General features: G+C 67.5%; 56 protein-coding genes (1 of these 56 cut by a window edge). 27 read left to right on the top strand and 29 right to left on the bottom strand.

The genetic code is table 11. The features are described 5' to 3' along the window. Both ABD301_RS05895 and ABD301_RS05890 read right to left on the bottom strand, forming a co-directional pair. Positions 1 to 1335 carry the 5' portion of a glutaminase family protein gene (locus tag ABD301_RS05895; protein ID WP_344307871.1) on the bottom strand. The gene continues 768 nt to the left of window position 1, outside the view, so the window shows 1335 of its 2103 coding nt (coding positions 1-1335); its start codon is at positions 1333 to 1335; its stop codon lies beyond the left edge, outside the window. A gap of 141 nt (positions 1336 to 1476) precedes the next feature. Beyond that, positions 1477 to 2142, bottom strand: a complete 666-nt coding sequence (locus ABD301_RS05890; RefSeq protein ID WP_344307869.1) for a MerR family transcriptional regulator — start codon at positions 2140 to 2142, stop codon at positions 1477 to 1479. A 66-nt stretch (positions 2143 to 2208) separates the two neighbouring features. On the opposite strand from ABD301_RS05890, the gene ABD301_RS05885 reads away from it, so the two are divergent. Next, positions 2209 to 2970, top strand: a complete 762-nt coding sequence (locus ABD301_RS05885; RefSeq protein WP_344307867.1) for an MBOAT family protein — start codon at positions 2209 to 2211, stop codon at positions 2968 to 2970. After that, complete coding sequence (locus ABD301_RS05880; RefSeq protein WP_344307865.1) at positions 2967 to 3392, top strand: hypothetical protein; 426 nt, start codon at positions 2967 to 2969, stop codon at positions 3390 to 3392. The genes ABD301_RS05885 and ABD301_RS05880 overlap by 4 nt, the downstream gene beginning before the upstream one ends. A gap of 10 nt (positions 3393 to 3402) precedes the next feature. Here the strand turns inward: ABD301_RS05880 and ABD301_RS05875 are convergent, their stop codons facing one another. Further along, positions 3403 to 4008 (bottom strand): DUF6518 family protein, encoded by a 606-nt coding sequence (locus tag ABD301_RS05875; RefSeq protein ID WP_163569765.1) that lies wholly within the window; start codon positions 4006 to 4008, stop codon positions 3403 to 3405. A gap of 141 nt (positions 4009 to 4149) precedes the next feature. Here ABD301_RS05875 and ABD301_RS05870 point away from each other — a divergent pair, with 141 nt between their 5' ends. Continuing rightward, positions 4150 to 6441: a HelD family protein gene (locus ABD301_RS05870; protein WP_344307863.1), complete on the top strand. Its 2292-nt coding sequence runs from the start codon at positions 4150 to 4152 to the stop codon at positions 6439 to 6441. Positions 6442 to 6551: 110 nt separating this feature from the next. Here ABD301_RS05870 and ABD301_RS05865 read toward each other — a convergent pair whose 3' ends face one another. After that, positions 6552 to 7223, bottom strand: coding sequence for a DUF1345 domain-containing protein (locus ABD301_RS05865; RefSeq protein ID WP_344307861.1), 672 nt, complete (start codon positions 7221 to 7223; stop codon positions 6552 to 6554). A 163-nt stretch (positions 7224 to 7386) separates the two neighbouring features. On the opposite strand from ABD301_RS05865, the gene ABD301_RS05860 reads away from it, so the two are divergent. Continuing rightward, entirely contained in the window at positions 7387 to 8106 is a 720-nt protein-coding gene (locus tag ABD301_RS05860) for a metal-dependent hydrolase (RefSeq protein ID WP_163569767.1), read from the top strand. 214 nt (positions 8107 to 8320) lie between these two features. On the opposite strand, the gene ABD301_RS05855 is transcribed toward ABD301_RS05860, so the two are convergent. Beyond that, the gene (locus ABD301_RS05855) at positions 8321 to 9151 is read right to left on the bottom strand and encodes a helix-turn-helix domain-containing protein (RefSeq protein WP_279581272.1); all 831 of its coding nucleotides are present in this window, start codon (positions 9149 to 9151) and stop codon (positions 8321 to 8323) included. Between the two features lie 111 nt (positions 9152 to 9262). Between ABD301_RS05855 and ABD301_RS05850 the strand changes: the two genes are divergently transcribed. Further along, positions 9263 to 9748 carry a nuclear transport factor 2 family protein gene (locus ABD301_RS05850; RefSeq protein WP_163569768.1) on the top strand — a complete coding sequence of 162 codons (486 nt, stop codon included), beginning with the start codon at positions 9263 to 9265 and terminating at the stop codon, positions 9746 to 9748. Here ABD301_RS05850 and ABD301_RS05845 read toward each other — a convergent pair. From ABD301_RS05845 to ABD301_RS05805, 9 genes are all read right to left on the bottom strand, one after another. After that, the gene (locus ABD301_RS05845) at positions 9745 to 14226 is read right to left on the bottom strand and encodes a LamG-like jellyroll fold domain-containing protein (protein ID WP_344307857.1); all 4482 of its coding nucleotides are present in this window, start codon (positions 14224 to 14226) and stop codon (positions 9745 to 9747) included. The two genes, ABD301_RS05850 and ABD301_RS05845, sit on opposite strands and share 4 nt — an antisense overlap. Positions 14227 to 14326: 100 nt before the next feature. Continuing rightward, positions 14327 to 15361, bottom strand: coding sequence for a hypothetical protein (locus ABD301_RS05840; RefSeq protein WP_344307855.1), 1035 nt, complete (start codon positions 15359 to 15361; stop codon positions 14327 to 14329). Between the two features lie 24 nt (positions 15362 to 15385). Next, on the bottom strand, positions 15386 to 15754 hold the full coding sequence (locus ABD301_RS05835; protein WP_344307853.1) for a PadR family transcriptional regulator: 369 nt from the start codon (positions 15752 to 15754) through the stop codon (positions 15386 to 15388). 58 nt (positions 15755 to 15812) lie between these two features. Further along, positions 15813 to 16721: a metallophosphoesterase family protein gene (locus tag ABD301_RS05830; protein ID WP_425551894.1), complete on the bottom strand. Its 909-nt coding sequence runs from the start codon at positions 16719 to 16721 to the stop codon at positions 15813 to 15815. A 53-nt stretch (positions 16722 to 16774) separates the two neighbouring features. Next, positions 16775 to 17212, bottom strand: coding sequence for a plastocyanin/azurin family copper-binding protein (locus ABD301_RS05825; protein ID WP_163569774.1), 438 nt, complete (start codon positions 17210 to 17212; stop codon positions 16775 to 16777). 88 nt (positions 17213 to 17300) lie between these two features. Then, positions 17301 to 17987 (bottom strand): Rieske (2Fe-2S) protein, encoded by a 687-nt coding sequence (locus ABD301_RS05820; RefSeq protein ID WP_344307851.1) that lies wholly within the window; start codon positions 17985 to 17987, stop codon positions 17301 to 17303. After that, entirely contained in the window at positions 17984 to 18493 is a 510-nt protein-coding gene (locus ABD301_RS05815) for an RNA polymerase sigma factor (protein WP_279581290.1), read from the bottom strand. Before ABD301_RS05815 ends, ABD301_RS05820 begins: the two co-directional genes overlap by 4 nt. A gap of 168 nt (positions 18494 to 18661) precedes the next feature. After that, positions 18662 to 19216, bottom strand: coding sequence for a YbhB/YbcL family Raf kinase inhibitor-like protein (locus ABD301_RS05810; RefSeq protein ID WP_344307849.1), 555 nt, complete (start codon positions 19214 to 19216; stop codon positions 18662 to 18664). A 41-nt stretch (positions 19217 to 19257) separates the two neighbouring features. Then, the gene (locus ABD301_RS05805) at positions 19258 to 20091 is read right to left on the bottom strand and encodes a CE1 family esterase (protein WP_344307847.1); all 834 of its coding nucleotides are present in this window, start codon (positions 20089 to 20091) and stop codon (positions 19258 to 19260) included. Positions 20092 to 20159: 68 nt separating this feature from the next. On the opposite strand from ABD301_RS05805, the gene ABD301_RS05800 reads away from it, so the two are divergent. Continuing rightward, positions 20160 to 20585 (top strand): MarR family winged helix-turn-helix transcriptional regulator, encoded by a 426-nt coding sequence (locus tag ABD301_RS05800; RefSeq protein WP_163569777.1) that lies wholly within the window; start codon positions 20160 to 20162, stop codon positions 20583 to 20585. Here ABD301_RS05800 and ABD301_RS05795 read toward each other — a convergent pair. Beyond that, a complete protein-coding gene (locus ABD301_RS05795; protein WP_163569778.1) occupies positions 20582 to 21175 on the bottom strand; it encodes a hypothetical protein in 594 nt (197 codons plus the stop codon). The genes ABD301_RS05800 and ABD301_RS05795 overlap by 4 nt on opposite strands. A 79-nt stretch (positions 21176 to 21254) precedes the next feature. On the opposite strand from ABD301_RS05795, the gene ABD301_RS05790 reads away from it, so the two are divergent. Together ABD301_RS05790 and ABD301_RS05785 are read left to right on the top strand one after the other, a co-directional pair. Continuing rightward, entirely contained in the window at positions 21255 to 21752 is a 498-nt protein-coding gene (locus tag ABD301_RS05790; protein ID WP_163569779.1) for a toxin-antitoxin system HicB family antitoxin, read from the top strand. Between the two features lie 41 nt (positions 21753 to 21793). Then, positions 21794 to 22660, top strand: coding sequence for a DUF4097 family beta strand repeat-containing protein (locus ABD301_RS05785; RefSeq protein WP_163569780.1), 867 nt, complete (start codon positions 21794 to 21796; stop codon positions 22658 to 22660). Between the two features lie 25 nt (positions 22661 to 22685). Here the strand turns inward: ABD301_RS05785 and ABD301_RS05780 are convergent, their stop codons facing one another. Further along, on the bottom strand, positions 22686 to 25439 hold the full coding sequence (locus tag ABD301_RS05780) for an ATP-binding protein (RefSeq protein WP_344307842.1): 2754 nt from the start codon (positions 25437 to 25439) through the stop codon (positions 22686 to 22688). A 144-nt stretch (positions 25440 to 25583) separates the two neighbouring features. On the opposite strand from ABD301_RS05780, the gene ABD301_RS05775 reads away from it, so the two are divergent. Next, the gene (locus ABD301_RS05775) at positions 25584 to 26774 is read left to right on the top strand and encodes a glycosyltransferase (protein ID WP_344307840.1); all 1191 of its coding nucleotides are present in this window, start codon (positions 25584 to 25586) and stop codon (positions 26772 to 26774) included. Between the two features lie 74 nt (positions 26775 to 26848). Then, positions 26849 to 28294 carry a serine/threonine-protein kinase gene (locus ABD301_RS05770; RefSeq protein WP_344307838.1) on the top strand — a complete coding sequence of 482 codons (1446 nt, stop codon included), beginning with the start codon at positions 26849 to 26851 and terminating at the stop codon, positions 28292 to 28294. A gap of 161 nt (positions 28295 to 28455) precedes the next feature. Here ABD301_RS05770 and ABD301_RS05765 read toward each other — a convergent pair whose 3' ends face one another. From ABD301_RS05765 to ABD301_RS05750, 4 genes are read right to left on the bottom strand one after another with little or no spacing between them, the layout of a single operon-like run. Beyond that, entirely contained in the window at positions 28456 to 29349 is an 894-nt protein-coding gene (locus tag ABD301_RS05765; RefSeq protein ID WP_344307836.1) for a TIGR01777 family oxidoreductase, read from the bottom strand. A 4-nt stretch (positions 29350 to 29353) separates the two neighbouring features. Next, a complete protein-coding gene (locus ABD301_RS05760; protein WP_344307834.1) occupies positions 29354 to 29806 on the bottom strand; it encodes a hypothetical protein in 453 nt (150 codons plus the stop codon). A gap of 1 nt (position 29807) precedes the next feature. Then, entirely contained in the window at positions 29808 to 30470 is a 663-nt protein-coding gene (locus tag ABD301_RS05755) for a hypothetical protein (protein WP_344307832.1), read from the bottom strand. Further along, entirely contained in the window at positions 30467 to 32161 is a 1695-nt protein-coding gene (locus ABD301_RS05750; RefSeq protein ID WP_344307830.1) for a hypothetical protein, read from the bottom strand. Before ABD301_RS05750 ends, ABD301_RS05755 begins: the two co-directional genes overlap by 4 nt. 148 nt (positions 32162 to 32309) lie before the next feature. On the opposite strand from ABD301_RS05750, the gene ABD301_RS05745 reads away from it, so the two are divergent. Next, positions 32310 to 32663, top strand: coding sequence for a hypothetical protein (locus tag ABD301_RS05745; protein ID WP_163573716.1), 354 nt, complete (start codon positions 32310 to 32312; stop codon positions 32661 to 32663). On the opposite strand, the gene ABD301_RS05740 is transcribed toward ABD301_RS05745, so the two are convergent. From ABD301_RS05740 to ABD301_RS05720, 5 genes are all read right to left on the bottom strand, one after another. After that, positions 32641 to 33336 (bottom strand): DUF998 domain-containing protein, encoded by a 696-nt coding sequence (locus ABD301_RS05740; protein ID WP_344307828.1) that lies wholly within the window; start codon positions 33334 to 33336, stop codon positions 32641 to 32643. The genes ABD301_RS05745 and ABD301_RS05740 overlap by 23 nt on opposite strands. Before the next feature lie 70 nt (positions 33337 to 33406). After that, positions 33407 to 33550, bottom strand: a complete 144-nt coding sequence (locus tag ABD301_RS05735; RefSeq protein ID WP_163573718.1) for a hypothetical protein — start codon at positions 33548 to 33550, stop codon at positions 33407 to 33409. Positions 33551 to 33607: 57 nt separating this feature from the next. Then, entirely contained in the window at positions 33608 to 33967 is a 360-nt protein-coding gene (locus ABD301_RS05730; RefSeq protein ID WP_344307826.1) for a hypothetical protein, read from the bottom strand. A 60-nt stretch (positions 33968 to 34027) separates the two neighbouring features. Further along, on the bottom strand, positions 34028 to 36250 hold the full coding sequence (gene katG, locus ABD301_RS05725) for a catalase/peroxidase HPI (RefSeq protein ID WP_344307824.1): 2223 nt from the start codon (positions 36248 to 36250) through the stop codon (positions 34028 to 34030). After that, a complete protein-coding gene (locus ABD301_RS05720; RefSeq protein ID WP_163573720.1) occupies positions 36234 to 36710 on the bottom strand; it encodes a Fur family transcriptional regulator in 477 nt (158 codons plus the stop codon). Before ABD301_RS05720 ends, katG begins: the two co-directional genes overlap by 17 nt. A 170-nt stretch (positions 36711 to 36880) precedes the next feature. Here ABD301_RS05720 and ABD301_RS05715 point away from each other — a divergent pair, with 170 nt between their 5' ends. The 9 genes from ABD301_RS05715 (at position 36881) to ABD301_RS05675 (ending at position 46029) form a co-directional block, all read left to right on the top strand. Beyond that, the gene (locus tag ABD301_RS05715) at positions 36881 to 37711 is read left to right on the top strand and encodes a class I SAM-dependent methyltransferase (RefSeq protein WP_163573721.1); all 831 of its coding nucleotides are present in this window, start codon (positions 36881 to 36883) and stop codon (positions 37709 to 37711) included. 273 nt (positions 37712 to 37984) lie between these two features. Further along, entirely contained in the window at positions 37985 to 39421 is a 1437-nt protein-coding gene (locus tag ABD301_RS05710; protein ID WP_344307819.1) for an ATP-binding protein, read from the top strand. Beyond that, positions 39418 to 39864: a roadblock/LC7 domain-containing protein gene (locus ABD301_RS05705; protein WP_344307817.1), complete on the top strand. Its 447-nt coding sequence runs from the start codon at positions 39418 to 39420 to the stop codon at positions 39862 to 39864. Before ABD301_RS05710 ends, ABD301_RS05705 begins: the two co-directional genes overlap by 4 nt. Beyond that, positions 39861 to 40217, top strand: a complete 357-nt coding sequence (locus tag ABD301_RS05700) for a DUF742 domain-containing protein (protein WP_163573722.1) — start codon at positions 39861 to 39863, stop codon at positions 40215 to 40217. The genes ABD301_RS05705 and ABD301_RS05700 overlap by 4 nt, the downstream gene beginning before the upstream one ends. Next, positions 40198 to 40812, top strand: coding sequence for a GTP-binding protein (locus tag ABD301_RS05695; protein WP_163573723.1), 615 nt, complete (start codon positions 40198 to 40200; stop codon positions 40810 to 40812). The genes ABD301_RS05700 and ABD301_RS05695 overlap by 20 nt, the downstream gene beginning before the upstream one ends. Continuing rightward, positions 40809 to 42071: a cytochrome P450 gene (locus ABD301_RS05690; protein ID WP_344307814.1), complete on the top strand. Its 1263-nt coding sequence runs from the start codon at positions 40809 to 40811 to the stop codon at positions 42069 to 42071. The genes ABD301_RS05695 and ABD301_RS05690 overlap by 4 nt, the downstream gene beginning before the upstream one ends. After that, positions 42068 to 43336, top strand: coding sequence for a cytochrome P450 family protein (locus tag ABD301_RS05685; RefSeq protein ID WP_344307812.1), 1269 nt, complete (start codon positions 42068 to 42070; stop codon positions 43334 to 43336). The genes ABD301_RS05690 and ABD301_RS05685 overlap by 4 nt, the downstream gene beginning before the upstream one ends. A 151-nt stretch (positions 43337 to 43487) precedes the next feature. Then, complete coding sequence (locus ABD301_RS05680; protein WP_344307810.1) at positions 43488 to 44666, top strand: cytochrome P450; 1179 nt, start codon at positions 43488 to 43490, stop codon at positions 44664 to 44666. Positions 44667 to 44739: 73 nt separating this feature from the next. Further along, a complete protein-coding gene (locus ABD301_RS05675; RefSeq protein WP_344307808.1) occupies positions 44740 to 46029 on the top strand; it encodes a C2 family cysteine protease in 1290 nt (429 codons plus the stop codon). Positions 46030 to 46048: 19 nt separating this feature from the next. Here the strand turns inward: ABD301_RS05675 and ABD301_RS05670 are convergent, their stop codons facing one another. Next, a complete protein-coding gene (locus tag ABD301_RS05670) occupies positions 46049 to 46918 on the bottom strand; it encodes a helix-turn-helix transcriptional regulator (protein WP_344307806.1) in 870 nt (289 codons plus the stop codon). A 103-nt stretch (positions 46919 to 47021) separates the two neighbouring features. Between ABD301_RS05670 and ABD301_RS05665 the strand changes: the two genes are divergently transcribed. Continuing rightward, the gene (locus ABD301_RS05665; protein ID WP_344307804.1) at positions 47022 to 48527 is read left to right on the top strand and encodes an MFS transporter; all 1506 of its coding nucleotides are present in this window, start codon (positions 47022 to 47024) and stop codon (positions 48525 to 48527) included. Here ABD301_RS05665 and ABD301_RS05660 read toward each other — a convergent pair. Beyond that, positions 48524 to 49687, bottom strand: a complete 1164-nt coding sequence (locus ABD301_RS05660; RefSeq protein WP_344307802.1) for a macrolide family glycosyltransferase — start codon at positions 49685 to 49687, stop codon at positions 48524 to 48526. The genes ABD301_RS05665 and ABD301_RS05660 overlap by 4 nt on opposite strands. A 231-nt stretch (positions 49688 to 49918) precedes the next feature. Here ABD301_RS05660 and ABD301_RS05655 point away from each other — a divergent pair, with 231 nt between their 5' ends. From ABD301_RS05655 to ABD301_RS05645, 3 genes are read left to right on the top strand one after another with little or no spacing between them, the layout of a single operon-like run. Then, entirely contained in the window at positions 49919 to 50398 is a 480-nt protein-coding gene (locus ABD301_RS05655; RefSeq protein ID WP_344307800.1) for a GNAT family N-acetyltransferase, read from the top strand. After that, positions 50385 to 51446 (top strand): AI-2E family transporter, encoded by a 1062-nt coding sequence (locus ABD301_RS05650; protein WP_279583320.1) that lies wholly within the window; start codon positions 50385 to 50387, stop codon positions 51444 to 51446. Before ABD301_RS05655 ends, ABD301_RS05650 begins: the two co-directional genes overlap by 14 nt. 23 nt (positions 51447 to 51469) lie before the next feature. Then, positions 51470 to 52039 carry a mycothiol transferase gene (locus ABD301_RS05645; protein ID WP_163573728.1) on the top strand — a complete coding sequence of 190 codons (570 nt, stop codon included), beginning with the start codon at positions 51470 to 51472 and terminating at the stop codon, positions 52037 to 52039. Between the two features lie 206 nt (positions 52040 to 52245). Here the strand turns inward: ABD301_RS05645 and ABD301_RS05640 are convergent, their stop codons facing one another. Beyond that, entirely contained in the window at positions 52246 to 52848 is a 603-nt protein-coding gene (locus tag ABD301_RS05640) for a TetR/AcrR family transcriptional regulator (RefSeq protein WP_344307794.1), read from the bottom strand. A gap of 81 nt (positions 52849 to 52929) precedes the next feature. On the opposite strand from ABD301_RS05640, the gene ABD301_RS05635 reads away from it, so the two are divergent. Then, positions 52930 to 53376: a DUF6069 family protein gene (locus tag ABD301_RS05635; protein WP_344307792.1), complete on the top strand. Its 447-nt coding sequence runs from the start codon at positions 52930 to 52932 to the stop codon at positions 53374 to 53376. Positions 53377 to 53441: 65 nt separating this feature from the next. After that, positions 53442 to 53828: a VOC family protein gene (locus ABD301_RS05630; protein ID WP_344307790.1), complete on the top strand. Its 387-nt coding sequence runs from the start codon at positions 53442 to 53444 to the stop codon at positions 53826 to 53828. Between the two features lie 187 nt (positions 53829 to 54015). On the opposite strand, the gene ABD301_RS05625 is transcribed toward ABD301_RS05630, so the two are convergent. Continuing rightward, on the bottom strand, positions 54016 to 55305 hold the full coding sequence (locus tag ABD301_RS05625) for an aminotransferase class V-fold PLP-dependent enzyme (protein WP_344307788.1): 1290 nt from the start codon (positions 55303 to 55305) through the stop codon (positions 54016 to 54018). 241 nt (positions 55306 to 55546) lie between these two features. On the opposite strand from ABD301_RS05625, the gene ABD301_RS05620 reads away from it, so the two are divergent. Then, on the top strand, positions 55547 to 56322 hold a 776-nt coding region (locus ABD301_RS05620), incomplete at its 3' end, for an IclR family transcriptional regulator (protein ID WP_344307786.1).

Here is a 56322-nt window from a genome sequence, read left to right as displayed (position 1 = left end):
GTCGGGATAGTGCGAGCCGAGATCGTGCTCGGCGTAGTCCTTCGGCCAGCCGCCGTTCTCCGCGTAGTCCAGCAGCGGCGCGAGCAGCAGGCCGAGGCGTTGCGGGTCCAGATAAAGGAAAATCGGCATGCCGGGGTACGTGACGTCCACAGTGGACACGTTGCCGTCGCTGGAGATCTCCTTCAGGAAGGCCCACGGCTTCCCATCGCGTACGACCAACTCGGTGCCGCCGTACGCCTGCCGAACCGCCAACGCGCACAGCGCCGCGTACTTGTCCCCGCCCACCGCCCGCGCGTCCGCGGTCACCTTGTTGTCCAATGTGGACGCTCGGCCGCTGGCGGCGACGAAGTCGGTGTGGAACGCGGCCACCATGTCCTGCCAGGAAGGCCAGTACGAGGTCCACAGCGGCTGCAGCGGCGCGCCGAGATAGCGCATCGCCGGCTGGCGTACGTGCCCGATGGACACCACGAACGGGTCGGTGGCGGCGCTTACCCGGCCGAAGTCGAGGTTGAGCCCGAGCACCGGCCAGTGGTCGCCAATCGCGCGCGGCTGGTTCGGGTCGGTAGTGCCGGCCAGCTTCCCGGCCTGCACCGCGGCCGCCCGCACCACTTGGTCCTCACCAATTTGCCAGGTCAGGCCGCTGCGCTCGGGCGTACTCCAGACGACGGTCCCCCAGGACGCCATGTCACCGTTCTCGGCCAGCACTGACGGAGCCGAGGGCGTGACGGTCAACGACCGTACGCCGGAGGTGCTCGCCGACGCCCAGCCGACCTTGGTCCCGCTGTCGCCGTGCGCCCACTCCGCCGAGACATCGATGTAAACGCTCACCGCGTGCGCCTTGCCGTCCGCGCTGGACGCCCGCATCGACAGGTACGACAGCGGGGCGGACTGTCGCCGCAGGTCGCCCGGCTCGATCGGCGACAGGAACGTGACGACCAGCTCGACTCCGCCACCGGTCAGAGTGAAGGTGGACCGGGTCGCGGTGGTGACGAGTGAGATCTGTGACATGCCTTGCGACACCGGCGCGGCGTCCACCGCGGGCGCGCCCATAAAGACGTAGGGCACGCCGTCGATCCGGACGATGCCGGTCATCGCGGTGGTCCGGCCGGTCCAGAAGGACGGCCAGGTGCCGGGCAGCGAGTCCGAAGCGAGCCAGGTGCTCAGGTACGGCGACCGAACGGCCAGCGGGGTAGCCGGCGGGCGAATCGGCTCGAACGTCGACAGCCGATTCTGTCCGCGACCAGGTTGCGCGAACGCCGTTCCGCCGAGCACCGGCACAGCCGCGGCGGACAGCCCCGCGATCGAACCGGCCCGCAGGATATTGCGCCTCGACATCCCACCAGAGGTCTTCCGATGCCGCCCCAACTCGCCCATGAGCGCCTCCCGTCCAGGTGCCACAACACGGCCGATTGCAGCCTATTGGCGCCCAAGGCGGGATTTGCCATCACAACTGTGACCAGGACCGGTCACCTTCGGTCACTCGCCAGCCCACCGGGCGGCCGCCTGGTCCAGGGCGCGTTCTAGGGCCTCGCGTACGGCGTCACCGGCCAGCGCCCGGAAGCGGGTCACCGCGGCGGTCAGCTCGGCTGGCCGATCTCCGGCCACATACCGCGCGAACAGGGCGACATACCGATCGGCGATCCGGGACACGTCGGCCGTGAGCGCTTCGAATTCGTCCAGCGCCACCGCTGGCGGGACGCCGTGTTCGGCGAGCGTGAGTCCGACCTCGAGGAAGGTCGGGCTCGGGGCTCGTACGCTTGAACCGTCCGGCGCTACCTCCATAAGACCGAGGTCCACGGCCCGGGTAATCACCGCCGGGTCAATTTCTCCGTCCGGGAACAGCGCCAGGAACCGAGCTGGATCGAGCTCGGCCGCCGGCCGCCCCTGGGCGATGCCGAGGAGCTCGTCCAGATGGGCACCGCGCCGGTGGCCGTCGAAGAGCTCCTTGATCGCGGCCAGCGAGTATCCCCGCCGCTGCAACGATCCAATGGCCTGCAACCGCTCGACATGAGCGCTTGAGTAGTAGCCGACCCGGCCCCGCACCTCGGGCGGATCGAGCAGGCCTTTCGACTGGTAGAGCCGCAGGGTCGACGTTTTCGTACCGGTCTGGTGCGCCAGTTCGTCGATGGTCAGGTCAGGCACCCGGCTCACTCTATGCCGCCCGCCACTATTACACCAGTCAGAACCTCTCTAGTGTTTACTAGCTAGGTGACTACTAGTGCCGTACGCCTGATCGTCATCATCTTGACGCTGTACGTGGCCTGCAAGATTGCGGTCCTGTGGCGCGGTCCGCGCCCCACCGGCGGCTCGCTGTGCGTGTATCTGCTGTGGCCGGGCATGGACACCCGCCCGTTCCTGCGCCGATCGCCGCACCGCGGCTGGCCGTGGCTGGGGCGCGGACTGATCGGGCTGGGCCTCGGCGTCGCCGGCACGGTCGCCCTTCGCTGGGCGGCCCCGCACCTGGGCCGGTACGCCGTCGGCTGGCTGGGTGTCGCGGTCTTCCTCACCGCCGTCCATCTGGGGTTCGCCGACCTGCTGAGCGGCGGCCTGCGACGAGCCGGTTATCCGGTCCGGCGACTGTTCCGCGACCCGCTACGGAGCCGGTCACTGGCTGAGTTCTGGTCCCGCCGCTGGAATCTGGCGTACGTCGAACTCACCAGGATGCTGTTTCTCCCACCGCTGCGCCGCTGGCTGGGCCGCGTCGCCGTACCAGCCGCGTTCCTGCTTTCCGGTGTCCTGCACGAACTCGCGATCAGCGTGCCGGTCAACGCCTGGTACGGCGGACCGCTCGCGTACTTCGGTTTGCACGCGGTCCTCACCACGGCCGAGTCCCGGCTGCGGATCCACCGCTGGCCGGTCGCGCTGGCCCGGCTGTGGACCTGGCTGGCGATCCTCGCGCCGCTGCCGCTGCTGTTCCACACGCCCTTTCGCGAAGCCCTCGTCACCCCACTTTTCTGGAGCGGATCATGAACCTGATCTTCGACATCGCCCTCTGGCTCGCCACCGCCGGCCAGATCGGCCTGCTGATCGTCAGCGTCAGCGTGCCTCGGGTACTGAACTGGCGTACCGAGTTGCCCAAACTTTCCCCGATCAACGGCAAACTCATGTGGATTTACGGCGGGTACGTGGTTTTCACGTACCTCGCGTTCAGCGTGCTCACCGTCGTGTTGCACAGCGACCTGCTGCGCGGCGACCGCTCGGCCACCGCGCTCGCGGTGTTCATCGGCCTTTACTGGCTGATCAGGTTGCTGGTCGACCCGTGGATGGGATCGGGGCACTGGCCGACCGGCCGACTGTTCGGGCTCGCCCATGTCGCGCTCAACCTGGTGTTCGCGTTTTTCGCCGCCACTTACCTCATCCTGGCCGGCTGGCACCTTTTTGGTCTCTCGTAGGGCATCGGCGTCAAACAACCAGGGCGGTCGCCCCGTACACGGCGGTGATCACCAGCCCCACGACGACAAACCCGACACAGCCGGCGAGCCACTGAGCCGCCGTACGACCCATCCTTATCGCGCCGACCACTCCACACGCGGCTCCCAACACCATCGAGCCGATCCCGTACCAGAACAGTTCGGGCTGGCCGACGAAAAACGCGAGGTGTGCGCCTTCGCCAAGCAGGATGCCGGCTGGTACGGCGAGGCCGGCCAATCGCCACCACGGCGACTCACCGCGAAGCAATCCGGCGGCGAGGCCACCGATCGCGCCGAACACCACCGCCGCCACCAGCCAGAACCCGATAGCCGCAAAGGAGACATCGAACCCGCGCAACACGGTCGTCAGGTAATAGCCGGCCACCTCGCCGGCCAGGACAAACACGCCCAAGGCGACCGCCTCCCAGCCCGTACGGCGAAACAGGTAGGCAACCAGGATCCCGGCGAGCGCCCAGGGCGCGCCGGAGTTCGCCAGCGGGCTGACCGCGGCCGGCAGCACGGTCTGCAGGAGGGACGTCGCGATCCCCAGCAACAGCCCGATGACAACCGCGATCGCCGATCGCAACAGGATCTTCATGCCGCGAACGTAACGGTTCTGTCCTTTTCGTTACATTCGCGGCGGTGGCTTGTCGTGGTATGCTCGACCGTCTGACTGCCATCAAACAGGCAAGCAGGAGCTAGCCCCGATGATTCATACGGTAACTCGCAGGAGGCATGGGTGTCAAGTTTGTCAACTACCGACGACCTTGAAAATGAGCAGCAGTACGTGAGCATGCTCTACGGACGCCTCGACAACCTGCGCGAGCAGGCAGCCGAACGGCTCGCCAGTGAGCTGCGCGCGACCGGCGGCACGCCGCAGGACCGGACGCAACGGGACTCGCTCACCTCGCTGCACACCGAGCGGGTCGCACGGTACGACGCGGTGGAGCAGGGGCTGTGTTTCGGCCGGCTGGACCTGCAGGACGGCGGTCACCAGCACATCGGCCGCATCGGTCTCTTCGACGACGACGGCGACTTCGAGCCGTTGCTGCTGGACTGGCGGGCGCCGGCGGCCCGGCCGTTCTACGTGGCCACCGCCGCTACCCCGGACGGGGTCGCCCGCCGCCGGCACATCCGCACCAGCCAGCGGACGGTCACCGGGCTGGACGACGAGCTGCTGGTCGCGGATCCGTCCGCTGATACCGAAACCCAGACACTGACCGGCGAGGCGGTGCTGCTCGCTGCGCTGACGGCGAACCGTACCGGCCGGATGCAGGACATCGTCGAGACCATCCAGGCCGAGCAGGACGAGGCGATCCGTTCCGACCTCGCCGGGGTGCTGGTGGTGCAGGGCGGGCCGGGCACCGGCAAGACGGCCGTCGCCTTGCACCGCGCCGCTTACCTGCTCTACACGTACCACCGGCAGCTGAGCGGGCGAGGCGTGCTGATCGTCGGCCCGAACGACACCTTCCTGCGCTATATCTCGCAGGTGTTGCCGTCGCTGGCCGAGACCGGCGTGCTGCTGGCCACTCTCGGCGACCTCTACCCCGGGGTCACCGCGCGGCGCCCGGAGTCGGCCGCCGCCGCTGAGCTGAAGGGGCGTACGCAGCTGGTCGAGATCCTGGCCGCAGCCGTGAGCGACCGCCAGCAGGTGCCTGAAGAACCGATCCTGATCGACGTCGGCCGGCACACCCTCTCGCTGGACAAACAGGCGTGCTCGGTGGCGCGGGAGCAGGCTCGCGCTTCCCGCCTGCCGCACAACCTGGCCCGGCCGATCTTCGCCGCCGGGGTGCTGGCCACCCTGGTCGCACAGGTCGCCGAGCGGATTGGGACCGACCCGTACTGGGACGATCCGCTGGGCGGCAACGACGCGCCGGGTACGCCGAACGTGCTGGACACCGACGACCTGGCGGACATCCGGGCGGATCTGTCGACCGAGCCGGCCGTGCAGGCGGTCATCGACGACCTCTGGCCGCCGCTGGAGCCGGAGCGGTTTCTGGCTGATTTCTACGCCTCCGCGGACGCTCTGGAATCGGCCGCGCCGCAGTTCAGCGCCGCCGAGCGGGCCTTGCTGCTGCGTACAGCGGACGGTGGGTGGAGCCCGTCGGACGTGCCGCTGCTCGACGAGGCCGCCGAGCTGCTGGGCGTGGACGACACCGCCGAGCGGGCCCGCGCCGAGCGGGAGCGGCAGGCCCGGCTGGAGTACGCGCAGGGCGTACTCGATCTGGCGGCTGGATCGCAGTCCTTCGAGCTGGAGGGCTTCTCGGAGGCCGGGATCGCGGTCATCTCCGATCTTATGGACGCCGAGGCGGTGGCTGCTCGGTATGCCGAGGACGTACGGCAAACCGCCGCCGCGCACGCGGCCGCCGACCGCAACTGGGTGTTCGGCCACGTGATCGTGGACGAGGCGCAGGAGTTGTCGCCGATGGCGTGGCGGCTGTTGATGCGACGCTGCCCGAGCCGCTCCATGACCGTCGCCGGCGATCTCGCGCAGACCGGCTCGCTGGCCGGCCGCGGTTCGTGGGCGGAGATCTTTTCGCCGTACGTGGCCGATCGCTGGCGGCTGACCGAGCTGACCGTCAGCTACCGTACGCCGGCCGAGATCATGGCGCGGGCCGCGCTCGTCCTAGCCGACATCGACCCGGCCTTTCAGGCGCCCAAAGCGGTACGCAGCACCGGCGTCGAGCCGTGGGACGAGACCGGTTCCCCGGGCCGGCTCGCCGAAATCGTGGCGCAGGAAGCAAAAGAGGTCGGCGATGGCCGTCTGGGTGTCATCGCTCCAGCGGGCCTGGTCGCCCAGCTGACTCCGGCCCTGGCCGCGGCGATCCCGGAGCTGGCCATCGGGGCGGCCCCGGACCTCGAACGCCGAGTCGTCCTTTTGACCGTACCGCAAGCAAAAGGTCTCGAATTCGACACGGTGGTGACCGTCGACCCGGACGGCATCGTCGCCGAGTCGCCGCGCGGGCTGAGCGACCTTTACGTCGCCCTGACCCGGGCCACCCAGCGACTCGGCGTTTTCACGCTGTCCTGACGTGCGTCCCGTCGCCGGTTGAATTCTTTTGACCGGCGACGGTCGCGCCCAGTTCCGCCATGGCAGCCCCACCCATTCGGGCTTTCTGGCGACTCCGCCTTGACCGAGGGCTATTTTCCGGCGAGAGCGTTGACGGCTATGCCGACAAGGGCCGCGTTGTAGAAGAAAGAGAGAACGCCATGGGTCAGCGCCGCATAGCGCAGCGGCCGGGCCTGGATCTGCACGTCGGACACTGCGAACGATGTTCCGAGGGTGAAGGAGAAGTAGGCGAAGTCGAGGTGGTTCGGTCGGTTCGTGGCCGGAAATTCCAGGCCCCCGGCAGCTTCGGATCGATAGAACAAGTAGGCATACCAGCCGGCGTAGCCCAAATGCAGAAGGATCCAGGCCGCGATTACCGCTAGTGCGCCGCAAAGCTTGAGGAAGAACAACAATGTCGAGTCGAGGTCACCGTCCTGGGCGGCCGCGTCCGCGGCGACCACCAGGAGGCCTCCGGTGACGCCGGCGACGCTGGTGACCAAGGTGCCAGCGAGGCCGATCGTACGGCCGAGTTTGCCGCCGACCCAGTCCGGTACGCCGGTGTCGACCTCCTTGGACGTCCGCCTGCTGCGGTGGATACGCAGCCATTGCACCGCGATATAGCCGAACGCGATCACGTTCCAGCCAACCAGGACGGCCAAAGTCACCGACGCGTCCGGAACGGCGACCCACGCCACCGCGAGGACGACGCTGCCGACGGTGATCAGCAGGACCTCGGCAATCCGATCGACACGCTGACCAGCCATGGCGGAGAAAGTATCATAAATCGGACAGAGAGCCACGACACATCGCCTTCGTGCGGTGTGGCTTGCCGGAATATTCGTACGGACATTGATAAAAACAGGGGCCGCACCAACCCGAGCCAGAAGGACGCCCGATGCCCCGTACGACCCCGGCGGCGATGCCGCGATGATGGGTCACACCCACGCGCTCAGTGGCGCCGCCGTCTGGCTCGCCGCGGCGCCGTTGCTGGCTCAGGTCACGCCGATCGGGGTGCCGGAGCTGCTGGCCGGCGCGGTGGTCACCGCCGGAGCCGCGCTGCTGCCCGACTGCGATCACCCCTCAGCGACTGTCGCTCGTACGTTCGGCTGGCCCACCCGGCAGCTCGCCCGCGGCATCGCTTGGGTGTCCGGCGGGCACCGAAAGGGCACCCACGCGATCTGGGCCGTCCCCATCACCGGCGCACTCGCCCAGGCGACGGTCGTCGGCGGACACTGGATCCCTTACCTGCCAACGATCGCGGTCGTCCTCGCGATCGGGCTGGGGCTGCGCGGTCTCGGCTGGACTCACGGCGGCACCCTGGCGAACATCGGCACTTTTCTTTTCTGTGCGGGCGCCGCCGTGCTGGCCACGATCGCCGGAGTCCACTGGGCGTGGGTGGGCGCGAGCTATGCGCTCGGCGTCGCGGCGCACATCGCCGGAGACGTGATGACCAAGGAGGGCGTGCCGCTCTTCTACCCACTCAGCAAACACCGGTTCAGCGGCAGCCCGATGCCGACCGGAGGCCTGCGCGAAAAATGGCTGGTGGCCCTGCCGATCGCGATGGTGGCCGCCACGCTGGTGCTCTATCGCCTCGGCGCGATGCCCTATTTGTTCGCCATGCTGGCCACCGCCGGCGTACCGCGCTAACGGCCGGTGTGACTTTCGAGTTTCGCGCACGTCTCGCCTGGTGACCATGAAACCTCGTTGGGGAGGAGCACGAGATGCGTAACCGTGGCTGGCTGTTGGCCTGGGACTGGACCATGTTTGGCTTTGACTGGGGGTAAAAGATGCGAAACCAGAACTGGACCTGAGAGCCGGGCGTTCCCGGCGCGGACTCGCCGGGAACGCCTCCCCCAGCCTGTCAGCCACTCTCAGCGGCTGACAGACCATGGGCGGCGAGCAGCCGCCGCAGCGTGCTCGGGGTGTGGTCGAGGTGGTCTCGTACGGTCCGAGTGAGGTGCGCCTGGTCGGCGAAACCCAGATCGGCCGCCAAGGCGGCGAGGCTCGGTTCACCCGCCTCCAGCCGATCCAACGCGCGCGTTATGCGCACTCGGTTTCGGTAGTGAGTCAGGGAAACTCCCAGCTCTCGGGAAAAGGCGCGACTGAGCCGGTACGGGGAACAGTCCAGCAGTGCGGCGAGCGAGCTGAGCCGGCTCGCCGCCGGGTGGTCGGCCATGATCGCCGCTCGCGCGTTCTCCGCGAGCGCCCGGTCAGTCGGCGTCGGCCGGACGTGAACGGGCAGCGCGCGGGTCGACGCGCCAGAGACGACACCGCCCAGCAGGCCGAGCAGTCGTTCGGTGAGGGCATAACCGGGATCCGGCCGGGCGGCCAGAATGGCCCGGTGGGTGAGCTCGATCCGCGCGTCTGCGTAAACCCGGTAGCGGCTGATCGGCGTGTCGCCGGCCATCGAACGCCACAGTCGCGGGCTCACTGTGATCACCGTGGAGAGCTCGCCGGAAACCGGATGCGCGTACTGCCGCGGCTCGCCCGGAACCCCGAGGTAGCAGGTCGTCCTGTCCACCTCGAAAATCGCACCACAGCTGCGTACCCGGAATATTCCCTTACGTACCAACACGATCTGGTACGCGTGCTGATATCCCTCGAACCAGCCGGTGTGGTCATCCAGACAGCTGAACTTCTCGACGCTGAAGTCGGGGTCGCTGGCGATGACGGCGTCCTTGGCCTGATGCACGCTGGGAACGCTACGCCGGCGAAGTGACAGCGGCGCAACAATCTTCAAGACCTCCGACGCACGGGCGGGCAGCCTCAGTGCTGCGAGTCCGTCGCGAAAACAGGAGGAATCATGGCCAAGGTCAGGAAGCACGCGATCGCCGCCGGCGTGGCGGTCGCCACCCTGCTCGCTACCCCGGCGATCGCCGCACACGCCGATGTTTCGCCCCAGCACCAGAAAAGTCCCGCCGAGATTGTCGCCGCGCTGGACGTGAAATACCAGGCCGCGGTGAAGAGGAACGACGCGGCCACGATGTCTCGGATCCTTACCGACGACTTCGTCATCGTCACCGGCCGGGGTTCGGTCTTCACCAAGGCGGACACAGTGAACGACGCGAAAACCCAGGCATGCGCGTACAAGCAACAGGACGAGATGCCCGGGACCCAGAAAGTCCGCGTCTTCGGGCACTCGACAGCGACGGTGACGGCCCTTTTGTGGCTCAAGGGCAGTTGCCTGGACGGGTCGACCTTCGACCAGAAACTTTGGTTCAGTGACACGTACGTTCTCAGGTACGGGTCGTGGGGCTATTCGTTCGGCCAGTCGTCCATTCACATTTAGCTGCTCCGCTTCTTCACATTGGTATGGGAGGTCGCTCGCGCGGTCCAGTCGTCATGGTTGAGCTGGTTGCTGTTCTCGTCCCAGAACCAGTGTTGGACATGACCGTTGGCGTCGGTCGCCCAGATGTGCTGCTGACGGTTGACAAACATGGCGGTCGGGTCGGTGGTGGCCGAACCGGCCGGCGCCCAGGCATTGTGCTGGATCGTGTTGTCGCTGGGCGTCCACCAGAAATGTTGCAGGCTGCCATCGCTGCCACGAACCGTGACGTGCTGGGCGCCGGTGTCATCGACCATGATCGCCGGCCGGCCGGTCAACCCGGCATTGCCCGCCCACGTGTCGTGCGACGGCGTGGCTTGCCCCTTGTCCACGAACCAGTGTTGCAGGCTGCCGGCCGCGTCGACCGCGAAGACATGTTCCTGGGAGCCGATGACCTTGGCTTGCGGGTCTGCCGCGATCGAACCGGCCGGCGCCCACGCCGCATGCTGGACCGTGCCGCTTGCCAGCGTTTCCCAGAAATGTTGGAGACTTCCGTCGGTGCCACGAGCGAACACGTGGACGGTTCCGCTGTCGTCCACCAAAACGGTCGGGCGGCCGGCCAGTTTCGGGTCGCCGGCCCAAGTGTCATGGGTGACTGCGGTCTGACTTTCGTCTTTCCACCAGTGCTGCAAAGTTCCGGTCGGATCGATCCCGAAAACGTGCAACTGGCTGCCGACGACCACGCTGGCCGGGTCGGCCGCGACCGAGCCGGCCGGTGCCCAACTGTCCTGCCGGATCGTGTTGTCGGACGGCGTCCAGTACGTGTGTTGGACGCTGCCGTTCGCGCCGCGAGCCCACAACTGCTGTTGCCCGTTGTCAGCCAGCCCAACGGTTGGCTCACCGGCGGTGCCGGTCGTCCACACGTCGTGCAGGATCTGGTTCGTTGACGGCTCCCAGAACCAGTGCCCGACCGCGCCGGAGGCGTCCGTGCCGAAGAAATGCTGCTGCTGGTTGCCCAGCACCAGGCCCTGCGAACCTTCGGCCCCGCCACCGGGTTGCAGGATCGCGCGCAGGTAGTGCGCCTGTACGGTCGCCGGCGTCAAAGCGTGGTCATACAAGGCAACTTGCGCCATGCAGCCGTTCAGCCGGGCGCCGGCGTCATCCCCCCGGGCGCCGATTTTAAGACTGTTAGTGCCCAAAGTCGCCGGCGGGCTGGCGACCGAGCCGATCGGCTGGCCGTTGAGGTAGAGCGTCATCGTGGTGCCGTCGTACGTGACGGCCACGTGATACCACTGTCCATTTTGGACGGACCTGGTGCTGGTGATGGTCGGCGGCAACGTGTCATTGCGGTCCAGCATGAATGCCTGCAGTTTGTTACCCGGGACCAGCCGTACGCCAAAGCCGTTGTAGTGCGGGCTGTCGTATTTCTCGACTATTCCCTGCTGTTGGGTCGCATTGACCTTGATCCACGCCTCCCACGAGGTGGCCGCCGACGGCGAGACCGCCAGCGCGTTGGGCACCGACACATATCCGCCGTTGAAGCAGACGGCGGTGTCCCCCACGATCGGGCCGGACTGGGTGGTGGTCGAGCCCGCCTGGTACGTCCCATTGGTGTGGTAGGGCGAGGAATCCACGGCCGTCGAGCCGGTGTCATCCAGCCGCCAGTACGCGGTCGGATGGTCGAGTTCCACCAGGCTCGCATAGTCCGATGTGGACGGTGTGGCGACCTGAATGGTCACATTGCTGGACGCGGGAGTGCCGTTGGCCGGTGTTGTGGTCACCGTCAGCTGGTACGAGCCGGCCGGCGTGTTTGCCGGCGGCTGCACCGAAGTGCTGAACTTCTGCCAGCCGATCGCGCCGGAGCTGGCGACCGAGAACGAACCCGCCGCCGGTACGGTCCAGCCCTTGGGCGCGGAAATCGAGACAGCGCCGGTCACGGTGCCACTGCCCAGGGCTTCCACGGTGCCGGTCACCGGGAGCGGTTGCCCGGGTCGTACGGCACCGGGAGCCACCGACAGCACGGTCGGGCTGGCCTGGTTGACGCCGGCCGCCGAGCCGGTCGCATAGTGCGCCACCACGGTGGCGGTGGCCGAAAGCGCGCCGAGGTCGACGGTTTGGGCGGTGGCGTCAAAACTGTGCGTCGCGCCGTTGACCGTGACCGAGGAGAGCTGATAGCCGGCTGGCGTACGCAGGTGCAGCAGCACGTCCGTCGGTCGGAACCGACCCGCGGCCGCCGCCGGAGGTGTCACCGTCGCGGTCACGTTTGCGTGTGACAACTGCGAAACGATGCTGTACGTGAGCGGGCCGAAGTCGGTCGGCAGGTTGCCGACCGAGACGTTCTGTCCGTCCGACAGCCACTGCTGCGGAGTCGCCGGCGCGAGGTTCAACGTCTGCGGGGTGCCGTCGGCGGCCAGGCCCTCGGACACCAGCATACTGCGCATCGCCTGCAGCGGGACGGCATTGCCGGCCGCGAGCGGCGGGAAGAACATGCTGCGGTAATACTCGCCGGGACAGGGCGCCAGAGTTGCCCCTTCGCCGCTGACAAAGGTGTTCGGTGTCAGCTCCTGGCCAACCTGGCCGTAGAACTGCATGTCGAGATCGCCCGCGTCACCCTGGTCGGACAGGTATTTCGCCCAGCCGTAGCCATACTGCTGATCGACGCCGGTCGTCTTGTAGCCGGGCGAGCCGGCCGGGAAGTTCAGCGGGCCATCGGTCTCGCAGGTGCCGGCCTCTCCGCCGTACAGGTTGAATCTGGTCATGCCCAGGAAAAGACCGCCGTGCTTGCGGATGTACGTGGCAATGCCGGTCGACTCGGGGCTGTCCGGCCCGAAAATACCGGTCTTGAGGACGTACGGAATGGTGATGTTCCAGTAACTGCCCAAAGTCGTGGATGTGATCGGTTCGAACGGCTGCTTCCAAGCCGGGTCCAGCAGTTGGATCGGCACGTAGATCGAGCCGTCGGACAGCTTGGTTTCGGACTGCGTCACCGCCGACAGGATCGCCGTACGCAACGTGGTCGCCTGGCTGGTGAACTGATTGCCCAACGACGCGTTTCCCAGCTGCCGCAACGCCAGCCCGAAGTCGCGCATGCCACGCCACGACTGTGCCTGGTGGTTCAAACCGTAGACCGGCGTCTGGATGTCGGTGCCGTAGTTTTCCTTCTCCACCAGGCCGTTGTTCGCGGCCATCTGTTGCTGGTAACCACCCGAACCGCTCAGCCAACTGGTGAAGGTGCCCAGATTCTGGTTGATGTAAGAGGCATCGTTGGTCAGGAAATAGTACGAGGCGGCTTCCTCCAGTTTGAATCCCTTTTCCCAGTCCGGGAAAACGCCGCCCTGGCCGCGGACGAGCAGCGCGGAGATATCCTGCCGGTAGTCGGTGTTGTAACCGAACTCGCCCAGGGTGTTGATCGAGCTGTCCAGCTCTGGCACGAAGGCGAAGGTGCTGTCCGCTGTCTCGTAACCGTCGCCGATGCTCTGCTGGAACGCCATCACCAGGTCCTGCAGCAGCAGGTTCCGCATCGCGTTTTGCGCGTACGCCTCAGGAACATTGATGGTCGAACCGCCAGAAAGCACGGTTTGCCAGTACGACGAGACCTGCTGACGGGAAGCGTTGTAACCGGTCGCGTCAGAGTTCACCGAACTCAGGTCAGCCGGTGTGTTCGCGACGATCAGGTAAATGTCCTGGGTGCCGCTGGCCGGGTTGATGGCGTAGTTCAGGTTGGGCGAGGTCCAGGACGGTGAGCCGCTGAACTTCACGTACGACTTTCCGTTGGCGGACAACGTGTTGCCGCTGACCCCCATGCTGCCAATCTGCGCGTTGTTGAGGCCGAGCCGGAGTGTGGTGGCCGAAGTTCCAGGATGTACGGTGAATTTCACGTAACTGACCAGCGGCCCGGTGTCCGACCCGACCCGGACCGCGTACGACTCCCGGTCGAAGCGGGCGCCGGTGCCGTCCGTGTAGCTGTTGACCAGGATCGGCAAGTAGCCGCTGGCCAACTGCGGATCGGCAAGGCGTGCCTGCTGGCTGCCGTAAGCCTCACCGCCGTCGGCACCGACACCGAAGGTCACCGTCTGAGTCGGAGCTGCGCCTTTGCCTTGGTCGGAAAGGATTTCACTGCCATCCGCGACCTGCATGGCGAAGGCGCGAGTGGCCTGCCAAGTCGCCGCGGTCGGCTTCGGGTAAGTCATCGGCAGGTAGTAGTAGCCGGAGTCCGAATGGCTCGCGCCGGCGGTCACCACTGGCGGCAACAGCGGTTTCACCGCCGCGAGGCTCGGCCCGTTCGGCGCCTTGACCAGCTCGTTTCCCCATTGGTCAGTGCCGTTGCCGAGGGCGTCGTCGATCCGCGCGACCGAGTCCGCCGGCACCGTGCCCGGCGGCGTGACATGCGGTTTGGCGACCGCTGGCGGTGCGGCGGCGGCCGACACGACCGGCACCGCCAACGCGGCGGCCAGCCCGACTACGGCGGCGATCAACAGACCGCGGGTGGGACGCTTCATCATGACTCCGGATGATCGGGCCAACTCCAAAACAGGTCCGTACCAGTATCGGAGTTTGGTTCGGCCCGTCAAGAGCCTTCGCGGCCACCGGCCCAAATACGCCTCAGGACGTGGAGAGCCGTTCGGGATCGGTGACGCTCTCCGCCAAGCCAGCTCTCCAGGCTCGCACGAGGATCACCGCGATCAGCAGGGCCGCGAGGTCGATCCCGGGCTGGAAAAGAAAATACTGCAGGAACATCCACAACGGCCGGCCGCCGGTGTCCGTCGCGCCCAACGCCGCCGGCAGCAGACCGATGCAGGCGAACGCGAACAGAACGCCCATCAGTGCGCGACTTCCGGCGCCAGTACGGCGAAGCCGACGCACCGCCCACGCACCGACGATCCATCCCATCCCCAAGCCGATCAGCACACCCACCAAGGAACAGACGACGATCGCTGTCTGACTGGGGCCGTCAGCCATCGCCACCTCCACCTGCGTCGCGTAGGTCGGGCCGTAGTTGATGTCTGCCACCACCCCATCCCGGGTCGCCGCTATCCCATCCCGGGTCGACAGCGGCGACCCGCCACCATCAATCTGCCACCCGGCACGGCGGAGCCGGACGACGGCCGCCGCACTGAGTGCGCGCGTCTGCGTCAACGACAGGTTGTCAACCGACGGGAAGAAATAGTGGGCTGTCTGCGGACCGTCAAGGTCATTGGTGGTGCCGAAAACCCGCTCCGCCAGCGACACCCGCTCGTCAGCTCCCAGCCGGAATCCGTACGGATAGGGCTGATACCACACGTCACTTCCCGACAGCCCGGGAAAAGCCAACTGGGCGACTTCGGCGGGCACCTGGTCGGGAATCCGCGGCGCGCTCTGCCAACCGGCCCACGAGCCAAGACACATCCCGGCGAAACCGCCGATCAGTGCCGCGAAGACGGCCAGGAACACCGCGATTTTTCCGCCGCCGACACCGAAACGCACCTTTGTCGCACCTCGTACGATGTCGAACACCTCAGCGAACCGCAGGCGCTCACGACCTGGGTCCGCGCCATCGATGAGGGTCGTCAGGATCTCCTCGCCGCGCCGGCGCCGGTGGTGGCGGGGATACGCCAGCAAAAGAAGGCGATAGCGGCTTTCCAGCTTGCTGCTGATCATCGGGTCTCCGTTGTCCCTCAGAGGTCAGATGCTGCCAGTGGCGGGTCTCGCGATCGGGCGGCCGGGGCGCGTCTCGGTAGCCCTGGAGGCCAGCCGCTTCTCGGCCAGCGCCGCGGTCCGCTTCATCCGGTCCGCCGCCGCGGCGAGCGTGGCCGAGCCGTCCGAGGTGAGCCGGTAGTAGCGGCGCAGCCGCCCTTCCACCACCTCTTCCCGCTCGACCTCCACCAACCCGTCTTCCTGCAGCCGGTCGAGGGCGCCATAGACCGTGCCGGCCCGCAGTCGTACGCGATCCAGGGAAAGCGTCGCGACCTCCTGGATGAGCCCGTAACCGTGCAGCGACTCGGCAGCGAGCGCGGTCAGCATCAGGAATGTCGGCTCCTGCATACTCGCCATCTGTATATACCGCCTTCCGTTATATGCAGATGACCGTATCACCGACCCGCTGGCATGGTCAGCCGAGTACGACGTCTTTCACCGCGAGCGGCGAGTCACCCTTGCGGTAGGTGACCTCGCGGATGCCCAGGGCCTGCTTAAGCTTGCCCGCCGGCAGCACCATCGGAGTCGGTGCCGGCGCCTTGCCCGGAGCCGGCAGTGGATAGGCGGTGGTGGTCGCACTGTGAAAGGTCACATTCCCTTCGGTCTTGGTGAAAAGCTGATGCACATGGCCGTTCAGGCACGTCACGGACGAGAACCGCCGCAGGTAGCTGAGCGCCTGGGTGGCGTCATCGGTGGCCCACCCCCAGCCCGGGAACATCGCGAAAAGCGGGATGTGGCTGAACACCACGATCGGGGTGTCGGACGACAGCCCGGCCACATCCCGGCGAATGAATTCGAGCTGTGCCGTACCAAGATGGCCGAGCTTTTCCAAGCTCAACGTGTTCACCAACGACAGGAAATGCACGCCTTTCATGTCAAAGCTGTACCACCCGTCGCCGACCGTGCCGGCGCCGAAGAACTGCCGGTATTTCTGGCCGTGGTCGTCGATGGAGTCATGTTCGCCCGGTACGGTCAAAGTTTTCCCAGTGTGTAAACCCTTCATCATCTGGGCGACCTGGTCGAACTGCGCCGCGGTGGCCAGATGCGTCAGATCTCCGGTGTGCATCACGAAATCCGGCCGGTACGGCAGCGCGTTGATCTGCTGGATCGCTGCCGAGAAAGTCTCGGTGACGGCCAGGTTGGCGGGGCCGGTGAAGCCGAGATGACTGTCGCTGATCTGGACGAATTTCAACGCATGCGGATCGTCCACAATGGGCGGTGCCGGCTGCCCGGCAACATGGCTGATCACCTCGCCGCCGGCCACCACCAACACGACGGCCGACCCGAACCACGCCGAATGCCGCATGAGCTGCCGGCGGGTCATGCCATGCGGACCGGGATTCTCTTGCTCGGCTGGGATTTCCGCGTCAGGCTTGGTCACCGCGTCACCACCACAGTGCCAGTCATGAACGGGTGAATGGTGCACAGGTACGCGTACGTGCCGGCCGCGGTGAAGGTGTGCCGATAGACCCCGCTCGTATTGAGCGCCGGCGACTGCAACTGGCTCGCCGGCGGCACCGAGGTGACCGTGTGCGAGTCCTGGTCGGCGTTCGTCCAGGTGACCACCGCGCCGACGTGCACCGTGATGGTCACGGGCTCGAAAGCGAAGTTCTTTATTGAGACCGAAGTGGTGGCGACCGGCGCGGTGGTGACCGGCGCGCTGGACGCCGGCATGGACATGCCGGGCATCGGCGCGGCGGCCGACGGCGACGCCGCCGGAAGGGTACCCGCCGCGCCGCAGGCGGCAAGCAGGCCCAGGCTGACCCCGGTCACCACCGCGACCGAGGCGCAGCGCAGCTGAGCAGCTGTTCTCATGATGGTTTTCCTTCTCCGGCCCCGATCATCGCGGGCCTCGGTGGCGGATCCGCGGTCCGCGGATCTCACCTACCGATAGCCAACCGGGTTACACGTGCGGCGCGAAAACCTGGACCAGCCCGTCGATTTCCCGTACCGCCAACCGCGGCAGCGGGGGCAGGGTGATGGGCAGCTGATGGCGCAAAACCTCGCCGGTGACCGCGAAAGACGCGCGATGACACGGACAGTTCAGTTGTTTCTGCGCATTGTCCAACACCAAGCGGCAGCCCAGGTGCGTACAAACACCCGAGACCGCGCGCAGCTTTCCGCTGGTACGCTCAACAAATCCGGTGACGACGCCCAGATCGAAGGGCTTCACCCCGCCGTCGCCGATTTCGTGGCTGCCAGCCACTGTTCGCCATTCCCCGACGTTCGGCGTCAGGGTCTGCGCGGCGATCGGCGCGTCGGCGAGCGTTGGTGGCCTGGTCAGGACGAATTCGGCTCCCGCACCCACCACGGCCGACCCGGCCGCCACCGCGGCGGCTTGGACGAACCGGCGCCGACCGGTCTTCGCCGCTGGCGCTGGAACCGGGTCAGGCTCGGCCATCGCCTTGCTCAGCCGGTCATGCAGAGACTCCACGAAATCCTCGCTCGGCCCGGCATCGGCCGAACCCGCCGCCCGCAGCTCGATCGCGGTCCGTACGTACGCCTCGTCGCCCGGCTCAACGCCGAACGTCCGCGGCCGCCGGCCGCGCAACAGGTCGGCAACGAATCTCCGCAACCCGCGCGTACTCACGACTCGATCCTGCCAGCGACGACCGCGGCCTGCCGCAACGCGCGGTGTTGCAGCACTTTCACGTTGCCCACGGTCACTCCCAACTCGGCCGCGGCCTCCTTCAGCGTGCAGGCGGCAAGAAACCGCAACTCCAGCACGCGCCTGTACCGAGCTGGCAACGCGGCGAGGATCGCCTCGGCTCGCGCCTGCGACCGGGTGCCCGGCTCGGCCGGCGCGAACACCTCCGCCACCTGCTCGTCGTCCAGCGTAGTGACCGGTCGGCCGAGCGTACGCCGCCAATAGCCCGCCAGCACGGTCCGCGCGACCGTCAGCAAATACGCGCGCACCTCCCCCACGCTCGCGGACACCCGCAACGGTCGGAGCGCGGCCAGGAACACCTCCTCGGTCAGGTCCTCGGCGTCCGCCCGGTTGCCCACCTTGGCGAACATGATGCGATAGACGCGGTCCACGTTGTCGCGATAAATCGCGTCCCAGTCCTGGTAAACATCGTCACCCACCAAGTGCAGCCGCGCCGGCCGGACGACCGCACCGTCGCCGGCCCGGTCCGCCGGCTCCGGCACCTTGCGTCCCACCCGAAACTGGTACGGCAGCACCTTTCACCATCCCGCCCTCTTCGGTGGGAGCAGCGGAAAGCCACTCCACCTTGAGATACACGGCGGGGTTACACCACCGGTTCAGGCCCGCTCGTAGAAACCGTCGACCCGGCCGCGGGCCAACACCTCGGCGGCGGCGGCCACCACGTCACGTGGTTTGGCCGATTTCAGTGTGCTGCCACCAACTGCCCTGGTCACCGCGGTCGCGAGGGCGAAAAGCTGGAACACGTACCGGTGCGGGCCGTGGCCCTTGATCGGCGCCGGACCGAGGTAGCCGCGGCCCATCCCAGACCTCAGCACGTGTACGCCGTCGGCCGGACTGTCGGCGTCCAGCGCGCCCTGCGCGAGGGTCGTCACCGACGGCTCCAGCAACGCGACACAGTGGATGAACGGCGCCGGCGTCGGCGCGTCCGGATCCTCGATGACCAACAACAACTGTGCCGTACCAGCCGGCGCGGGCGACCAGGTCAAGGCCGGCGACAGATCCTGACCACCCATCCGCTTACCCGCGTGCACCATCGGAATCGGGCCCTCGCTCGGGAAATCCGGACTGCTGAGCGAAAGCGCGTCCGGGCCGGCCAGGTTCGGCGAGTTCCAGCCGAGGCCGTCCTGGCCGGCGCGCCGGTTCTTCAGCATTTTTCCCAACACTGCCAACGTTTTTCTCCTGTTCGAAGGGCCTAAAGGCGGCGGGCGTCAGCGGGGATGAGCAGTGTTTGCGCGAAGCGGCAGATCTCCTTCGCCGCGTCGAATTCCTGGGTGGTCGGCTCGGACCACTCTGGCAGGACCGACGCACCCGGCCAGGTGTGGCCACCGCCCAGCACTGTCCAGGCGGCTACCCGCGACCCACCGACCCCACCTTTTGCCGTGGTACGGCTGGAAAACTCAGTCACGTACGGCTCGCCTGGCCCGGCTGGGCAGCGGTCCACGGCACGCCAGCGCTCGGTCGTCTCCTGGAGCGACAACATCCGGCCGCGCAGCTCTCCGTTGGGCCCACGGTGGCGGGAATGGCCACCGTCGATGGGCGCCAGTTTGTCCGCCGTACCGTGAATGAGCAGGGCGGACACCGCGTGTGTCGGCTCGAAGTCTCGCCAGGTCGCGGGCATGCCACCCGCGACCGCCGCCAGCACCGCCACCTGGTCACTCGCCTGGAGCGCCAGCCGATGGGCCATGAAAGCGCCGTTGGAGCTGCCAGCCACCACGGTCCGATCCGGCAACGTGCCATAGCGCTGCGCCGACCAGTCGATCAGCGTGCGGAGGAACCCGACATCGTCGATCCCCGCCGCGTCGGCGGCCTTCACCCCGCGGCCGTCCGCCCACCCTCGCTCGTACCCATCCGGGTACGCGACCGCCCATCCCCAGGCCTGCGCCTGCCGGTCGAAGGATGTCCACTCACGCATCATCGAACCGGTGCCGTCGGCGCCATGCAACACCAGCACCAGCGGCACCGATTCGCGGCTCGGCGGCTGGATCGTGAACGTACGTTCCAGCCCACCTACCGTCAGCTCAGTCATCACGTACCCACTCCCACGCTCGCGAGATACACAGTTTAACTGCGCAGTCACACTGTATAGTAGCGAGCATGGCAAGCGACCCAGCGGCAATCGCCGATGAGCTTCAGTTCGTGGTCGGTGCGCTGGTCCGGCGGCAGCGAGCGGTGTCACCGGCCGCCGCGGTGACGTTGTCGCAGGTCTCGATCCTGAAGCGGCTCGACCGCGACGGGCCGTACACGGTCGCCGACCTGGCCCGGCTGGACAAGATCACCCACCAGTCGATCACCGTGTCGGTGACGAGCCTGGTCGAAAGATCGCTCGTACGACGCGTCCCCGACCCGCACGATCAGCGCCGCAAGCTGCTGGTCATCACCGCCGATGGCCAGCGCCTGCTCACCGAACGGCGCGAGGCAGGCCACGACAACCTCACCGACGCCATCGCCAGCCGGCTGAGCCGTACCGAGCAGGCGCACCTGTCCGGCGCGCTCGGACTGTTGCGCCGACTGCTCGACTAACGCCGTTTCCCCTGACGGGTAGCGAATCTTCCTGGCCCGCGGCCGCCCGCGAGCAGGACGATCACAGCCAGCGAACCCCCGGTGGTCAGCACGAGCTTCGCCCAGTCGACCGGGGTGAGCCAGTCTGGCATCACCCGCATCGCCGCATCGACGACGGCGTACGCGTCGAGACGCTCGAGCGCCGCATCGCCAGAGTTTTTGAACGCCGATTCCAGCAGTTGGGCAGTGAACAACTGGCCGGGAATGATGACGCACCCAGCAACGAAGAGCAGTGGATGGAAGATCCACGAAAGGATCCGGCCGATCCGGTTGGCAGCCAGGTTGAGCACCGCGAGGACCACCAGAATGATCGCGATCGCGACCGGCACGGGCAGCTCGGACACCTTCGAACCGAAGAAGATCCCGTGCTTCACCAGCACCGATGCCGGCGAGCCCTGACTCACCACGGCGGCCTCGGCGGCCGCCTGCGCGGCCGGGCCGTACCCGAGGACCACCGCGGATCCGAGCAGGAACGGGACGATGGTGAGCAGCTGGATGGACCCGGCGACGATGGAATGTCGCCGCCTTCTCTGGATCGAGGCCTGATGCATCGGAGCCCTTTCATTCGATGACGTCACAATGACATCATCCGACCTTGCAGTGGCTCATGTCTAGTGCCATAGTGGTGCCATGGACCTCGGACCCTATGCAGCCAATGTTCACCGCGACCTGGTGGCGGCGGCCGAGCTCGGTGGCGAAGACGCCCGTAAGTTGGCCGGGCATCTCGCAACGGCGCTCGACTCGACACTCCGGCTGGCGCTACTGGAAGCACTCTCGGCGGCGACGGACGAGATCAGCCAGGCCCTCGCACCCGGGTCGGTGGAGTTGGTGCTTCGAGAACGCGTGGCCAGCTTCTCGGTCACCCGGCCGCCCACCGTCGTACCCGCCGAGGACTTCACCACCAGCATCGCCACCACCGTCGACGGACCGGCGCTGCGCATCAACCTACGCATTCCGGAGAACCTCAAGCTCCGGGTCGAGGAAGCCGCCAAGCAGGAAGGGCTCTCCGTCAACGCGTGGCTGGTCCGGGCGGCGGCCGCGACACTGGACCGCGGTGCCGAATCAAGCCGCCGGAAGAGAACGAAGTCGGACTCCGGCGCAGATCACGTCACCGGCTGGATGCGCTGACCCGAAGCTCGCCATTTTCCCCTTTGCAAAGGAAATTTCTGATGCCTCATTTTGACACGCCCGAGCCAATCTCGGTCATGCTCGAACTCGTCAGCGGCACCGTACGGATCAGGGCCAGCGACCGAACCGACACGTCCGTCCAAATCCTGCCGAGCAACGGCGCAGAGAGCGACGACGTGCGGCTCGCCGAGGCGACGACTGTCGACTACTCCGCTGGGAAGCTACGGATTGGATCGCCGAAACGATGGAAGGCTTCCAGTTTTCTGGGTGAGGGCGGATCTCTTGACGTGGTCATCGACCTCCCGACCGGATCCCGGGTCGCGGCCACCGCGTGGGCAGCGACTTTCCGGGCCACCGGCACGCTCAGCGACTGCGTGCTCAAGACCAGCGACGGGGACATCTGGCTGGACACCGGCGCCAGCCTGGACCTGCGGACGGACTCCGGCGACATCGCCGTCGACCGCGCGACCGGGCACGCGAAGATCACCACCGAGACCGGCGCCGTCCGCGTCCGCGAGCTCGAGAGCACGGCCGCGGTGAAGGACGGCGAAGGGAACATCTGGATCGGCACCAGCACCGGCGATCTCACCGTGTACGCCGGCAACGGCGACATCGCGATCGACCGGGCGCTGACCACCGTCACAGCCAAGACCGAGGACGGCGACGTCCATGTCGGCGAAGTCTCGGACGGGGAAGTTTCGCTGGAAACAGCCAATGGCGATCTTGAGGTCGGCATCGCAAAAGGTGTCGCGGTCTGGCTCGACGCGAAGACCGTCTACGGCGACGTACGCAACGCCCTGACCGCCGACGACATGCCTGACCAGTCCAAACCGACCGTCACCGTACGAGCCCGCACCGCCAACGGCGACATCACCATCAACCGCTCACACCTCGCCCCTCGCGATTAGCGCTAACCACGGACAGCGTTGTTGATCATGCCGAATCGGTGCGCATTCGCTCAGCGACGAGCCAGGCCGCGATTTGGGAGCGGTTGGTGAAACCGAGCCGGGTCAGGATGTGCTGGACATGCGTTTCGACGGTCCGCTCGCTCAAATGCAGGACGGCGGCGATCTCGCGGTTCATGAGGCCCTGCGAGATCAGTTCGGCGATCTCGTACTGTCGGCGGCTGAGTGGTCCGGTACGACGGCCGGCCAGTGATTCGGCCAATGTCCGGGCCCGGGCCACCAGTGGCGCCATGCCGAGGTGCTCGGCCTGCGCGGCGACCGACGCGGCGAGGGCGGCCGCCTCCTCGCGGTCGCCGGTACGCTTGCGGCGGCTCAACACGACGCCCAGCCGGTATGCCGAAGAGGCGACATGGCAGGGCATGCCGGCACGCTCGTTCGCTTTGATGGCCGCCCGCAAATGCCGGACGGCGTCCTCGTGACGGCCGCAGGTGGCGGCGGCGGTGCCGAGATACTCCTGGACCGAGCCGAGGATGAGGACGACTCCGGCGCCGCCGCAGACGAACAGGTCGGCGTACCGGGACAGCAGCGAGTAGACGCGCTCGGCGGTCGCCGGGTCGCCGAACTCGGCGGCCAGGTCTGCCAGCAAGGACAGGGTGATGAGCTGGAAGAAATCCGGCCCGAAGCCGGCCGCGGGAAGCGCCCGGTAGGTCCGCTCGGCACGGTCGCGGTCGCCGGCGGCGAGCATCCAGGACACCGACATCATCCGTACGGCCGCCGTCTCGACGTGCTCATGCGCGGTGATCACATCGTCGTCGATCATGCTGATATCGCCGGCCACGGTGGCCACGGACTGCAGAAACCCCTGGGACGGGAAGGCCGCGCCCTTGTTGCCGGCCCGCCGCACCAGCTCGGCGGCCAGCTGGCCAAACCGGACGGCCTCGGCGAGCCGGCCCCGGGCGAACTCGAGGGTGGCGCGGGAGCGGACAGCGTGCCAGCGCGCCATCGGCGACCGGAGCCGGTCGGCGAGCTGGTCGATCAGCGGCAGCTCGGCCTCCGCCGCATCGATGCGGCCGAGCTGTGCGTACGCGTCAAACCGCCACAATCGCCCCCACAGCGCCGATTCGTCGTCGCCCAGCGCCAGCAGCCGGTCCGCCAAGCCGACTCGGTCGGCCGCGCCGGCCGGGCCGCTGAGCGCGAACTGCCGGGCGCGCAACGCCTCGACGAGCGCCCGACGGTCCGCTACCCGCTCTGCCATCGCCAACACTTCGGCCGACCGCATCTCGACGCCGTCGAACGACCGCCAGGCGCCGTTGATCACCAACTGGGCCATCAGCCGTACCTTCTCAGCGCTGTCGCCCACCGGCAGCACTGAGATCGCCTCCTCGCACAACTGCCGGCCGGTCTCGGCCCAGAACGAGTCGACGACGCCTTCCATCACCAGAGATGCGCGCACGAGCAACTCACCGTGCCCAGCGGTACGGCCGATCTCGGCCGCGGCCACCACCGAGACCCGAGCGCCCTCCACCTCGTGAGCCCGGACCTGCGCTCGCGCCCTGGCCAGCAACAACTCGGCCCGCTGCGACGGGTCCAGCCGGCCGGCCACCAGCGCGCGGCCATAGAGCGCACTGGCTTGCTCCCAGGCGAGTTGGGCCATGGCCTGCTCGGCGGCCCGTACGGTCCACGCCACCGCCTCGGCCGCGTCCCCGGCCGGCAGCGACTCCAGCAGGTGCTCGGCGATCTGGCCGACCCGTACGTCCGCATCACCGAGTCCGCGCAGGTAGCCGGCCATCCGCTGGTGCAGCGCCAACCGCTCGACCGTACCGACGTCCAGCCGGGCCGCCTCACGGATCAAGTCATGCGCGAACCGACCGCCTTCCACAATCCCGGCCGCGATGGCCTCGTCGAGCGCCGCCAGCACCTCGGCCAGCGACCGCTCGGTCGCCGCGGCGATCGCCTCCGGATCCAGCTCCGCTCCCAGCACGGCCGCTTCGGCCAGCATCGCGCGGCACAGCGGGGACAGCCTGCCGAGCCGCCCACGGACGGCATCGCGTACGCCTGCTGGCAGCTCGTCGCCGTCAGCGGATCCGGCCAGCAGCCGCCCGAGCTCCCCGACGAAGAACGGATTTCCGCTCGTACGACGGCAAATCGCGGCGGCCACCGACGCCGGCACCGGCCACCCGGTGACACCGGCCAGCTGCGCGGCGACCTCTGGCTCGGTCAGACCCGCCAAGGTCAGCCGGGTGACCGCCGGTTCGCTCGCCAGCGTCGACAAAGCGCCCCTAAGGGCAGCCCGACCGGTCGTCTCGGTGTGCCGGAAAGTGCCAATCACCAGCAGTTTCGACCGGGCCACCGCTCTGGCGAGATGCACCAGAAGCTGCACCGACGCCGGATCGGCCCACTGCAGATCGTCGAACACCACCACCAGCGCGTCGGGCTCGGCGGCCGCGATCAGCAGTTCGGTGACCGCCTCGAAGAGCCGGAAGCGCTCCTGCGCGGAGTCGGCGCCACCTGCCGGTGGCTCCCACACGGTCGACGCGCCGCCGATCGCTCTTACGACCTGGCGAAACGGCCAATACGGCGGGCTGCCCTCAGCCTCGGTGGCCCGGCCCCAGGCGTACGACATCCCGGACCGCGCCACCACATCCTCGGCGAGCCGCGTCTTCCCGACTCCCGGCTCACCCGCGATCAACACGAGGTGGCCCTCGCCGTCGGAGACGGCCTTCAGGCGCTCGTCCAGCAGCGCCCGCTCGCGCTCCCGCCCGACGAACCCGCCCCGTGCCACCGCCTCACGATAACGGTCGTTCGCCCCACCTCAACGTATAGCCGAGACCTGGGCTTGCGGCAAGGCCCCGGTGCTGCGCCAGAATGCTTGAGCTGTCCGCCGAAACCGGCACAGCCAGCGCAAACACCAGAGGAGAAACAGCCTGTGCGGTTCTTGTTGTCGTCGGTAGGAACGCGTGGGGACGTGCAGCCGGTGCTGGCGCTGGCGGTGGCGGTTCGCGCCCTCGGCCAGCAGGTCCGGCTGTGCGTGCCGCCCAACTTCCTGGACTGGGTCGGTGGGTACGGGTTCGAAGTGGCCCCGATGGGTGTGGAGATGCGGCTCCCGAGATCGGGCGCCCCGGCGACACCGCGCGAGACGATGCCAGACCTGATCACCGACCAGTTCGAGTCGGTCGCCGCGGCGGCCGACGGGTGCGACGCGATCCTCGGCGCCAACGCCCATCAGTACGCGGCGCCCTCGATCGCCGAGCTGGCCGGCATCCCGTACGTGAACGCCCTCTATGCGGCGGTGGCGCTGCCCTCCCCCGACCACGCGCCACCGCCGGCTCCCGCTCAGGTCTGGACGCCTGGTGAGCCGGCCGACAACGAGCGACGGTGGGAAGACACGTACGCGTCGTGGAACAACAGGTCGCTCGAGCGAATCAACCACAACCGCACCCGGCTCGGACTGAAGCCGATCGAAGACGTGCTCCGGTACGTCCTGACCGACCATCCCTGGCTGGCCGCCGACGCCACCCTCGGCCCGGCGCCCACCACGCCCGGCCGGCAGGTCACCCAGACCGGCGCCTGGCTGCTCCCGGACGACAGCCCGCTGCCGGCGGAACTGCAGACGTTCCTCGACGCCGGCGACCCGCCGGTCTATCTGGGCTTCGGCAGCATGCCGGTGACGCCGGAGACCAGCCGCACCCTGATCGCGGCCGCTCGTGCCGCCGGACGGCGGATCATCCTTTCCCAGGGATGGGCGGATCTGGGGCTGATCGACGACGCCCGCGACTGCATCGCGATCGGTGACGTCAACCAGCAGGCGCTGTTCCCGCGAGTCGCCGCCGTCGTCCACCACGGCGGCGCTGGTACGACCACAGCCGCCGCTCGCGCCGGTTCGCCGCAGGTCGTGGTGTCGATGTTCAGCGACCAGTTCTACTGGGGCAGCCGGGTCCGCGCGCTCGGGATCGGCTCCACCCTGGCGAACGCCGAGCTGACTGCCCAGGCCCTGACCACCGCCCTGCGGGACGCCCTCACACCCGCCGTCGCGGCCCAGGCTCGTACGATCGCCGGCCAGATCACCCCGGACGGCGCCGCGGTCGCCGCCCGGCGACTGGTGGAAATGCTCGCCTGACACTGCGCGATGGTGCCGCCGATGCGGACCGTGCGCCCATTCCGGGGGTATCCGACCGCCCCTACGCTGGCCCGGTGGCGGAAGCGCAGTCGGGGACAGCTCGGGTCATCAGCGACCGGTATGAGGTGCGTGCGGCGATCGGCCAAGGCGGCATGGGCCGGGTTTGGCGTGCGTACGACCTGATCCTGGAGCGCGAGGTCGCGCTCAAGGAGGTGCTGCTGCCCAGCACCATGCCGGCGCGGGTCCGCAAGGAGATGTGCGACCGGCTGCTGAAAGAAGCCCGGCTGGGCGCCCGGCTGCGGCACCCCGCGATTGTCCGGGTCTACGACGTGCTCACCGTCGACGGGAATCCGTGGATGGTGATGGAACTGATCAGCGGTCGCAGCCTGGACGACGTGCTGAAGTCGGAAGGGCCGCTGCCGGCCGGCCGGGTCGCCGAGATCGGATTGGCACTGCTCGGGGCGTTGGATGCCGCGCATACGGCCGGCGTGCTGCACCGCGATGTCAAGCCGGCCAACGTCATTGTCGGTACGGACGCCAGCGTGAGCCTCACCGACTTCGGCATCGCCTTCGAGCTGGACAAGACCTCGACAAGCCTGACCGCCGGTTCGCCGCCTTTCATGGCCCCCGAGCGGGTACGCGGCGAGTCGATCGGGCCGGCCAGCGACCTGTTCTCGCTCGGCGCCACGCTTTATGCGGCCGTCGAGGGCCGGCCGCCGTACGACCGGGAAGGCCCGATCCTCACGCTGGCCGCGATCATGAACGACCCACCCGACCCGTATCGGCTGGCTGGCCCGCTGCGACCGGCTTTGGCCGGGTTGCTGGAAAAAGACCAGGTTCAGCGGTTGACCTCGGCGGCCGCGGCCAGCGCCTTGCGTCAGGTCTGCGGTACGCCGACCGGCCAGCAGGCTGGTACCGCGGGCGTTGAGTCGGCGACTCAGGTGTTGCCAGCCGTACCGAAGCGGCGCAAACTCCTCGTGCCCCTGATCGTGGGTGCCGTGGTTCTCGTCCTGATCGCGACCGCCGCGGCGGTCATCGGCCTCCGATCAGCCAGTCCGCCAGCCACCCCGCCGGCAGCCGCCCCAGTGGCGCTCTCGGTCTCCCAGCAGACTGGTTTTCGGGTGTCCATCCCCACTGGCTGGCGCTCGGCGGGGCCTAAGCCGATCCGCTTCTACGACTCCACCAACCTGGTCTGGATCCAGCTCAACACCGAGCCGGTGAGCGCCGCAAACCAGCAGGACGTGTGGGCATCCGGTTCGCGGCGGCAACAGGACGGCGTGACCGGCGGCAGCGACTACCGGCTGGTCGGGTTCGCGGACAGCCGGATGGGGCAGCTGGCTTCGGTGGACTGGGAATGGACGTACCAACGCGACGGCGAGCGCGAACGCCGACACGCGCTCTATCGCGGGGTCATCGTCAACGGCACCAGCTACGAGCTGGCGTTGTCCGCACCGGAAGGCCAGTTCGCCGGCCACCGCACCTTGCTCGACACCGTGTCCGCGACTTTCCAGATTACCTAGGGCGTGTCTCCAAACCCCAGGCGGCGAGGGCCGAGCCCACACGCCGCCTGCGAGCACCGGTCGATCACCCCCATACGACCAGGTATGAAGGCGACCGCCCGGCACCCGCAGGACGACGTGTGGATCTCGACCCTCATCCACCTGGGATTTGGAGACACGCCCTAGTCAGCGAGCGCGGCCTTGAGGGTCGACTCGGCATCGGGATGGGTGAAGGAAAAACCGGCCTCCTGGAGCCGGCTCGGCAGCACCCGCAGACCGCCGAACACCTCGGTCGCGATCCCGCCGAGCGTTAGCCGCAGCAGAGGGAGCGGCAGCGGGACCGTCACGCGCGCTCCCGTCATCTTCCCGAGCACGCGCATCAGCTCGCGGTTGGGCAGCGGGTACGGCGAGGAGATGTTGTACGGCCCCGCCGCGGCCGGTTCGCGACCGAGGAACTGAATCGCCCGCACGGTGTCGGTCAGCCCGAGATAACTCCAGTATTCGCGGCCCGCGCCCACCGAGATCCCGATGCCCAGCCGGAAAATCCGGAGAATTGGCGGCAACAGCCCACCGCGCCGGCTCAGCACCAGCCCGGGCCGCAGATAACAGACCCGGACCCCGGCCGCCTCGGCCGGCGCGGTCGCTGCTTCCCATTCCCGCGCGACGGTCACCAGCAAACCGGCCGGTCCGGGCGTACTCGTCTCGGTGAGCACTTCGTCCCCGCGGTCGATGCCATAGAACCTGATGCCGGACATCGACAGCAGCACCCCGGGCGCCGGATCGGCGGCGGCCGCGGCGAGCGCGATCGTACGCGCCGCCACCACCCGACTTTCCCTTATCGCGTCCCGATGATGTCGGGTCCATCGGTGGTCGCCGATGCCCACACCAGCCAGGTTGATCACCACATCGGCGCCGGCCAACAGCGCCGGGTCGACAGTGGCCGGATCCCACCGAAGCTCGTTCGGTGTCACCGGCGCGCGGCGGACCAGCCTGACGACCGTATCGCCATCGCGCTCGTACGCCTCCCGCAGGGCGGTGCCGATCAGCCCACTCGCCCCCGCGATGACGATCCGCATTGCCTTACCTCACCCCAAAAAACACAGTGGATCCGAGCGCGATGCCGAAACCGAGCCCGACCAGCGCCAGCATGGTCCACGCGCGCCGTCGCAACGCGCTCTGATACGCCGGAATCTCCGCCGGCAGCGCGAAAACACGAGCCGGCCAGTGCCGCCAGGAAACCTCCACGAAAACCAGCGCGGCCACCACGTCCAGTCCGAGCGCGATGCCGAAACACACCGCCGAAAGAGCCGGCGCGCTCAGCACCACGCCGATGCCGGTCAGCAGCAGCACCGCGATCAAACCCACCACCCGCCAGCGGTTTCCGTTCGCCAGCCGGACAAGAAACTCCTCGCGGCGCGTCACATCCTCGAAAAAGATGGCGACTTTTGGCTGCACCACAGTGAGGCTGTACGCCATCGAGCCCACCCACAGCGCGGCGACGACCAGGTGCACGAACGCGAAAACGGTGGACATGTCAGGATGCGCTGGATTTCCAGCTCAGCATGAAATGCACGACCGTCTGGTCGGTGGCCGGTTCGCCGCCCACTGGCGGTGAATAGGCGGCCTGCGCGTCAACGCTCAGATAGCCCACCTCGCTGTGCAGCCACGGCGAAGTGGCTGTCGGCGGCGCCTGGTTCGGCCGCCCAGCACTGGACGCGGTAGTTGCCTCCGCATACCACTTCGAGATCAGCCCAGTGTCGTACCCGAATTCACCGGCCGCGGCCAGCATCGCGTCCCGACCGGCCGACAGGCTGCCAGGGTAGACGTGAATGTCCATTGTGGTCGGTGCCGCGGTCTCCGACGCCGGTTGGGAAAGCGCGTCGAAGGTCAGCACCCGGGCCGAAACATCCAGCTCCTTGCCGGCCGGCAGCCGCACCTTCAGCTGGAACGGCTGGTGATCGGGCCGCTGATACGTGACCGTGCTCGCTCGCGCCGGCATCCCGGCCTCGTCCCGGTTGGGCGGGGTAGACAGGTCAAACTCGCCCTGCCGTGCGTCGAGCACCTCGCGAACCTTCGTCGAGGAGGTTTCCCGTTGCTGCCCTGCGGTCACCGTACAGCCTCCCAGCATCAACACGAACCCAAGCGCCACCGCGATCACGCCCAGGCCGCCGCGGACCTGGTATGACGGGTGGGTCATTCGTGGAACTCTACTCCCCAATCCGTACCGAACTTGTAGAGGAGATCGTCCATACGATTGTAAATCCGGTACTGGTCGATCCGGTCGCTGACATTCTCGCCAATGATCTGGCGGGCCTGGTCCGGATGGTCGGTCAGCAGTTTCTGGTAGGCCGGCAGCGTGTCGTGACTGATGTAGTCCCACCGGTCGTTGAAATTCGCCAGGTTTCCGGCCGGCAACGGGGTTTTGACGTCGATCTCACCCTGCAACGGGTTGTCCCAGTGCGTGAACGGAATGTGTTTCGGACCCGGAGTCTCGATTTTTATCGTCAGCGGATCGTATTCGGCGTACGTGTGCGCACCTGGAATGGACGGCTCGCCAATGGCGGTCATCAGGTACGTAAACGCGGGACCGGTCACCGGATGGTCGTACATTTTCTGGTAGTTCTGGTCGATGACATCGTGCTGCTCCCGGTAAAGCAGCATGGTGTTACCGGACTTGACCAGGTCGGGATTACAGTCCTTCAAACCCTGGTCGATGTTTCCCCACGCCTGCTCGGTGCGGGAGTCGATCAGGCCAGCGGCCTGCAGCTCGTTGATGCTGTCCATCCCACCACCGAGATAGGCCTCGTGCATCATCGCCTGGTCGTAGAAAATGTCCTTCTGCATGCTCAGGAACGTGGTCTCGAAGAACTTCAGGTCGTTGTCGCCCATCTTCGCCAGCACACTCATGTCGAAGGGCAGGCCGGGCTTGTTTTCCAGCGTTTTGGCGAGCTTGCGGAACATCGAGAGGTCGAAGAAACCGGCCGCGAAGGACGGTCCGATCATGTTCGCCATGCCGGCCCACTGCATATACGGGTGCTGCAGGAAAAGATTCCCGTAATAAGTGTAAACCTTGACGATGATGTCCTTGAGCGCATCCGCGCCGCGGTTCGGATCCCATTGCGACAGGTCGATGCCGGCATGTTGGGCGGCCGTCGCCACCCAGAAAAGCTGCAGCAGGTTCTTGTATTCGGCCGGCGGCACACCCATTTTCCGGAACAGGTCCAGCCGGGCCTTCAGGTCCGCCGGATCGTACGTGCCCAGTGCCGCCCAACTCAGCGGGTCGATCCCCAAAGCCCGCAGGTTGGCGAAAAGTTTACGCCAGTCGACCTTCCCGAAATCCACCTTCGGATAGAGGTTCACCACCGACATCGGCAGCAGGCCGGCCTGGAAAAGGCTGAGCAGGTCGGCCGCGGTCGGACCTTTCTTGAGGATCGAGGTCACCTGCGAACCGCCGGTGACGATGTGCGCCTCGTACGCGATGTGCCAGTCCTTTTCGGCCTGGCGCTTCGCAGTGGCTCGAACGGTGGCCAGCTGCTCGGGGGTCATCAGGTCGCCGGTCCTGCCGCTGCCGGCGCGACCCAGCTGCGCGACGATGCCGTCGACCGCGGTGTTGAACTCCTGTACCGACCCCGACCATGCGCCCAGTGCCACGGCCGCCGCCGACAATCCGCCGCGCACCTGCCCGGCGTCAGCGCTGATCCGCTGTGCCGCAGCGGCCGCTTCGGGGTGGCCGGTGCCCTTCCAGTTCGCTGGTACGGGCGCGTGCGCCTGCTGGGTCGTACCGTCCAGGGTGAGCGCCGACTCCGCGTCGCTGGCCAGGGTGGTGCTGGTGCCGCGGAGCGTGTCGGGATCGGCTGGATGCCTGTCGAACGGCTGCAGCGCGGCCACGGCCCCTCCGTCCTGCGTCGGTTCTCGGCTGGATCTGGTCAGAAGCCAAACCAAGGGTCCAGGCGAGAGTGGCAGGCCCTGTCAAGGGTTGCGCGGGCGCGAGAGACTGACCACGAAAGTGTTCGCCAGCCGACGATGGGGATCCCCTATGCCAGCCCGCTATCTGGACGTCGACCCGGACGCGGTGGGCACCGCCGGTCGTACGACCGCGAGCACGTCGACCGACTGGGAAAGCTGGGCCAGCCACGTCGACGGCCAGCTCCGCGGCGCCGCCGAACAGGCCAGCGACCCGGTCGTGACGCCCGCTTTCGAGGATCACCTCTGCACCTGGAACCCGCGGATCCAGAGCATGGCCCGCAATGTCGACGCGCTCGGCACCAACGCCGTCTCGGCCTCAAACGTGGTGGCCAACGCCGACAGCACGTCGACCACCACGCTCACCACCACCGGCGCGGCGGCCCACGGGCTGTCCAGCGTCCTCAGTCGCCCGATCGCTCAGTAGCAGAGGTCAGGTCCGATGCGGCAGGCACCGGCTTCGGGCGGCCGACAATCGCCAGCACGCCGATGACGCCGAGCCAGATTTCGGCCGGATATTCGGCCAGCCGTTCCATTCCGCCGGCACCCAGTCCCAGATATTGGCCGCCCCCAAAGAGCACGAAGGCGACGAAGCCCACCACGCCGACGACCAGCGAGAAAATGCCGGCCGCGCGATCCGTACGCAGCATCGCCAGCCCCAGCAGGACAGCGGCGATCGAACCAATCGGAATGTTGAGGGCGCCGACGCCGTGCAGGGCAAGGTTGACGTTTTCCGGCGCGAACCCGACCAGCACCTTGCCCAGTCCGTTGGCAACCAGCAGGCACAGCGCGACGGCGACCAGGACGCGACGAGTCCAGTAACGCCCGCGCCACAGCAAAACAGTGCCGAGGATGGTCAGAACTCCAGCGAGGATGAAAGCGGTGTTCATCACGCCGTGCAGCGGCGAACAGATGTAAGTCGAGGTCGCACCGGTGAGCTTGATCGGGCCGCAAACGGTGTTGCCGAGGTCGCTGATGTAGTTGTCGAACCAGTTGTACGGGTGCGCCCACGCGGCGGCGGCAATGATCTGGAGGACCAGAAACTGGATCGGCGCCAGCAACCAGCACCACGCGCCCACGCGTACCAAAGTCGTCTTCATTCCTCACATTTTGCAGCAAGGCGGTCAGAGCGGCGCGGTGGGCCCACGCCGTTCCGACGCCCTTGCCAGCTCAGCCGGACTGGTTCGGGTCCGCTCGGTCGGCGAGCCGCAGTTTTCTTTGGTCCCACCAGATAACGGCGACGGGACAGAGGAACAGGAGGGCGAGAATGGCAATGGCCGCGAGCACGCTCAGCCAGTCGAAGTCGTTAGCCATGATGACCTTTCAACAGTCAGGAAAGGAAAGACGCAGCCCAAACGCCGCGAAGGGATCTCAGTCCTGGACCGGAGGCGGGCCTCGTGCGCCGTGGACGGACCCGGCGCGATGGTGGACAGGCGTCTCTCGTACGAGCCGTACGAGAAAGGTCCGCGACCTCGGCGCACTCGGGAGAGGCTCCCCGACACTGGCCGGGTGCGGGTCCGTACGCGGGACGGTGCCACGGACCGAAGCCGGTTCGGTGGCGACCGTGAGACCCGGCAGCGGCGCGGATCGCGAGTAGTCGGGAGCGACCGGATCGCTCGCCAACGAAGACGCGCTCACCCCGCCGAAGGGCAGGGTGAGCGCGATCAGCACAACGGCCAGGAACGCGCGCCACCCGAATCGGAACGGCTGACTGTCCTGGCGACGGATCACCAGAGAAACTTTACCAAAGAGACGTCCGGGCCGACCGGATGGCCAACCCGGACGACGGAATCAGCCCAGGTCGTACCGGTCGAGGTTCATGACTGTGTCCCATGCGTCCACGAAGTCCTCCACGAACTTCTCCTGCGCGTCGTCGCTCGCGTAGACCTCGGCGACGGCCCGCAGCTCGGAATTCGAGCCGAAGACCAGGTCGACCCGGCTGCCGGTCCACTTGACCTGGCCGCTCGCGTCGCGGGCCTCGAAGCTCTCGGCGTCGTCCGACGAGCCGCCGGTCGGCTTCCACTGCGTACCCATGTCGAGCAGGTTCGTGAAGAAATCGTTGGTGAGCACCCCCGGCCTGTCGGTGAGCACGCCCAGCGGCGACTGCTGGAAATTCGCACCGAGCACCCGCAGGCCGCCGACCAGCACGGTCATCTCCGGCGCGCTCAGGGTCAGCAGGTTCGCCCGGTCGATCAGCAGGTATTCCGCCGGCAGCCGGTGGCCCTTGCCGCGGTAGTTCCGGAACCCGTCCGCGGTCGGCTCCAACGCGGCGAACGACTCCACATCGGTCTGCTCCTGCGCCGCGTCCGTACGCCCCGGAATGAACGGCACCTCGATGTCGTGGCCGCCGTCCTTCGCGGCCTTCTCGACCGCCGCGCACCCGCCGAGCACGACCAGGTCAGCGATCGACACCGGCTTGCCGAAGGACTCCTGGATGCCTTCGAGCGTACGAAGCACCTGAGCCAGGTTGGCCGGGTCGTTGACCTCCCAGTCGCGCTGCGGCTCCAGCCGAATCCGGCCGCCGTTGGCGCCGCCGCGCTTGTCGCTGCCGCGGAATGTGGAGGCCGACGCCCATGCGGCCGAGACGAGCTGGGACACCGACAGACCGGAGGCGAGGATCTGGCTCTTGAGAGCGGCGATGTCCGCCGCCCCGATGACCTCGTGGTCCACGGCCGGGATCGGGTCCTGCCAGAGCAGCGACTCCTGCGGCACCAGCGGCCCGAGGTAGCGCTGGATCGGGCCCATGTCGCGGTGCGTCAGCTTGTACCAGGCGCGTGCGAACGCGTCCGCGAGCTGGTCCGGGTTTTCGTGGAAACGCCGCGAAATCGGTTCGTAGATCGGGTCGAACCGAAGCGCCAGGTCGGTCGTCAGCATGGTGGGCGTACGGGACAGCTCGCCGGTCTCCGGGTCCGGAACGGTGTTCGCGCCGGCACCGCCCTTGGGCTGCCACTGGTTCGCGCCGGCCGGGCTCTGGGTCAGCTCCCACTCGTACTGGAACAGGTTGTCGAAAAAGCTGCTGCTCCATCGGGTCGGCGTGGAGGTCCAGGTGACCTCGATGCCGCTGGTGATCGCGTCCCGGCCCTTGCCGCTGCCGAAGCTGTTCTTCCAGCCCAGGCCCTGCTCTTCGAGCGAGGCACCCTCGGGTTCGGCGCCGACGTATTGGTCCGCGTCGGCCGCGCCGTGAGTCTTGCCGAAGGTGTGGCCACCGGCGATCAGCGCGACGGTCTCCTCGTCGTTCATCGCCATCCGGCGGAACGTCTCGCGAATGTCGCGCGCGGAAGCCAGCGGATCCGGGTTGCCGTTCGGGCCTTCCGGGTTGACGTAGATGAGGCCCATCTGGACCGCGCCGAGCGGACTCTCCAGCTCCCGGTCACCGGTGTAGCGCTCGTCGCCGAGCCACGTACGCTCCGGGCCCCAGTAGACGTCCTGGTCGGGCTCCCACACGTCGGCGCGGCCGCCGGCGAAGCCGAAGGTCTTGAGGCCCATCGTCTCCAGCGCGCGGTTGCCGGCGAAGACCATCAGGTCGGCCCAGGAGACCTTGCGGCCGTACTTTTTCTTGACCGGCCACAGCAGGCGGCGGGCCTTGTCCAGGTTGCCGTTGTCCGGCCAGCTGTTCAGCGGCGCGAACCGCTGCATGCCGGCGCCAGCACCGCCGCGGCCGTCCTGGATCCGGTACGTGCCGGCGCTGTGCCACGCCATCCTGATCATCAGCGGGCCGTAGTGCCCGAAGTCCGCCGGCCACCAGTCCTGCGAGGTGGTCAGCACCTCGTCGACGTCCTGGGCCAGTGCGTCCAGGTCAACGGTCTGGAACTCGGCCGCGTAGTCGAAGTCGACGCCCATCGGGTCAGCCACCGCGGAGTGCTTGCGCAGGATCGCCAGGTTGAGCTGGTTCGGCCACCAGTCACGGTTGCCGCCACCCTCGGTCGGGTGGTTGAAGCGCTCGACCGAGACCGGGCATCCGCCCGCCGTGGGCTCGTTCATCTCGCCAACGACGGCGTCAGGACTGTCGGACATGGGATTCCTTTCCGGGGTCTGAGATGTCCTCAGAAACTGGTGTGGTCGTGCAGCTGGGACACAGGCCCCAGTAGATGACTTCGGCCTCTTCGATCCCGAAACCGTGATCGTCGGAGGGCGTCAGGCAGGGCGCGTCGCCGACGGTGCAGTCGACGTCGGCGACCACCCCGCAGGACCGGCACACGATGTGGTGGTGGTTGTCCCCCACCCGCGACTCATACCGGGCCACTGAGTTGGCCGGCTGGATCCGGCGTACCAGACCGGCCGTGGTCAGGGCCCGCAACACGTCGTAAATGGCCTGGTGGGACACCTCGCCGATGGCTGCCCTTACGACCCCGATGAGGGTGTCCGTGTCGGCATGCGGATGGTCGTAGACCGCCGTCAGCACCGCCACCCGAGGACGCGTCACGCGCAACGAAGCCTCGCGCAACATGCTCTCGTAGTCCGAAGTCATCGACACACCGCGTAGTCTGGCGCATTTTCTTGAATGAATCAAGAATAGCCCTGCGTGTCGCGTGAAGTCTTCCTCAGTAACGCTCACTCCCACGCTCGAGGGCGGCCCTTTGGGCGCGTGGAGGTTGAACCCGCATCGCGGCCAAGGCGAGAGCGGCCAAGGGTTAGCGTCGACGGATGGCGAACGCGGAGCAGGCAGTGAAGTGGAACGGCGAGTCGGGCCAGTTCTGGGCGGCGCACGACGATCGGTACGACGCCATGTTGCGGCCGCTGACCGCTCGGCTGCTCTCGGCGGCCCACCTCGTACCGACCGATCGCGTGCTCGACGTGGGATGCGGCTGCGGTGCCACCACCCGGATCGCGGCCACGCTGGCCGGGCAGGTGCTCGGCGTGGATCTGTCCGAGCCGATGCTGGCCCGCGCCCGAGAGCGGGCCGCGGACCGCGACAACGTCCGTTTCGAGGCCGCCGACGTGCAGTCGTACGACTTCGGGGCCGGTGCGTACGACGCGGTGATCAGCCAACTCGGGGTGATGTTTTTCGACGACCGCGAAACGGCGTTCGGCAACCTCCGGCGGGCCTTGCGGCCCGGCGGCCGGCTCGCTTTTGTGTGCTGGCAAGACGAAAACCGCAACGAGCACCGGACCGTACAGCTGGCCGCGCTGGCCCCTTACGTCCAGCGGCAAGCTGAGCAGCCAGCCGACGCTCCCGGCCCGTTCACGCTCGCCGACCCGGAAGTCGTACGAACACTGCTCGCGAACACCGGATTCGTCGACGTCACGATGGCCGCACTCACCGAGCCACTGCCGGTCGGAACGGACGCCGCCGACGCCGCCGAGTTCGTCCAGCACATTCCGTCGAACCGGGCGGCGTTAGCCGATTTGCCCGAGGAGACGCTGGCGGAATTCGGCGCCGCGTTGCGCGATCGGCTGCTTGCGTACGAAACCCCGCAAGGTGTGCTGTTGAGGTCAGCGGCCTGGCTGGTCACCGCACGAGCCGCGGACCAGTGAACCACTGACAACACAGAGCCACCGCGATCCCCCGGCACAGTAACGAAACGGCGAGGTTCTGCCCGTTTTATCCGCCGGTGCGTGGCATTCGCTGATCGGCGATGGCGAGATCGTTGGTGCGCACAGCAAAAGACAACGACCTGACTGACTCCGGTGTTCGGGGAATGGCCTAAAGTAGCCAGCCGATCATGCTGGCGCCGAGGTCGCTCCTACCAATAGGGTCCCGGGGTTGAGCAGGTCTGCGCGTACGCCGCTCCGAGGAGTTTCCCTTTGATGATCGTGTACGGCATCGCCGCCGCCGCTCTGTTGCTCGCCGTGGTGACGGTGTTGCTGCTGTCCCGGCTGCGGATCCGGCGCGCCCGCCGGGACGCCGCCGACGCCCGCCAAGAGGCGAACCACGCCCGCGAGGAAGCCAACCGGGCGCGCGACGAGGTCGTCCGCGCGCAGGAGGAGGTGGCCCGGGCCAGGGACCAGGCCAGCCAGGACCTCGCCCGGGTGCGGGACGAAGCGGTCCGGGCCGGCGAGCGGGCCCGGGACGACGCCGGCCGCGCTCAGGACGAGGTCGCCGCGCAGGCCAGGGCCTACGCCGCCGACCTCGCGGCGGCCGCGGACCGGTTCGCCGACGAGACGGTCGCCCCGGTGCTCACCCGGCTCCGCGAAGGCGCCTCGACCGACACCGCGCTGGCCAGCGTCCCGCGACCGGAAATCGGTGCGTACGAGCGAATCCTGCGGATGGTGGCGGCCGAGGCCGGGCGCAGCGAGAACCGCCGGGCGGCGGCCATGGCGGCGTGCGCGAACGCGGCCGGCCGGATGCAGGCGATGACCACCGCGACCCTCGCGGACCTGCGCGAAATGGAGCACCGGCACGCCGACGAGGATGTGCTCGGCGACCTGCTGCTGCTCGACCACCGCACCGCGCAGGCCGGCCGGCTGGCCGACAGCATCGCGGTGCTGAGCGGTGCGCGGTCCGGGCGGCGGTGGGCCAGGCCCATCCCGATGGAGTCGATCCTGCGGGGCGCCATGGGCCGGATCGCCGGCTACCAGCGCGTACGAGTGCGCTCGGTGGCCGACATCGCGGTCGCCGGCCACGCGGCCGAGGGCGTCATGCACGTACTCTCCGAGTTGCTCGACAACGCGTGCAACTTTTCCCCGCCCACCACCGAAGTTCACGGTTACGTGGCCGAGGTGACGGCCGGCGCGGTGGTCACCATCGAAGACAGTGGCCTGGTGATGAGCGAGACCGCGCTGCGTCGCGCCGAGCAGGCGGTGTCCGGTGAGGTGGGCGACCTGTCGATGCTGTCCGGCAGCCGGCTCGGTCTCGCGGTGGTCGGCCGGCTGGCCCGCAAGCACGGCCTCAAGGTGTCGTTCCGGCCGTCCGCGATCGGCGGCACCGGAGTGGTGGTGATGATCCCGCACGAGCTGATCACCCGGATCCGCACCGACGGTCCAATCAGCCTGCCGACCCAGACACGGGCGGCGCTGACCAGCGGTCCGAGCGAGTCCGAACCGGTCGGCGACACGGCCACCGGCCTGCCGCGGCGCCGGCGCGGTCGTACGCTCGCCGCCACCTACCCGGACGACGCTCCCCCGCGCGAGCCCGAGCCGGTGTCATCGGGACGCAGCCCGGAGCCGGCCGGCGCCCGTTTCGGCGCCTTCCGGCGGGCCGTCACCGGGCAGGACAACCCGCTGGGCACGGAGGATGACCGATGACCTTGCCCACTACTACTACGCCCACTCGTACCACCGCGGCCGATCTTGCCTGGCTGCTGGAAGGGCTGCTGAGTCGTACGCCCGGCGCCCGGCACGCGTTGGTGCTGTCCAGGGACGGGCTGAAGATGTGCCGTACGTCCGCGCTCACCGAGGACCAGGCCGACCAGCTGGCCGCGATCGCCGCCGGCATCCAGAGCCTGTCGCATGGCGCCTCGATCGAGTTCGGCGACGGCTCCGGCGGCGTACGCCAGTCGATGACCGAGTTCTACGGCGGCGTGCTGTTCATTGTCGAAGCCGGCCAGGGCAGCCACGTGGCGGTCATCGCCGCCGAGGACGCCGACGCGGGCCTGGTCGGGCACAACATGCTGGAGCTGGTCGAGCAGCTCGGCGAACGCCTCAGCGCGGCCCCGCGCGCCACAGCCGAGGAGGCCACGCCGGAATGAGCCTGGCGGGCCGCGACGACGACCCGGACCGGCTGTACACCCTCACCGGTGGCCGCAGCCGGCCCAGCAGGGACTGCTTCGACCTGGTCACGTTGGTGGTCGGCGAAGCCGAACCGGCCCAGGGGATGCAATCGGAGCACGCCGCGATCCTGCGGATGACCCGCCGGCCGGTGGCTGTCGTGGAGATCGCCGCGGACCTGCGACTTCCGGTCAGCATCGCCAAAATCCTGTTGTCCGACATGCTCGACGCCGGCTGGATCAGCGTTCGCCATCCGCAGTCGGCGCTGGGCGTGGCGCAGCTCCCGGACCACACCACTCTGGAGAAGGTGCTCGTTGGACTCCGCGATCTCTGAGGTGCTGCCGGCCAGCCGTACGCCGCTCAGCCAGACCGCCGACAACGGGCTCAAAATCGTCATCGTCGGCGGCTTCGGCGTCGGCAAGACGACGATGGTCCGCTCGGTCAGCGACATCCGGCCGCTCAACACCGAGGAAACGATGACCCAGGCGGGTCAGCATCTGGACGACTTACGGGCCGTGCCGTACAAATCCTCGACCACGGTGGCCTTCGACTTCGGCCGGATCAGCCTCGACACGCACACCGTTCTCTATCTTTTCGGGGCACCCGGCCAGGAACGCTTCTGGTTCCTGTGGGACCGGCTGTTCACCGGCACGCTCGGCGCGATCGTGCTGGTGGACGACCGGCGGCTCGCCGACTCCTGGTACGCGATCGACCGGCTGGAGCACCACCGCACGCCGTTTATCGTGGCCCGCAACGACTTCGGCGGCAAACCACACAGCCTCACCGAGGTCCGCGACGCGCTCGATCTGGAGCCGCAGGTGCCGCTGATCGACTGTGACGTACGCTCCCGCGCCTCCAGCAAACAGGTGCTGATCGCGCTCGTCGAGCACCTCCAGAACCTTATGACCGCTCGGGAGAACACCGTATGAGCACGCCCACGCCCGCCGAAACCGGTTGCCCGGTGCTCGCCGAGAACGCCGTTGCGCTCAGCGGCCCGCGTTTTCACACCGATCCGATCGGCCTGTACGAGGACATGCGGCGCGAGCACGGACCGGTGGTGTCCGTAGAGCTACCCGGCGGTTTCCCGGCCTGGCTGGTGATTGGCTACCGCGAGCTGCATCAGGTCACGTCCGATCCGGACCTGTTCCCGCGCGATGTCGGGCTGTGGAATCAGTGGCCGCACATTCCGGCGGACTGGCCGCTGCTGCCGATGATCGGCCAGCGGCAGGCCTCGGTCTACTACACCGTGGGCGAGCCGCACCGCCGGCACGCGAGCATGGTGAGCGAGGCGCTGGCCAGCGTCGACGCGTTCGAGCTGCGCCGGCACGCCGAGCAGCTGTCCGACGAGCTCATCGACGGTTTCTGCGGACGTGGCGAGGCCGACCTGGTCGCAGATTTCGCCGGTCCGTTGCCGGTGCTCGTGCTCGCCCGCATCATCGGCTTCCCGGACGCGGAAAGTCGTCAGCTGGCGTACGTGCTGAACGAGCTCGCGGACGGCGGGCCGGGCGCTCAGCAGGCGTACGCGAGCTACACCGACCACATGCAGCGACTGGTCACGACCAAACGTGCACACCCGGGCGCCGATGTCGCCTCCCGGCTGCTGGCCGACCCGGCCAGACACAGCGACGAGGAGGTGGTGCTGGACCTGAAAGACACAACTGCCGCCGGGGTCCTCCCGACAGCCGACTGGATCGGCAACTCGATCCGGCTGATGCTCACCGACGATCGGTTCGCCGCCGCCCTCGGCGGTGGCCGGCACAGCGTCGCGCAGGCCATGAACGAAGTCCTGTGGGAGGACACCCCCACCCAGATCCTGAGCGGCCGCTGGGCCGCCCGGGACACCACCCTCGCCGGTCGACCGATCCGGTCCGGCGACATGCTGCTGCTCGGGCTCGCCGGGGCCAACGCCGACCCGGAGATCCAACGCCATCTGGCCGGTGGCCAGAGCGGCAACAGCGCGCACTTCTCTTTTGGTTACGGCGAATACCGGTGCCCTTTCCCGGCCCAGGAAATCGCCGAGATCACCGCCCGGACCGGCATCGAGGTGCTGCTGGACCGGCTGCCTGACCTCGATTTGACCGTGCCGGCGCGGACCCTGGTCCGACGCCCGTCGGCATTCCTGCGCGGGATGACCGCACTGCCGGTACGGTTCACCGCTGTGCGACCCGTTGGAGGGCAATTACCATGAATGACCCCGACTTAGCGACCCAACGTTTTTCCCAGCACCGATTAACAAGTCCTCGCCAGTCGAGGAACCAGACCATTGTCATCGATCCGCTCGTACGAGATCTGGCCGGCGAAACCGCGAAGCTGCGGTCCGCCGGCCCTTTTGCGCGCATCGACCTTTTGGGCGTACCAGCCTGGACCGTGACCAGCCACGCGGTGGCCCGCCGGCTGCTCACCGATTCCCGGCTGGTGAAGGACATCAACCACTGGGGACTTTTCCAGTCCGGCATCGTCAACCAGCAATGGCCGCTGATCGGGATGGTCGACCCCGGTCGCTCGATGTTCACCGTCGACGGCGCCGAACATCGCCGGCTCCGGGTCAAAACCGCCCAGGCGGTGACTCCGCGCCGACTGGAAGCGCTGCGTCCGGTCATCGACGAACTGACCAGATCGCTGCTCGATGACTTGCAGAATCTTGACCGCGTGGACTTGAAAACCACCTTCGCGCAGCCGCTGCCCATGGGTGTGGTTTGCGCCTTGATGGGCGTGGACAAGAGCGAGATTCCGCGGCAAATGCGGCTGTGGAAGGCGTTTTTCTCGATGCTGACCCCACAGGACGAGCGGCTTGCGGTCATCTCCGAGCTGGACGTTATTTTCACCGATATGGTACGGGAAAAGACCGCCCACCCCGGCGATGACCTGACCAGCGCCCTGATCCTGGCCGACGACGGCGGCGAGCCGCTGACCGAGGAGGAAGTCGTAGGCAACCTCAAGTCGATGGTCGCGGCCGGACATGAGACAACCATCGGGCTGATTCTCAACGCCGTACGCGGATTGCTGACCCACCCCGATCAGCTGGCACTCGTACTGGCCGGTGCGGTTCCGTGGACTTCGGTCGTCGAAGAGGCGCTGCGCTGGGATCCGCCTGTTTCCCACCTCCTGATGCGATTCGCTACCGAGGACATCGACGTCGACGGTTTCGTCATCGAAAAAGGTGAGGGCGTGGTCATCTCGTACCGCGCCATCGGCCGGGACGCCTCGCACCACGGTCCTGACGCTGATTTCTTCGACGTCACCAGGTCCACACCCATCCGGCACATGACTTTCGGCCACGGCCCACACATCTGCCCCGGCGCCGCACTGTCGCGGCTGGAAGCCGGGATCGCGCTGCCGGCGCTTTTCGCTCGCTTCCCCGGATTGCGGCTCGCCGTACCATCCGCGGAACTCCGGAACCTGCCGATCATGACCCAGAACGACCTGGAGTCCTTTCCGGTTCATCTTCGCTAAACAGACGCGAGGGTGACGTTCTGGGGCGGATATGCCGAACTTCCATCCCCCACAACGTCACCCTCGCGGAAGCTACCGATCCACTCATGACATCTCTCACATTTGCCGGTCCCGCACTAGAATCGGTCGCGCACAACGACAAGCGACTTTCGTGAGGAAGATCTTGACCGCTTTCCCGATGGCCCGGACCTGCCCGTACGATCCGCCGCCGGAGCTGACCAGGCTCCGCTCCGACGATCCGATCAGCCGGGTGACGCTGGCCGACGGCAGCACCCCGTGGTTGGTGACCCGGCACGAGGACGTACGCGCCGTGCTCGCCGACCGGCGGTTCAGCGCGGACAACGACCTACCTGGCTACCCACAACATCGCAGCGCCGGCGGCCGGCCGCCGCGCACCTTCCTGCGCATGGACGGCGCCGAGCACGCCCACCACCGCAAGGCGTTGACCAGCGAGTTTACCGTCAGGCGAATCGAGTCACTGCGTCCGCTGGTGACCAAAACGGTCGACCAGCTGCTGACCAGCATGGCCGCCGGACCGCGTCCTACCGACCTGATCGGCGCGTACGCGCTGCCGCTGTCCTCGACGGTGATCTGCCAGCTGCTCGGCGTGCCCTTCGGCGACCACCAGTTCTTCCAGGACCAGAGCCGGGCAATGTTGGACACGCACGGCGCCCCGGAACAGGTCACGAAAGCGCGGAACGAGTTGGTCGGCTTCCTGCGCGAGCTGGTCGCGGCCAAGGTCGCTACACCCGGGGACGACCTGATCAGCCGGCTGCTGGCCAAGGGCCGACTGAGCGGTCCGGAAGTCGTCCTGACTTCGGTGCTTTTGTTGGTGGCTGGCTACGAAACGACCGCGAACATGATTGGTCTGGGCACGCTGGTGCTGCTGCGAAATCCCGAGCAGGCCGCGGTCGTACGGGACGACCCCACCGCTGCTTCCAGCTCGGTCGAGGAGCTGCTGCGGCTGCTGACCATCACCCACCTGGGCCATCGCCGGGTCGCTCTCGAGGACGTCGAGGTCGGCGGGGTGCTGATCCGCGCTGGTGAGGGTGTCATCGCGGCCGCCGACGCGGCCAATCGGGACCCCGCGGTGTACGACGCTCCCGACGCGCTGGACGTGAGACGAAGCCCGAACCACCACGTCGCCTTCGGTTTCGGCGTGCACCAGTGCCTCGGCCAACCACTGGCCCGGCTGGAACTCCAGGTCGCCTATCCAGCCTTGCTCCGCCGCTTTCCCGACCTGCGCCTCGCCGTGGACCCCGATGCACTCACCTATCGGGACACCCAGCAAATCTATGGCGTCGATTCCCTCCCAGTCACCTGGCAATAAAGACCGAGCTACGCTGATCCACTGTGACCAGCACGAAAGTCGATGACATTTGTCAGACCATCTGGATGGATAGATGAATTACCATCGCGACCACTGGAAGCGCTGGGCGCGTACGGTCGGCAATTTCGTCCCAGAGGTCGACGTGGCCCTCGCCGCGTACGACGGAGTGGAGCGGCTCGCCCGTCCGAAAATGCTCTATCAGCGCGGTGGACACCCGATCCAGCCCCAGCAGCCGTGGCAGTTTCCAGGCCCGCCGGCCGTTGAATACCGCGTCGAGGCGGCATACCGGCGGATCGCCGCGACGCTCATCATCGCGCCCCAGGCACCGGACGCCGACGGCCGGGCCGACGCCGTCGAGGACCTGTTGTACGAGCTGCACGCAGCCGAGCTCGACATCGTTCTCGGACGCCTCGGCAATCGGGGCCTCGACGCGCTGGGGCGGCTCCTGCTGGCCGCTGAGCACCTCGAGCGTTCGTGGGATTTCTGTCGCGTACAAGCACTTTTCAACCTCCTGCTGGAACGTCCCAGCCCACATGTGGCCAGCCTGGTCGGCGCCTGCATCTCGGCCACCCAGCCGGGCATGGACGGCCTGGAGGACGACGATGTCGACGGCTGGCTGGTGCCGGCCGGGCCGTTCGTGGTGCTCGACGACCGCGCGTACCGGACCGACGCCGGCTATCGGGTGGAGGGCGCGGCGGATGCGATGGCCTGGCAGGACGTGCTGCAGGGCCTGATCGGCGACTGCTGGTTCCTGACCAGCCTGCAGGCGGTGGCGAAGGCCAACCCGCAGTGGTTGCCGCGCCATATCAAGCAGAATCCGAACGGTACGGTCAGTGTGCTGCTGTACGACGAGGACGACCGGCACCCGTGCCCGGTGACGGTGACCCCAGACCTGCCGGTCAGCGGCGGCGTGCTGGTGGGCGCCACCGGCCACACGAAAGACCCCGCCTATGCCGAAATGTGGCCCGCTTACTACGAAAAGGCGTACGCGCAACAGTGCGCCGGATATGCCGCGATCGAGGGCGGCTGGGCGCGCCGGGCGTTTCCGATCATCACTGGCCGCGAACCGGTCCGGCTGCCGACCGACAGCCGCGACCTGCCCTGGCGGATCGACGGCCACCTCCGCAGCGGCCACGCGGTGGCCGTCGGCACCCGCGGAGGGTCGGACCGGGACACCGTGCTCGGCGGCCGGCTGGTCTGCGGCCATGAGTATTTCGTCAAGGAGGTCGACACCCGGGCCGGCCGGATCTGCCTCGGCAATCCGTGGGGCGACGCGGCCAGCAAAACCAAATGGGAGGTTTGGCTGAGTCTCGACGAGGCGCTCACCCACCTCAACGAAGCCACCGCCGTACTGACGCGATGAGCGGATCTCCGGCGGGCCCTCACGGCTCTGCGCGGCTCAGATCCTCGGGGCTGAAACTGCTCAGGAAATTCAGTGCCTCTTCGGCCGGGCTGCCGGGCGCAGCGGTGTAGACCACCAGCAGGTGGTGGGCCGCGCCCGGAACCTGGAATGTTTCGTAGGTGAGCGTGAGGTCCCCGACGGTCGGGTGCCGGAAGTGTTTGGGCCCGTGGGTCTTCTCATGCACGTGGTGGCTGGCCCACAAGCCGCGAAAGGTCGGGCTCTGCACCGAAAGTTCACCGATCAACCGGACCAGTTCCGGATCCTGCGGCCGCCGCCCGGCCGCCATCCGGAGCATGCCCACGGTCGTACGGGCGGCCTCGTCCCAGTCGAGGTGAATCCGCGGCGCCTGCGGGTCCAGGAAGATCCGCCGGGCCATGTTCCGGTCGCGTACGCCCAGTCGCGGGAAGTCGGCGATCAGGATAGCCGCGAGGCGGTTCCAGGCCAGCACGTCGTTGCGGTCGTTCATGATCAGCGCGGGGCCGGTCGAGATGGCTTCGACAACCTGTCCGAGGGTGCTTCGCAGGACCGGGGCGCGACCCGCCGAGGTGGCGCCGCGCCGCGGTGGCCTCGCCAGGTCGTACAGGTGGGCTCGCTCGGCCGCGCCCAGCAGCAGCGCCCGGCACAGCGCATCGAGGACCTCGTCGGACGGCCGGTCGGCCCGCCCCTGCTCCAGGCGCACGTAGTAGTCGGTGCTGAGGCCGACCAGCTCGGCGACCTCCTCGCGACGCAGGCCCGGCACCCGACGGCGGCCAGTGGACGGCAGCCCCGCCTCAGCGGGTGACACCGCGGCCCTGCGGGCCCGCAAATACATGCCGAGACTGCCGGCGATTGTCCTCGGGTCAGCGTCCACGCCATCCAGTATGCCCATGACAGCGGCTCGTAAGGTGGCCCTGTCATTCCCAGGGAACGGCTGTCACTTCATCTGCTGACCGCTGCCGCGAACCATTGCTGGCATGGCTAATTCCTCGCTTGATCTTCGACCCGAGACCGGCGCCGCCGTGCCCGTCCGGCGTACGTTCTGGCCGGTCGTCCTGGCGGTCGCGGCCGCCAGCATGATGTTGCCCTTCTCGGTGACCGGCGCCGCGGTGGCGCTGCCGAGCATGGCCGCGCACTTGGGGGCGTCCGTTGGTACGGCCCAGTGGATGTTGAACGCCTTCAACATCACCTTCGCCGCTCTCCCGCTGGCCGCCGGGGGCCTGGCCGACCGCCTCGGCCGCCGCCGCGTACTGCTGACCGGCATCGCCGTGGTGGGCGTGATGTCGCTGCTCGTCGCACTGTCGCCGTCGATGGTCTTGGTGGATCTCGCGCGAGCGATCCAAGGCTGCGGCGCGGCGACCGTACTGGCCGCGGGCGCCGCGGTGCTGGCCGAAGCCACCTCTGGGCGACGGCGACAGTTGGCCTTCGGCATCCTCGGCACCTCGTTCGGGACCGGGCTCGCGATCGGGCCGCTCGCCGCCGGAGCGCTGGTCCAACTTGCCGGCTGGCGGTCGGTCTTCCTGCTGGTCGCGGTGATGTCGGTGCCCATATGGCTGGTCGCGACCCGAGCCGGCGAATCTCGCGACCCCGCCCGACGCAAGCTCGACCTCGCTGGCGTAGCGACCTTCACCGCTGGACTCGGCTGCCTGTCGTACGCCTTCGTCCAGGCCGCTGCGGCCGGGTGGACAGCCCCGGGCACGCTGCTTCTGCTCGCCGCCGCCATCGCGCTGACCGCGCTGTTCGCGGTGCTGGAGATCAGGCGGGCGGACCGGGCGATGTTCGACGTACGCCTGTTCGCGAAGCCCGAATTCGTCGCCGTGGTGTGCCAGCCCTTCACGGTCACGCTGGGTTTCGTGATTCTGCTGATCTACCTGCCGGCTTACCTTCAAGGAGTCGCTGGTCAGAGCACCTTTTCCAGCGGTCTTCTGCTGCTCCCGATGACCGCGCCCGTGTTGCTGCTCCCGCTGGCCGCCGGCTGGATGGCCGCTCGTACGTCCGTACGCACGGTGCTGACCGCCGCGTCCTTGATGATCGCCCTCGGCGCGCTGCTCTTGACGACGCTGCACAGTGACGGGTCGTGGCTGGCGTTGGCGCTGCCGCTGCTGCCTTTCGGGGCTGGGGTCGGCCTGGCGTTCGGCGTGATGGACAACGCCGCCATCAGCACTGTCCCAGTCCACAACGCGGGAGCGGCCGCCGGCATTTTCAACACGATGCGGATCACCGGCGAATCCGTCGCCGTCGCCGGTGCCGCGGCGCTGCTCACCACGCTGACCGCTGGCCAGCTCGGCCAGCATGGCGTCGCCGCGGCTTCGGCCGTACGACTGGCCGGGCTCGCTGTCCAGGGACAGGTCGCCCAGCCCGACCGAGCGGGCCTTGCCAGCGATCTGACCGCCGCCTTTCACGTCCTCGGAATCGTCCTCGCGATCCTGTCGACCATCGGCGCGGTTCTCACGTACCTGGCGCTGGCACCCCGCCGTCGCTAGTACCTGGCCCTCTTCATGAGGACGTCGGCGGCTTTGCTCGCGCCGCCGGCGTCGTGGCAATGCTTGCGCATTTCCGCGACGTTGTCGGCGTACGACGGCTCGGTGTCGATTGTTCGTACGGCCGCGGCGAGCTTCTCCGCGGTGATGGCACTGGGATCCAGGGCGGCTCCGAGACCGAGTTCGGCGACTCGACGAGAAGTCAGGGCCTGCTCCGGCATCTGTGGCACAACAACCAGCGGTACGCCGTACCAGAGCGCTTCCATGGTGCTGTTCATGCCGCCGTGGGTAATGAAAAGCCGGCTCCTTTCCAGCACCGGCAGCTGCGGAACCGACGGCGCGAGCAGGAAATTCGCCGGCGCCGGTCCGAGCTCGGCCGGATCAACCCGGAATCCGTGCGACAGCACGACCGTCCATGGCAAATCGGCGAAAGCTTCGAAGCAGGACCGGAAAAACTCCGTCTGGTTGTTGAAAACCGTACCGAGTGAGATGAAGAGCGTGTTGCCGGCTTCCACCTTCTCCAAGGGAAAGTCGCCGGTGTACGCACGCGGGCGAATCGCCGGCCCGGTGAAGGCCACCTCCTCGCCGATGTTCGCGCCCTGTGGGTGGAACTCGCGCGGCATGAACGAAATGCCGGTCCGATCCTCCCGCTCGAATGCCTCGAACGGATAGTTCGCCTGAGTGCCGAAAACCTTGGTGAAGTCAGCGTAGCCGGGTGACGCTGTGATCGCGTCCATCATCTGTTTCGCGCTCGCACTGGCAAGAACGGCAGAGGTGAGGGTGGTGCCCATGTACGACACGTAGGATCCGTTGACTGAAATCCCCTGCCGGTCGGCCTCCCGGTGACCCCACAACGCCATCGGGTCCGCCAGCACCAGGTCGGGTTTCTCAGCGGCCAGCCACGGCGAAAGCCACGGCTGAACCTCACGCCCCACCTCGGCCAACATCGCGAACAACGCCGCCGGCCCGGCCACGGTCGGGTCCGGCGTCGGCGGGTCGGCATGGGCTTTGAGCCGCGCGCCGGTGAACTCGATGGACTCCCGGAACTGCTCCGCCGCGACATAAACAACGTCCTCGCCGCGGTCCACCAGCTCCGCCGCGACTCCCAGGGTCGGATTCACGTGCCCGTGTGCGGGCGGCACGAAAATCGCGTACTTTGCCATTCCGGCAGTCCCATCTCTTGTGAAGTCAGCCTCTCGTCCTTGATCCAACCGGCGATCTGGGGGTTTTGCCAGAACCAGCGCATCGGCCGCTCTCAGCCAACGCACAGCTTCGTACCCGACCGCGCTGGGCACGACAGTCCCCCAGCCACGATCGTACACAAAAGTGAACCTGCGGCTGCCCTCCGCGCCAGCCCGGAGTAGTTGTCAGACCTGCCAGTTACGGTCGGGAGCATGACTGAATCAGCGGCCGAAGCGCCCGCGCCGGCGGCAGCATCCGTTTTCGTCACCGATCACCCTGCTGACGAGGATGTCGCGCTGATTTCAGCTGGGCTCGATGATCTCAACGTGCGGGAAACGGGAATCGACGATCGCCGACCGCTGGCGGTGCTCGCCAGGGACCCGGAAAGCAAGCGGGTGGTGGGCGGCCTCAGTGGCCGCACCTCATTGGGTCTGCTGTTCGTGGACCTGTTCTACCTACCAGCAGGGCTTCGCGGTGCCGGGTTGGGCAGCGAAATTCTGCGGCAGGCGGAGGAAGAAGCCCGCCGGCGCGGGTGCCGCGCCGGGGTGCTCTACACGATCAGTTTCCAGGCACCTGCCTTCTACGTCGCCCGTGGCTGGCGCGTTTTCGGCGAGGTTCCCTGCGACCCACCCGGAACCAGCCGAGTGTTCCTCACGAAAGAGCTCTACGATGCGACGGGTGACCTCGGCTGATCCCACCCCCTTGTTGCCTCGTGCGGTGGTGGTGCTGCTCGCCATGGCGGGCGCTGTCATCGTGCTCGGCGGCCTGCTGGCGAGTGCGTGGCTCGTCGCGCCGCTGTTCCTGGCGATGGTGATCGTCATCGCGAGCAGCCCGGTGGCAAGCTGGCTGCGCCAACATCGAGTGCCGTCCTGGCTGGCGACGACCATCCTGATCCTGTTGGTGTACGCGATAATCATCGCGCTCGTCGCCGTCCTGGTCGTCTCGATCGCCCAACTCGCCGCGCTGCTGCCCACGTACGCCGGCCGGGCCAACTCTTTGCTGACCGAGGTTCTCTCGCAGCTGGCGAGGTTCGGGGTCACCACAACGCAGGTGAAATCGATCCTGAGCGGCCTGAACATCGGCAGCGTGATCGGCTATGTCGGATCGCTGCTGACGACCGCCACCAGCATCGGCAGCAACGTGGTTTTCGTGCTGTCCCTGCTGTTTTTCGTGAGCCTGGAAACGTCCACTGTGGACGCGCGGCGGATCGCCATCGCGGTCGACCGGCCGCTGATCGCCGAGGCGGTGGCCGGCTTTCTGCGGGACACCCGCCGTTATCTCGTGGTCAACACGATCTGCGGACTCGCGGTCGCCGCGCTGGACACCATCGCACTTATGGTGCTGGGCATTCCGCTGCCGTGGCTGTGGGGGGTAGTGGCGTTCCTGACCAACTACATTCCCAATATCGGCCCGTTTCTTGGCATCGTGCCACCAGCGCTGCTCGCCTTGTTGAGCGGTGGCTGGCAGCTGATGGTGATCGTCATCGCGGTCTACCTCGTCATCAACTTCGTTGTCCAGACAGTCATCCAGCCACGTGTGGTCGGCGACACCATTGGACTGTCCCCCATTGTCACGTTTCTTTCCTTCGTGCTGTGGGGCTGGATTCTCGGGCCGATCGGCGCGATTCTCGCGGTCCCGATGACACTGCTGGTCAAGGCGCTCTTCGTCGATGTGGACCCTAAAGCCGGCTGGGCGCATGCGCTGCTGACCAGTGAACAGGACCTACCAAAGAAATCCTGAAGCAAACGTTCTACGGTGGCTCCATGACCGAAGAAGCATGCCCCTGGGAACCGCCCCTTGCCGGCACCGAGGCCGAGCACCTTCTCGGCGCGCTGGACCGCCTGCGTACAACCTTCCGCTGGAAGGCCGACAACCTCGACTCGACGGGCCTGCGGACCCGCATCGGCGCGTCCTCGATGACCATCGGCGGTCTACTCAAACACCTTTCGCGCGCCGAGGACCAGATGTTCACCACCAAGCTCAGCGGCGCGCCGATGAACGCCCCCTGGGACACCACCGACTGGGACAGCGATGCCGACTGGGATTTCACCTCGGCCGCCGCGGACACCCCCGGGGCGCTGTACGCGCTTTGGGACGCGACCATTGCGCGATCCCGAGCGACCCTCACTGCCGCCCTGGCCAACGGTGGGCTCGACCAACTCGTCTGGCTCACCTGGCCGGACGGCCGCCATGCCAGCCTGCGCCGGCTCGTGTGCGACCTGATCGAGGAGTACGGGCGGCACACCGGCCACGCGGACCTGCTCCGCGAGGCCGTCGACGGCCGCGTCGGCGAGGATCCGCCCGCCGGTTGGCGCCCCTCTCCCCTCAAATAGCCGTTAGCCTGCCTCGTAGTCCGTGGCGTCACCGCAGAAGGCCAAGCAACGCTTCCAGTACGTGTTCCCCATGCGCGCGACCCGCGGTCGCGCAGCCGCCGCGAGGCAACTCAGGCCTGACTTGCGGTGAGTACGCCCCGCCGCCCGGATCGCTGGATCCACGTGCGACGCACGCGATGAGGCATTACGGCCAACCAGCGGTGTAGTTATCCGCGGCGGTGTCGTAGGGCTGGCAGCAGGACGTGGTCAATCAGGGCGGCTATCGTCGCCTCGTCGAGTTTCTCGCGGCGGGCGACCATCTGCCGGAAAGCATATGAGGGCAGGACGCCGGCGATGATGTCCACGGGCGCGTCGGGGTCGATCTCGCCGCGTTCGATCCAGCGGTCGAGAACTGAACGCAGTGCCAGTGCCGGCGGCCGGCCAATCGACTCGTACGCGGCCTTACGCAATTCGGGTTCATGCGTCGCCGCGCCGAGCAGGCTCGCCAGCAGGAGCGTCGACCGTTCGTCGCCCGAACTGTAGTGGAGCGCGCAGGTGACCAGATCCTCGCGCAGCGAGCCCGTGTCCGGCACGCTCACGTCGGCGTGGAGTGCGCGAATGGCGGCGATGACCAGTGCCGTTTTGCTCGGCCAGCGCCGGTAAATCGCGGCCTTGCCGGTGCCAGCCTGCCGCGCGACCTCCTCCACGGTTGCCTTGGCCAGTCCCTGTGCCATCAGGACGTCGACGGCGGCCTCAAGAATGGCGCGTTCCAGCGCCGGATCGCGGGGCCGGCCGGCCGGGGCCGCGCCCTCGTGCGTGCTGTGACTCATGGCGTCCATCTTACGGGACTATGTGGTACCGTAAATTACGGTACTAGCAAGTCTCGAAACATGGTCAACAGAGGAGCTGTCATGTCGTACGAGAAGAAGTTGAGCGCCGCCGCGATCCTGGGTGGCGTGATCGTGCTCGCGGTGGCCGCCAACACGGCGGTGGCCATGGTCGCCGGACGGTTCGGCGCGGAGTCCACATTCGCGCCGCTCACGCTGCCGGTTTACGGCGCGTTCACGGTGGTCGGCGTGGTGGTCGGATGGTGGGGGTGGCGGTTCGTCGAAGGACGGTCCGCACGGCCGCGCGCGACCTTGACGGCGCTGGTTCCCGTCGTCACGGTGCTCTCGCTGGTGCCTGATCTGCTGCTGCTCGCGCTGCGGTTCGTTCCCGGGACCAACACGGCTGGAGCGGTGGCGCTGATGGGAATGCACGTCGTGGTGGCGGTGCTCGCCGTGCCTGGCTACCTGCTCACTTCCCGCCTTCTGCGCGAAAACAGGGCAGTCGGTGACTACCGGGTGGAAGCAGCCTGACTCAGGGACGCCCGGCCCGCCCTCCCCTGCACCTCAGCACCTCGTGGATCGTGAAGGAGGACGAGATGACTGGGTTCCACTTCACCGACATCCCGCCGGTCGCCATATCCGTCCGGGATCAGCAACGGGCGGTGGACTTCTACGTCGGGGTGCTGGGTTTCCAGAAGCGGATGGACGTTCCGCTGGGCCAACTCGGCGGCCGGTGGATCACCGTTGGGCCGGCCGAGTCGGTGGCTGCCATCTCGCTCGTCGCGGCCACCGACCACGCGCCGTCGGGTGGTGACACCGGGATCAGACTGGCCGCGGCCGACGCGGCCGCCGCGCATCGCAGGCTGGCCGACCGCGGAGTCGAGGTAGCCGAACTGCTGAAGTGGGACGGCATCCCGCCCATGTTCAGCTTTCGCGACCCCGACGGCAATCGGTTGGTCATCATCGAGAAGCCAACGAGATGACCTGGCCTCGGGATTTCGCGGCCCATCGCCGAACGCGGGACAATGTCCCACACTCGAGCACACCGGCCACCCGGGCGTTGCCGCCGGCCACGGTCGAGACGTACGACAACGGCGTGCGGAAGGCGATCTTCCGCGACCGAGAAGGAAACGAGATTGGTTTTTTTTGGTGGCGCTCCATAAGCGCACATCAATGGATGTCGGCCAAGGCGCGGACGGCGCGGTCGATTTCTTCGGGCGTGTTGGCCACGCCAGCGCCAAGACGTACGGCTGGCGTCTGGTAGGGCGAGGCGGCGGAGGTGATGCCGAGCCCGCGAAGTGTGCGGACGACGTACTCGACCGAGTGATTTTTGGGCTGTACGCAGACGATTCCGCCAGCAAGCAGCGGTGACCGTGGGGTGAGCAGCCGTAGGCCCGGCAGATCGGCGAGGCCGTCGCGCAGCCGGGTGTTGAGTTCGTGGACACGAGCGGCGATGACCGGTCTGCTTAGCTGGCGATGGAAGGCGGCGGCTTCGGTGAGCGCGAAAACGTTGGCGTAGTCGGCGAAACCGCCCGGCGACAGATACGCGGCCTTGGTTGGCGGCAATGCACCTCCATCGAGCCAACGACGATGCAGCGCCGTGTCAAAATCAAATGACGGAATCGTCGGGGAAAGTGCCGTCCAGGCGTTGGGACGGCCCCACAGAATCCCGGTTCCAGCCGGGCCAAGGAACCATTTATGTGCTCCCGCCGCGAAAAAGTCCGCTCCGAGCCGGGTCGCGTCGACGTCCTCGACGCCAAAGCCATGCACTCCGTCAACAACCAGCAAGCAACGATCGGCTGGTTCGCGGTCACGATTGGCCTCCGCGACAATGCCGGCGATGGCCGTCAGCGGAAGTTTCAGGCCGGTGCACGAACTGACCCAGGTCACCCCGAGCACCCGAGTGTGCGATGTGATCGCGGCTTGGACGCTGGCCAGGATCTCGTCGACGGTGGCGCTCGCCGCATTCCGGGCCAGTCGTACGGTCCGCACCGTGCTGTCCCGTTTTTCGGCTGCCCGCCTGGCGGATTCCAGGTGTGAATAGTGCGCGTCCGTGGTCAGCAGCAACTCCTGCCCGGCCCGTAGCGAAAGCCCGTGGTAGACCAACGCCAAAGCGGCCGTCGTGCTGGGCATCAGCGCGACCTCGTCGGGAGCCGCACCGAGGTAGTCGGCCATCGCGTTCTTCGCATACTGGTACGGGCCGTGGCCCGCGGTACCCAGTGAGCTCATCGACCCCAGCAGCAGGTCCTCGACCAGGGACGGATCCCGGTCCAACACAGCGCGCCACCGGTCCGCTGCCTCCCGCACCTGCCGGGGTGGGGACGCGAGCAGAAAATGGGTCAGATGGATGAGGGACGGATCGAGCCGGAACTCGGCGCGTACGACCGCCCAGTCGACGCACCGCGAGGCTGGGTCATGGGTCGTCGGCTTCACGGTCAGACCGACCCTCCCACGGTTCACGCCTTGGTCGTACCGAAGCGCATGACTCCGCATCAGGACCGGATTCCAAAGAGGAAATTATGGCGGCCGCGGGACATCGCGCACCATTCACGAATGTCATCTCTTTCCCGGCGAGGCGCGCGTGCGCGATTCGTACAGGCGCTGCGCAGGCGGGATAGCAGACGGCCCTAGCGGCCACCTAACGTGCCGTCATGACCTGGCTGCCGACCGAGCCACTGGGGACCTGACCTGAGGGAACGCGATGCGCAACACACCCGACGTTGGCGAACAGTCGCAGTTGGTGGATGACTTCGGTACGGCGAGCGCCGCTCTCGAAGGAGCATCCACAGCCTCCGTGCTCAAGAAGACCCAACTCATCCTGTCGGCTTTCGACGGCCGCAAACCGCGACTCGGACTCACCGCGCTGGCCCGCCGCTCCGGCCTGCCCAAACCGACCACCTACCGGCTGGCACAGGAGCTTTCCGAATTGGGTTTCCTTGACCGGGTGGAAAACGAGTACCAGTTGGGTTGGCGGATCTTCGAGTTGGGTCAACTGGCACCGGCGCCGGCGAGGCTGCGCCGCATCGCGCGACCCGTCATGGTCGACTTGCACGCGGCCACCAAGGCCGCGCTGCACCTGATGGTGCCGCGAGGCTTGGAAGTCATGTGTGTGGAGTCGCTCGCCGGTCGCAGTGAGACGGCTGGGCAGGCGATGGCCGGAACCCGAGCGCCCATTTGGTTCACCGCGTCCGGAAAGCTCTTCCTCGCCTATGACACGCATTGCGAACGAGCATTGCGCCAGCTCGACCAGTCGACCACCGAACCACTCACCCGACACAGCGCCCGAAACGCTGGCCAGCTGCGGTCGCAGATAACGGCGATTCGAGCCCACCGCTGGTCTCAGGAGCGCGAGGAACGGGTGGAGGGCCGCAAAAGCCTCGCCGTACCGATCACTCTCTGGGATTCCGAACGGGTGGTGGCCGCACTGTCCATCACCACCGAGGTCACTCGTCGCGACGAGCCGAACACCAAGAAATT

The organism is Fodinicola feengrottensis (genome assembly GCF_039530045.1).
Lineage (GTDB): Bacteria > Actinomycetota > Actinomycetes > Mycobacteriales > HKI-0501 > Fodinicola > Fodinicola feengrottensis.
The sequence above is the reverse complement of the archived record's forward strand: the minus strand, read 5'-3'. Positions and strand labels throughout refer to the sequence as shown.

Coding starts and splice junctions, on each gene's coding strand:
- ABD301_RS05785 (WP_163569780.1), top strand. CDS start 21,794: ATGCCTCATTTTGACACGCCCGAGCCAATCTCGGTCATGCTCGAACTC.
- ABD301_RS05805 (WP_344307847.1), bottom strand. CDS start 20,091: ATGACTGAGCTGACGGTAGGTGGGCTGGAACGTACGTTCACGATCCAG.
- ABD301_RS05640 (WP_344307794.1), bottom strand. CDS start 52,848: ATGAGTCACAGCACGCACGAGGGCGCGGCCCCGGCCGGCCGGCCCCGC.
- ABD301_RS05635 (WP_344307792.1), top strand. CDS start 52,930: ATGTCGTACGAGAAGAAGTTGAGCGCCGCCGCGATCCTGGGTGGCGTG.
- ABD301_RS05655 (WP_344307800.1), top strand. CDS start 49,919: ATGACTGAATCAGCGGCCGAAGCGCCCGCGCCGGCGGCAGCATCCGTT.
- ABD301_RS05645 (WP_163573728.1), top strand. CDS start 51,470: ATGACCGAAGAAGCATGCCCCTGGGAACCGCCCCTTGCCGGCACCGAG.
- ABD301_RS05825 (WP_163569774.1), bottom strand. CDS start 17,212: ATGAGAACAGCTGCTCAGCTGCGCTGCGCCTCGGTCGCGGTGGTGACC.
- ABD301_RS05690 (WP_344307814.1), top strand. CDS start 40,809: ATGAGCACGCCCACGCCCGCCGAAACCGGTTGCCCGGTGCTCGCCGAG.
- ABD301_RS05630 (WP_344307790.1), top strand. CDS start 53,442: ATGACTGGGTTCCACTTCACCGACATCCCGCCGGTCGCCATATCCGTC.
- ABD301_RS05745 (WP_163573716.1), top strand. CDS start 32,310: ATGCCAGCCCGCTATCTGGACGTCGACCCGGACGCGGTGGGCACCGCC.
- ABD301_RS05845 (WP_344307857.1), bottom strand. CDS start 14,226: ATGATGAAGCGTCCCACCCGCGGTCTGTTGATCGCCGCCGTAGTCGGG.
- ABD301_RS05715 (WP_163573721.1), top strand. CDS start 36,881: ATGGCGAACGCGGAGCAGGCAGTGAAGTGGAACGGCGAGTCGGGCCAG.
- ABD301_RS05700 (WP_163573722.1), top strand. CDS start 39,861: ATGAGCCTGGCGGGCCGCGACGACGACCCGGACCGGCTGTACACCCTC.
- ABD301_RS05740 (WP_344307828.1), bottom strand. CDS start 33,336: ATGAAGACGACTTTGGTACGCGTGGGCGCGTGGTGCTGGTTGCTGGCG.
- ABD301_RS05830 (WP_425551894.1), bottom strand. CDS start 16,721: ATGACCCGCCGGCAGCTCATGCGGCATTCGGCGTGGTTCGGGTCGGCC.
- ABD301_RS05880 (WP_344307865.1), top strand. CDS start 2,967: ATGAACCTGATCTTCGACATCGCCCTCTGGCTCGCCACCGCCGGCCAG.
- ABD301_RS05860 (WP_163569767.1), top strand. CDS start 7,387: ATGATGGGTCACACCCACGCGCTCAGTGGCGCCGCCGTCTGGCTCGCC.
- ABD301_RS05850 (WP_163569768.1), top strand. CDS start 9,263: ATGGCCAAGGTCAGGAAGCACGCGATCGCCGCCGGCGTGGCGGTCGCC.
- ABD301_RS05710 (WP_344307819.1), top strand. CDS start 37,985: ATGATCGTGTACGGCATCGCCGCCGCCGCTCTGTTGCTCGCCGTGGTG.
- katG (WP_344307824.1), bottom strand. CDS start 36,250: ATGTCCGACAGTCCTGACGCCGTCGTTGGCGAGATGAACGAGCCCACG.
- ABD301_RS05755 (WP_344307832.1), bottom strand. CDS start 30,470: ATGACCCACCCGTCATACCAGGTCCGCGGCGGCCTGGGCGTGATCGCG.
- ABD301_RS05760 (WP_344307834.1), bottom strand. CDS start 29,806: ATGTCCACCGTTTTCGCGTTCGTGCACCTGGTCGTCGCCGCGCTGTGG.
- ABD301_RS05865 (WP_344307861.1), bottom strand. CDS start 7,223: ATGGCTGGTCAGCGTGTCGATCGGATTGCCGAGGTCCTGCTGATCACC.
- ABD301_RS05835 (WP_344307853.1), bottom strand. CDS start 15,754: ATGGCGAGTATGCAGGAGCCGACATTCCTGATGCTGACCGCGCTCGCT.
- ABD301_RS05685 (WP_344307812.1), top strand. CDS start 42,068: ATGAATGACCCCGACTTAGCGACCCAACGTTTTTCCCAGCACCGATTA.
- ABD301_RS05840 (WP_344307855.1), bottom strand. CDS start 15,361: ATGATCAGCAGCAAGCTGGAAAGCCGCTATCGCCTTCTTTTGCTGGCG.
- ABD301_RS05810 (WP_344307849.1), bottom strand. CDS start 19,216: ATGCTGAAGAACCGGCGCGCCGGCCAGGACGGCCTCGGCTGGAACTCG.
- ABD301_RS05660 (WP_344307802.1), bottom strand. CDS start 49,687: ATGGCAAAGTACGCGATTTTCGTGCCGCCCGCACACGGGCACGTGAAT.
- ABD301_RS05790 (WP_163569779.1), top strand. CDS start 21,255: ATGGACCTCGGACCCTATGCAGCCAATGTTCACCGCGACCTGGTGGCG.
- ABD301_RS05665 (WP_344307804.1), top strand. CDS start 47,022: ATGGCTAATTCCTCGCTTGATCTTCGACCCGAGACCGGCGCCGCCGTG.
- ABD301_RS05705 (WP_344307817.1), top strand. CDS start 39,418: ATGACCTTGCCCACTACTACTACGCCCACTCGTACCACCGCGGCCGAT.
- ABD301_RS05735 (WP_163573718.1), bottom strand. CDS start 33,550: ATGGCTAACGACTTCGACTGGCTGAGCGTGCTCGCGGCCATTGCCATT.
- ABD301_RS05875 (WP_163569765.1), bottom strand. CDS start 4,008: ATGAAGATCCTGTTGCGATCGGCGATCGCGGTTGTCATCGGGCTGTTG.
- ABD301_RS05675 (WP_344307808.1), top strand. CDS start 44,740: ATGAATTACCATCGCGACCACTGGAAGCGCTGGGCGCGTACGGTCGGC.
- ABD301_RS05765 (WP_344307836.1), bottom strand. CDS start 29,349: ATGCGGATCGTCATCGCGGGGGCGAGTGGGCTGATCGGCACCGCCCTG.
- ABD301_RS05800 (WP_163569777.1), top strand. CDS start 20,160: ATGGCAAGCGACCCAGCGGCAATCGCCGATGAGCTTCAGTTCGTGGTC.
- ABD301_RS05795 (WP_163569778.1), bottom strand. CDS start 21,175: ATGCATCAGGCCTCGATCCAGAGAAGGCGGCGACATTCCATCGTCGCC.